The 57519-nt window shown below is 69.0% G+C and carries 46 protein-coding genes (2 of these 46 running past the window's edge); 19 read left to right on the top strand and 27 right to left on the bottom strand.

The genetic code is table 11. The features are described from left to right. A protein-coding gene (locus tag D187_RS29065; RefSeq protein WP_002623765.1) for a TIGR04222 domain-containing membrane protein crosses the window boundary here: on the top strand, window positions 1-313 show its 3' portion. Its footprint begins 569 nt before the window's first position; the window shows 313 of its 882 coding nt (coding positions 570-882); its start codon lies beyond the left edge, outside the window; it ends in the stop codon at window positions 311-313. A gap of 58 nt (window positions 314-371) precedes the next feature. Then, complete coding sequence (locus tag D187_RS52755) at window positions 372-779, top strand: cysteine/serine endopeptidase inhibitor (protein WP_002623764.1); 408 nt, start codon at window positions 372-374, stop codon at window positions 777-779. 185 nt (window positions 780-964) lie between these two features. Here the strand turns inward: D187_RS52755 and D187_RS29060 are convergent, their stop codons facing one another. Then, window positions 965-3058 (bottom strand): PQQ-dependent sugar dehydrogenase, encoded by a 2094-nt coding sequence (locus D187_RS29060; protein ID WP_002623763.1) that lies wholly within the window; start codon window positions 3056-3058, stop codon window positions 965-967. Between the two features lie 242 nt (window positions 3059-3300). On the opposite strand from D187_RS29060, the gene D187_RS29055 reads away from it, so the two are divergent. Beyond that, window positions 3301-8646 carry a trifunctional serine/threonine-protein kinase/ATP-binding protein/sensor histidine kinase gene (locus D187_RS29055; protein ID WP_002623761.1) on the top strand — a complete coding sequence of 1782 codons (5346 nt, stop codon included), beginning with the start codon at window positions 3301-3303 and terminating at the stop codon, window positions 8644-8646. 50 nt (window positions 8647-8696) lie between these two features. Here the strand turns inward: D187_RS29055 and D187_RS29050 are convergent, their stop codons facing one another. Together D187_RS29050 and D187_RS29045 are read right to left on the bottom strand one after the other, a co-directional pair. Next, entirely contained in the window at window positions 8697-9041 is a 345-nt protein-coding gene (locus tag D187_RS29050; protein WP_002623760.1) for an antibiotic biosynthesis monooxygenase family protein, read from the bottom strand. Then, window positions 9038-10183 carry a cytochrome P450 gene (locus tag D187_RS29045; protein ID WP_002623759.1) on the bottom strand — a complete coding sequence of 382 codons (1146 nt, stop codon included), beginning with the start codon at window positions 10181-10183 and terminating at the stop codon, window positions 9038-9040. The genes D187_RS29050 and D187_RS29045 overlap by 4 nt, the downstream gene beginning before the upstream one ends. A 62-nt stretch (window positions 10184-10245) precedes the next feature. Between D187_RS29045 and D187_RS29040 the strand changes: the two genes are divergently transcribed. Then, the gene (locus tag D187_RS29040; RefSeq protein WP_043431822.1) at window positions 10246-10929 is read left to right on the top strand and encodes an ArsR/SmtB family transcription factor; all 684 of its coding nucleotides are present in this window, start codon (window positions 10246-10248) and stop codon (window positions 10927-10929) included. 9 nt (window positions 10930-10938) lie between these two features. On the opposite strand, the gene D187_RS29035 is transcribed toward D187_RS29040, so the two are convergent. Further along, entirely contained in the window at window positions 10939-11847 is a 909-nt protein-coding gene (locus D187_RS29035; protein ID WP_002623757.1) for a hypothetical protein, read from the bottom strand. 64 nt (window positions 11848-11911) lie between these two features. On the opposite strand from D187_RS29035, the gene D187_RS29030 reads away from it, so the two are divergent. The 3 genes from D187_RS29030 to D187_RS29020 all read left to right on the top strand — a co-directional run bounded on the left by D187_RS29030 (window position 11912) and on the right by D187_RS29020 (window position 15416). Continuing rightward, window positions 11912-12529 carry a hypothetical protein gene (locus tag D187_RS29030; RefSeq protein ID WP_063725037.1) on the top strand — a complete coding sequence of 206 codons (618 nt, stop codon included), beginning with the start codon at window positions 11912-11914 and terminating at the stop codon, window positions 12527-12529. Continuing rightward, the gene (gene lnt / locus D187_RS29025) at window positions 12526-14148 is read left to right on the top strand and encodes an apolipoprotein N-acyltransferase (RefSeq protein WP_002623755.1); all 1623 of its coding nucleotides are present in this window, start codon (window positions 12526-12528) and stop codon (window positions 14146-14148) included. Before D187_RS29030 ends, lnt begins: the two co-directional genes overlap by 4 nt. Window positions 14149-14363: 215 nt before the next feature. Then, window positions 14364-15416, top strand: coding sequence for a YXWGXW repeat-containing protein (locus D187_RS29020; protein ID WP_002623754.1), 1053 nt, complete (start codon window positions 14364-14366; stop codon window positions 15414-15416). Window positions 15417-15437: 21 nt separating this feature from the next. On the opposite strand, the gene D187_RS29015 is transcribed toward D187_RS29020, so the two are convergent. Then, window positions 15438-17399, bottom strand: coding sequence for an ABC-F family ATP-binding cassette domain-containing protein (locus tag D187_RS29015; RefSeq protein WP_002623753.1), 1962 nt, complete (start codon window positions 17397-17399; stop codon window positions 15438-15440). Window positions 17400-17544: 145 nt separating this feature from the next. Here D187_RS29015 and D187_RS29010 point away from each other — a divergent pair, with 145 nt between their 5' ends. Then, window positions 17545-19278: a serine/threonine protein kinase gene (locus tag D187_RS29010; protein ID WP_051256598.1), complete on the top strand. Its 1734-nt coding sequence runs from the start codon at window positions 17545-17547 to the stop codon at window positions 19276-19278. A 124-nt stretch (window positions 19279-19402) separates the two neighbouring features. Beyond that, the gene (locus tag D187_RS29005) at window positions 19403-19900 is read left to right on the top strand and encodes a GAF domain-containing protein (RefSeq protein ID WP_002623751.1); all 498 of its coding nucleotides are present in this window, start codon (window positions 19403-19405) and stop codon (window positions 19898-19900) included. Between the two features lie 9 nt (window positions 19901-19909). On the opposite strand, the gene cmk is transcribed toward D187_RS29005, so the two are convergent. Beyond that, window positions 19910-20599 (bottom strand): (d)CMP kinase, encoded by a 690-nt coding sequence (gene cmk / locus D187_RS29000; protein WP_002623750.1) that lies wholly within the window; start codon window positions 20597-20599, stop codon window positions 19910-19912. A 34-nt stretch (window positions 20600-20633) separates the two neighbouring features. Further along, on the bottom strand, window positions 20634-21602 hold the full coding sequence (locus D187_RS28995) for an acetyl-CoA carboxylase carboxyltransferase subunit alpha (protein WP_002623749.1): 969 nt from the start codon (window positions 21600-21602) through the stop codon (window positions 20634-20636). A gap of 95 nt (window positions 21603-21697) precedes the next feature. Between D187_RS28995 and D187_RS28990 the strand changes: the two genes are divergently transcribed. Together D187_RS28990 and D187_RS28985 are read left to right on the top strand one after the other, a co-directional pair. Then, window positions 21698-22378: a tetratricopeptide repeat protein gene (locus tag D187_RS28990; protein WP_002623748.1), complete on the top strand. Its 681-nt coding sequence runs from the start codon at window positions 21698-21700 to the stop codon at window positions 22376-22378. Between the two features lie 72 nt (window positions 22379-22450). Next, a complete protein-coding gene (locus D187_RS28985; RefSeq protein ID WP_002623747.1) occupies window positions 22451-22909 on the top strand; it encodes a hypothetical protein in 459 nt (152 codons plus the stop codon). 41 nt (window positions 22910-22950) lie between these two features. On the opposite strand, the gene D187_RS28980 is transcribed toward D187_RS28985, so the two are convergent. The 6 genes from D187_RS28980 to D187_RS28955 all read right to left on the bottom strand — a co-directional run bounded on the left by D187_RS28980 (window position 22951) and on the right by D187_RS28955 (window position 31542). Continuing rightward, window positions 22951-24966, bottom strand: a complete 2016-nt coding sequence (locus tag D187_RS28980) for an ArsA family ATPase (RefSeq protein WP_043431903.1) — start codon at window positions 24964-24966, stop codon at window positions 22951-22953. A 337-nt stretch (window positions 24967-25303) separates the two neighbouring features. Beyond that, window positions 25304-26737, bottom strand: coding sequence for an enhancer binding protein Nla6 (gene nla6, locus D187_RS28975; RefSeq protein ID WP_002623744.1), 1434 nt, complete (start codon window positions 26735-26737; stop codon window positions 25304-25306). A gap of 81 nt (window positions 26738-26818) precedes the next feature. Beyond that, window positions 26819-27496 (bottom strand): histidine kinase dimerization/phospho-acceptor domain-containing protein, encoded by a 678-nt coding sequence (locus D187_RS28970; RefSeq protein ID WP_002623743.1) that lies wholly within the window; start codon window positions 27494-27496, stop codon window positions 26819-26821. Between the two features lie 227 nt (window positions 27497-27723). Next, the gene (locus D187_RS28965) at window positions 27724-28188 is read right to left on the bottom strand and encodes a deoxycytidylate deaminase (RefSeq protein WP_002623742.1); all 465 of its coding nucleotides are present in this window, start codon (window positions 28186-28188) and stop codon (window positions 27724-27726) included. Between the two features lie 54 nt (window positions 28189-28242). Then, window positions 28243-29136 carry a S1 family peptidase gene (locus tag D187_RS28960; RefSeq protein WP_002623741.1) on the bottom strand — a complete coding sequence of 298 codons (894 nt, stop codon included), beginning with the start codon at window positions 29134-29136 and terminating at the stop codon, window positions 28243-28245. 141 nt (window positions 29137-29277) lie between these two features. After that, window positions 29278-31542, bottom strand: a complete 2265-nt coding sequence (locus tag D187_RS28955) for a PrkA family serine protein kinase (RefSeq protein WP_002623740.1) — start codon at window positions 31540-31542, stop codon at window positions 29278-29280. A 347-nt stretch (window positions 31543-31889) separates the two neighbouring features. Between D187_RS28955 and D187_RS28950 the strand changes: the two genes are divergently transcribed. Beyond that, window positions 31890-33410 (top strand): Hsp70 family protein, encoded by a 1521-nt coding sequence (locus tag D187_RS28950; protein ID WP_002623739.1) that lies wholly within the window; start codon window positions 31890-31892, stop codon window positions 33408-33410. 156 nt (window positions 33411-33566) lie between these two features. On the opposite strand, the gene D187_RS56440 is transcribed toward D187_RS28950, so the two are convergent. From D187_RS56440 to D187_RS28930, 4 genes are all read right to left on the bottom strand, one after another. Then, window positions 33567-36050 (bottom strand): Kelch repeat-containing protein, encoded by a 2484-nt coding sequence (locus D187_RS56440; protein ID WP_002623738.1) that lies wholly within the window; start codon window positions 36048-36050, stop codon window positions 33567-33569. Between the two features lie 500 nt (window positions 36051-36550). After that, window positions 36551-37828 (bottom strand): ATP-dependent Clp protease ATP-binding subunit ClpX, encoded by a 1278-nt coding sequence (clpX, locus tag D187_RS28940; RefSeq protein WP_002623737.1) that lies wholly within the window; start codon window positions 37826-37828, stop codon window positions 36551-36553. 205 nt (window positions 37829-38033) lie between these two features. Beyond that, on the bottom strand, window positions 38034-38666 hold the full coding sequence (locus D187_RS28935; protein WP_002623736.1) for a hypothetical protein: 633 nt from the start codon (window positions 38664-38666) through the stop codon (window positions 38034-38036). Window positions 38667-38720: 54 nt separating this feature from the next. Then, the gene (locus D187_RS28930; RefSeq protein ID WP_002623735.1) at window positions 38721-39677 is read right to left on the bottom strand and encodes an AgmX/PglI C-terminal domain-containing protein; all 957 of its coding nucleotides are present in this window, start codon (window positions 39675-39677) and stop codon (window positions 38721-38723) included. Between the two features lie 66 nt (window positions 39678-39743). Here D187_RS28930 and D187_RS28925 point away from each other — a divergent pair, with 66 nt between their 5' ends. The 3 genes from D187_RS28925 to D187_RS28915 all read left to right on the top strand — a co-directional run bounded on the left by D187_RS28925 (window position 39744) and on the right by D187_RS28915 (window position 43148). Continuing rightward, the gene (locus D187_RS28925) at window positions 39744-40601 is read left to right on the top strand and encodes a tRNA pseudouridine synthase A (protein ID WP_002623734.1); all 858 of its coding nucleotides are present in this window, start codon (window positions 39744-39746) and stop codon (window positions 40599-40601) included. Window positions 40602-40726: 125 nt separating this feature from the next. Then, window positions 40727-41158 carry a MerC domain-containing protein gene (locus tag D187_RS28920; RefSeq protein ID WP_002623733.1) on the top strand — a complete coding sequence of 144 codons (432 nt, stop codon included), beginning with the start codon at window positions 40727-40729 and terminating at the stop codon, window positions 41156-41158. 76 nt (window positions 41159-41234) lie between these two features. After that, complete coding sequence (locus D187_RS28915; protein WP_002623732.1) at window positions 41235-43148, top strand: permease; 1914 nt, start codon at window positions 41235-41237, stop codon at window positions 43146-43148. Window positions 43149-43162: 14 nt separating this feature from the next. Here the strand turns inward: D187_RS28915 and D187_RS52750 are convergent, their stop codons facing one another. The 5 genes from D187_RS52750 to D187_RS28895 form a co-directional block, all read right to left on the bottom strand. Continuing rightward, window positions 43163-43327, bottom strand: coding sequence for a ribbon-helix-helix domain-containing protein (locus D187_RS52750; RefSeq protein ID WP_002623731.1), 165 nt, complete (start codon window positions 43325-43327; stop codon window positions 43163-43165). 198 nt (window positions 43328-43525) lie between these two features. Beyond that, the gene (gene larE, locus D187_RS28910; RefSeq protein WP_002623730.1) at window positions 43526-44410 is read right to left on the bottom strand and encodes an ATP-dependent sacrificial sulfur transferase LarE; all 885 of its coding nucleotides are present in this window, start codon (window positions 44408-44410) and stop codon (window positions 43526-43528) included. 85 nt (window positions 44411-44495) lie between these two features. Continuing rightward, window positions 44496-45281 carry an adenylyl-sulfate kinase gene (gene cysC, locus D187_RS28905; protein WP_002623728.1) on the bottom strand — a complete coding sequence of 262 codons (786 nt, stop codon included), beginning with the start codon at window positions 45279-45281 and terminating at the stop codon, window positions 44496-44498. 164 nt (window positions 45282-45445) lie between these two features. Next, window positions 45446-45952 carry a M67 family metallopeptidase gene (locus tag D187_RS28900; protein WP_002623726.1) on the bottom strand — a complete coding sequence of 169 codons (507 nt, stop codon included), beginning with the start codon at window positions 45950-45952 and terminating at the stop codon, window positions 45446-45448. A gap of 3 nt (window positions 45953-45955) precedes the next feature. Beyond that, window positions 45956-46228, bottom strand: a complete 273-nt coding sequence (locus tag D187_RS28895; RefSeq protein WP_043431892.1) for a MoaD/ThiS family protein — start codon at window positions 46226-46228, stop codon at window positions 45956-45958. A 144-nt stretch (window positions 46229-46372) separates the two neighbouring features. Between D187_RS28895 and D187_RS28890 the strand changes: the two genes are divergently transcribed. The 3 genes from D187_RS28890 (at window position 46373) to D187_RS28880 (ending at window position 48861) form a co-directional block, all read left to right on the top strand. Next, the gene (locus tag D187_RS28890; RefSeq protein WP_002623722.1) at window positions 46373-46750 is read left to right on the top strand and encodes a hypothetical protein; all 378 of its coding nucleotides are present in this window, start codon (window positions 46373-46375) and stop codon (window positions 46748-46750) included. A 93-nt stretch (window positions 46751-46843) separates the two neighbouring features. Then, complete coding sequence (locus D187_RS28885; protein WP_002623720.1) at window positions 46844-48124, top strand: sensor histidine kinase; 1281 nt, start codon at window positions 46844-46846, stop codon at window positions 48122-48124. After that, window positions 48121-48861: a response regulator gene (locus tag D187_RS28880; RefSeq protein ID WP_002623718.1), complete on the top strand. Its 741-nt coding sequence runs from the start codon at window positions 48121-48123 to the stop codon at window positions 48859-48861. The genes D187_RS28885 and D187_RS28880 overlap by 4 nt, the downstream gene beginning before the upstream one ends. A gap of 31 nt (window positions 48862-48892) precedes the next feature. Here D187_RS28880 and D187_RS55555 read toward each other — a convergent pair whose 3' ends face one another. Both D187_RS55555 and D187_RS28870 read right to left on the bottom strand, forming a co-directional pair. After that, on the bottom strand, window positions 48893-50524 hold the full coding sequence (locus tag D187_RS55555; RefSeq protein ID WP_063725036.1) for a hypothetical protein: 1632 nt from the start codon (window positions 50522-50524) through the stop codon (window positions 48893-48895). 52 nt (window positions 50525-50576) lie between these two features. Then, the gene (locus D187_RS28870) at window positions 50577-51719 is read right to left on the bottom strand and encodes an AI-2E family transporter (RefSeq protein WP_002623713.1); all 1143 of its coding nucleotides are present in this window, start codon (window positions 51717-51719) and stop codon (window positions 50577-50579) included. A 107-nt stretch (window positions 51720-51826) separates the two neighbouring features. On the opposite strand from D187_RS28870, the gene D187_RS28865 reads away from it, so the two are divergent. Continuing rightward, a complete protein-coding gene (locus tag D187_RS28865) occupies window positions 51827-52315 on the top strand; it encodes a hypothetical protein (RefSeq protein WP_002623712.1) in 489 nt (162 codons plus the stop codon). A 45-nt stretch (window positions 52316-52360) separates the two neighbouring features. Here the strand turns inward: D187_RS28865 and D187_RS28860 are convergent, their stop codons facing one another. The 3 genes in view from D187_RS28860 to D187_RS50520 are tightly spaced (at most 40 nt apart) and all read right to left on the bottom strand, a layout consistent with a single transcriptional unit that may run on beyond the window. Continuing rightward, window positions 52361-52474 (bottom strand): hypothetical protein, encoded by a 114-nt coding sequence (locus tag D187_RS28860; protein WP_002623709.1) that lies wholly within the window; start codon window positions 52472-52474, stop codon window positions 52361-52363. 40 nt (window positions 52475-52514) lie between these two features. Beyond that, complete coding sequence (locus D187_RS28855) at window positions 52515-53840, bottom strand: DmpA family aminopeptidase (RefSeq protein ID WP_002623707.1); 1326 nt, start codon at window positions 53838-53840, stop codon at window positions 52515-52517. A 32-nt stretch (window positions 53841-53872) separates the two neighbouring features. Further along, a protein-coding gene (locus tag D187_RS50520) for a PAS domain-containing protein (RefSeq protein ID WP_002623705.1) crosses the window boundary here: on the bottom strand, window positions 53873-57519 show its 3' portion. Its footprint extends 421 nt past the window's final position; only the last 3647 of its 4068 coding nucleotides appear in the window; its start codon lies off the right edge, out of view; it ends in the stop codon at window positions 53873-53875.

Below are 57519 nucleotides of genomic sequence, written 5' to 3'. Positions count from 1 at the left end.
CAGGGACCACCGGCTCACCGGCCGCGGGCAGAAGGCGCTGGCGATGCTTCGCGAGATGCATGAGCCCCTGCGGCTCACCGCCTCTTCCGAGGGCAGTGCCGAGACGATGCGCCCGCGCGACGTGGCCCTGGCCATGGGTCTCTTCGGCATGGGCGCGCTCTCCTTCCTCGACGTGCATCCCCTGCGTGACTACCTGCTGCCCCCCGCCGCGTCGGGAGGTGGCGGGGGGTCCGGAGGGGATGGCGGGAGCAGTTGTGGCGGTTCGAGCAGTTGCGGCGGTGGCTGCGGAGGCTGCGGCGGTGGCGGGGATTGAAGCGGCTCGAGGGCTCGGGTGAGCTGGCACGGGCTCGTGCTATAGGCGAGGACGTCCTGTGAAGGAGGCACTCCTGAAAAAGCGATTCGCGGCAGTGATCATCACCCTGACCGCCACGGCAGCCGTCGCCGCCACCGCCACCGTGAGTTTCAAGGGGAATGGGATATTGAGCTGGTACAATGATGCTGGCTATGGAGCTTGCGGCACCCAGATCAATGCCGCCACGGAAATGCTCGCCGCCGTACCCCGTAACTACTGGACAGCCGCCAACAGCAACAAGGATCCTCTCTGCAAACAGTTGGTCCTTGTCACGTATAAAGGGAAGTCCATCAAGGTGCCCGTGAAGGACAAGTGCCCGGGGTGCCCCCCAAACAAGCTCGAACTCAGCAAGGCGGCATTCCAACAACTCGACAATCTGGATGTCGGAATAATCAAAGACGCGAGCTGGTCTATTGTCTCTCCGTGATGTGCCATCCGTGGAGAGGGCCCCCGGCGGCCGTCAACGCCTCCCAGCACCCGCGGCATGCTGAGAGGCATTGATTCCGGTCGGCGAAGTCACCCGGCACAATGGGCGCCTCGGACAACTTCGCCGACGTCGGCTCCGCCCCCACGCGAGGGCGCCTCCAGGGCGCCGGGGGCCTGGGACGATCCCTACGGCCCGAGAAGGACGCGGAAGATCTTCTCGTTGCTGTTGTCGGGGATGCTGTCCTTGTCGCCCTGGTTGGTGGTGGTCAGCCACAGGTTGCCGTCGGGGGTCGGCTCGACGGTGCGCAGCCGGCCGTAGGTGCCGACGAAGAACTGCTGCACGTTGGTCAGGCTGGAGCCGCTGATGACCTCACGGTAGAGGCGTGAGCCGCGGGCGCAGGCCACGTAGAGGACGTCGCGGACCACCGCGATGCCGGAGCAGGAGCCTTCCGCCGTGGAGTAGGTCCGCTTCGGGGCGATGTACCCGGCCGTCGCGCAGCCCGAGCCGCCCTGGGACACCGTCCCTTCACAGTTCGGCCAGCCGTAGTTGCCGCCCTTCTGGATGAGGTTGGTCTCGTCCATCACGGAGTTGCCGAACTCCTGTTCCCAAAGACGGCCCTGAGAATCGAAGGCCAGCCCCTGCGGGTTGCGGTGGCCGTAGCTCCACACGTAATTGCCGAAGGGGTTGTCGGACGGGACGCTGCCGTCGGCATTGAGCCGCAACACCTTGCCGGCCAGGTTGTTGGTGTCCTGCGCGTAGGCGCCGTTCTGGGCATCCCCGGTCGCCGCGTAGAGCTTCCCGTCCGGTCCAAAGCGCAGGCGTCCGCCGTTGTGGAACTTGTTGCGGCCGATGCCCTGGAGCAGCACCTGGAGCGAGGAGGTGTCGAGGGCGCCGTTCTCGTACCGCAAGCGCACGATGCGGTTGTCGGTCGGGGAGGTGTGCATCACGTACAGCCAGCGGTCGCTGGCGAAGGTGGGGGAGAGGGCCAGCCCCATCAGCCCGCCCTCGCCGTCGGTGCTCTGCACGTTGGGGATGGTTCCCACCGACGTCTTCTGGCCCGTCGCCGGGTCCAGGCGAACGATGTTCTGCGCGTCCCGGCGGCCGTAGAGCACCGAGCCGTCCGGCAGGTTCACCAGTCCCCACGGGATATCCGTGTCGGTGGCGACCTGGATGACGGAGCAGACGGGGTTCGTGCAAGCCTGGCCGGTGGTGACCGTCACGGCCGGACTCTGGGCCGACGCATTGTCCTGGGCGTCGCGGGCGAGCACGGCGTAGGCGTAGGCCGTGTTCGGGGAGAGGCCGCTGTCGACGAAAGACGTCCCGGGCGGAGAGCCGGACACCGTTCCGATCTTCACGCCCCCTCGGAACACGTCGTACGCGCTCACGCCCAGGTTGTCGGTCGACGCGCTCCAGCTCACGGTTACGCTGGTGCCCAAGGCGGTGGCGGTGACGCCGGTCGGGATGCTGGGGGGCTGGGTGTCCACCTGGCACGGCGGCGGGGTGATGGAGAGCGTGGCGCTGCCTTGAGAGACGTTGCCCGCCGCATCCCGCGCGTTCACGTACAGGCCCCAGGTCGCGCCGGGGACCACGGTCAGAACGGTCGACACCGTGGCGGCGGAGACGCTCTTCATGAGCTGGCCGTCGTGGTAGACGTCGTAGAAGGCGACCCCCTCGTTGTCCGTGGACGGGGACCACGAGAGCGTGGCCGAGTTGCACGTCACGTTGGACAGGGTGAGCCCGGTGGGCACGGTGGGGGGCTGGGCATCGGGCGGCAGCGACCACTGCTGGTTCGTCTGGGCGTTGCAAGTCCAGAGGACCACCGGCGAGCTGTTGGTGGTGGCCTGGTCGGACACGTCGAGACACAGCGAGGACGGCGTATGGATGACCGCGCCGTTGGCGTTGCGGACCCACCGCTGGTTGGCCGCCCCGGTGCAGGCGCCGATGACCGCCCGTGCCCCGGCGCCAGCGGTCGCGGGCTGGACACACCAGGCGCCGTCGAACACGCGCAGCTCGCCCTCGGGTGTGAACAGGAACCGCTGGTTCGCCTCCCCGTGGCAGTCATAGATGTTGAGCCCTTGCCCCGGCGTCTGGCTGTTCTGGGCCACGTCGAGGCAGCGGCCGGACTGCACGCCGATGAGCCGGGTGCCCGCGACGAGCGCGGCGGTTTGCATTTGGGGTTCGGGGTCGTTCTCCGGCTTCACCCCACAGGCAACGACGGAGGCGAAGACGAAGGTCAGTCCGGTACGGCGAACGACGAGGGGCAGGTGACGAAGGTACATTGAGATGAGACGCTCCTTTGCGGACGCCTCCTTCCCGGTCTTCGGGGTTGAATTCAAGTGATCTTTGTGGGTCCGCATCACCTGGTGTTGAACCCCAAGCAGCAGGTGCCCACAGACCCACGGCCCCGCACACAGACCGGGTGGCACCCGTTCGCGGCCCTCCTCGGGTAGATTGCCGCGCTGGACCTCAAGTGGCCCCTAGCGCCACCGGCGCTGGAAAGAGCGACAGGGAGAACCCAACGATGGTCACGTCCATGCCCGGTTATCGGGTGACGGAGCAACTCCACGACGGGCAAGGCTCCGCCGTCTACCGGGGGGTACGGAATTCGGACGGACTGGCGGTGGTGCTCAAGGAGCTCAAGCCCGCCTATCCATCTCCGGAGAAGATTGCCTGGTTCAAGCGCGAATACGACGTGCTTCGCGCGCTGGATACCACGGGAGTGGTGAAGGCCCACGAACTGGGGTCCAGCCAGTACCGCTGGGTGATGGTGCTGGAGGACTTCGGAGGTCAGTCGCTCGACCGCATCCTGCGGCGGCACCGGTTGTCGCTGGAGGAAGTGCTCACGCTGGCGATCAAACTCGTGAACGCGCTGGGTCAGGTTCACCAGCGAGGCTTGATCCACAAAAGCATCAACCCCGGCAACATCGTCTGGAACCCGGAGCGCGACGAACTCAAGCTCATCGACTTCGGGATCGCGACGGAGCTTCCCCAGCAGAGCACTCCGCCGAGAACTCCAGACGTCATCGAGGGCGTGCTCTCGTACATTTCGCCCGAGCAGACCGGGCGGATGAATCGGACCATCGACTTCCGCTCGGACTTCTACTCGCTCGGCGTGACGCTCTACGAGCTGCTCACCGGCCAGCTGCCCTTCCAGGCCACGGAGCCCCTGGAGCTCGTCTACTGCCACATCGCCCGGCAACCCACGCCGCCCCATCAACTCGACCCGGCCATCCCCAAGCCCGTCTCGAAGCTGGTCATGAAGCTGATGGCCAAGACGGCCGAGTCCCGCTACCAGAACGCCCATGGCATCAAGGCCGACCTGCAAGAGTGCCTGAACCAGCTTCGGGCGCGTGGGACCGTGGAGGATTTCCTCCTCGGGCGGCATGACACACTCGAGCGGTTCCAGCTTCCGCAGAAGCTCTATGGACGCGAGAAGGAGCTGGAGCGGCTGCTCGCCAGCTTCGACCGGGTAGCGGCGGCCCAGGGGAGCGCCGAGCTGATGCTGGTGACGGGCCACCCTGGAATCGGCAAATCGATGCTGGTGCGGGAGCTCTACAAGCCGCTCACCGCTCGGCGGGGTTACTTCATCTCGGGAAAGTTCGAGCAGTTCCAGCGGAGCACGCCGTACTCCGCCGTGGCGAGCGCCTTCCGGTCGCTGGTGAAACAACTGCTCGTCGAGAGCGAGTCCCAGGTCAATCAGTGGCGGGAACAGTTGCTGAGCGCCCTCGGCCCCAATGGGCGCGTCCTCATCGAGGTCATCCCCGAGGTGGAGCTCATCATCGGCGAGCAGCCTGCCGTCGCGCAGCTCGGACCGACCGAGGCGCAGAACCGCTTCAACCTGGTCTTCCAGAGCGCCATGCGGGTATTCGCCCAACCTCAACACCCGCTCGCCCTCTTCATCGACGATCTCCAATGGGCGGACTCCGCCAGCTTGAAACTCATCGAGCTGGTGATGCGTGACGATGAGCTCCGCCACTTCTTCCTCATCGGCGCGTACCGGGACAACGAGGTGGGCCCTGCCCATCCGCTGACGATGCTCCTCGATTCGCTCCGCGAGGGCGGTGCCGTTCTCGAGGAGCTGCATCTCGGTCCGTTGAGCCTGGACCAAACCACGGAGCTGATCGCCAACGCAGTGGGACAGACTTCCGAGGCGCTCGGCCCGCTGGCGGAGCTCGTCCACCGCAAGACCGAAGGCATTCCCCTGTTTGTCAACGAGCTTCTCAAGCGGGTGCATCAGGATGGACTGCTCACCTTCGACGCACAGGAGGGACGCTGGCGCTGGGACATCGCCCGCATCGAGGAGAAAGGCATTACCGACAACGTCGTGGAGCTGATGGTCGGAAACCTGAAGCGGCTGTCGATGCAGACGCAACAAGCCCTGAAGCTCGCGGCGTGTCTTGGACACACCTTCGATCTGCGCACGCTGGCCACCATCGTGGAGCAATCGCTCGCGGAGACGGCGGCGCGGCTCACACCGGCCCTCCAGGCGGGGTTCCTTCTCACGGCATCGGAGCCGGAGGTGAGGACCGAGGAGAAGGGGGGCGAGGACTCGCTGCTGGTCCACGACTACAAGTTCATGCACGATCGAGTGCAGCAGGCGGCATATGCGCTCATCGGCGAGAATGAGCGCCAGGCCGCCCATCTGCGGATCAGCCGGTTGATGCTCGCGAACGCGACGGAGCAGGAGCGTAGCGAGCGGGTCTTCGAGCTCGTGCGTCAGTCGAACCTCGGGCGCGCGTTGATGACGGATGAAGCGGAACGGCTCGCGCTGGTGCGGATGAACATGGAGGCCGCGAAGAGGGCCCGGTCCTCAATGGCCTACGCCGCGGCGCGGGAGTACCTCTCCGTGGCGATGGAGCCGCTCACCGAACGGAGCTGGGAGGAGCACTACGAGGAGACCATTCACCTGCACCGGGAGCTCGGCGAACTCGAGCGGTTGAATGGCAATCATGATAGATCCGAACCGCTCCTCCGGCGAGCGTTGGAACGCGCACGGACGCCAATCGAGAAGGCCCACATCCACCAGATGCTGGTGATCCAGTTCGCGATGTTGGCCAGGCACCAAGAGGCCCTCAAGGAAGCCCGGAATGGTCTCGCGCTCCTGGGCATCGGACTCCCAGAGGGCGACGCGACGGCGGCCATGCAGGCGGAGTTCGCCGAGGTCCAGAAGAACCTGGGGGGCCGTGACCCCTCCTCGCTGTTACAGCTGCCTCCAATGTCTGATCCCCACGCCAGCAGCATGACGAGGCTCCTGGGAACCGCTCTGGCCACCGCGTACCTTCTGGATCAGACGCTGTATACGCTGCTCCTCCTCAAGTCGATGAACCTACAGCTCCGGTACGGACCGCACACAGAGTCCTTGGACGTATTCGCCAGCTATGGGTTCATTCTCGATGTCATGACGGGCCAGTACCGCTCCGGCTACCAGTTCGGATTGCTGGGGCTGAAGCTGAGCGAGCGACTCAACAATCCCGCGAGCAAGTGCAGGGTGAGCTTCCTCATCGCAAACAACCTGGCCCCCTGGGTGGAGCATCTCCGAACCGCTTATGCCTTGCACGACGTCAGTTACCGGGCAGGGCTCGAATCGGGTGAGTTGAGGTACGCGGGGTTCTCCCTCATCTCCAGAATACTCTACCAACTCCAGGAGGGCAGACTGCTCTCCCAGGTGCGAGCAGACCAGCAACAGTTCCTTCTGTTCAATGAGAAGATCAAGAACCAGTTCAGTGTGGACTCCCTGCTGGGAACAAAGCTCATCGTCGCCAACCTGAGCGGGATGACGGCTGGGCGACTGGACTTCAGCATGGAAGGCCTGACCGAGGAAGAGTTCCTCATTCAATGTCAGGCGAACAAAAGCGCTCCGGCCAGCTGCTTCTTCTACGTCTTCAAGACGATGGTTCTTTGTCACTACGGCGAGACATCCGCCGCCCTCGAAGCGTCGAGGAACGCGGAGAGGCTCATCCGCGCCATCGCCAACAACGCAGCGGTGGCCCAACACATCTTCTACACCTCACTCAGCCTCGCCGCGGACTACATGAAGCAGTCCGAGGACGAGCGTCAGAAGTCCTGGGCACGGCTCGAGGCCCATCAGAAACAAATGAAGCAGTGGGCGGAGAGCTGTCCCGCGAACTTCGCACACATGCACGCCCTGGTGGCCGCGGAGCAGGCCCATCTCTCCGGAAAGGACGCCGAGGCGGTGGGACTGTACGAACAGGCCATCGCGCTGGCCAACAAGCACGGCTTCCCCCACCAGGAAGCACTGGCGAATGAGCTGGCCGCGCGGTTCTTCCGGAAACGGGGCCAGGAGCAGCGCGCTCGCGAACTCCTGGACGCCGCCTATTACGGCTACCGGTTGTGGGGAGCCGTACACAAGGTGAAAGACCTGGCCGCGAAGTACCCGCATCTGCGCGAGGACACGGAGGAGGCCAGACCCAGCGCGGCTCCTTCCGGCAACACGAGACCCGGGGCTTCCGGTGCGCTCGATCTCATCAGCCTCGTCAAGGCGTGTCAGGCAATCTCCAGTGAGATCGTGCTCGACAAGCTCCTTTCCAAGCTGATGGGCATTGTCATCGAGAACGCCGGAGCAGAGCGTGGCATCCTCCTCCTCGCGAGGGATGAACGGCTGACGGTTCACGTGGATGCGGGCCAGGATGCGCGGAATGCTTCCGAGGCCCAGGCGCTCCCCATGGCGGCCGACAGTTACCCGTCCATCGCGCAAGGCCTCATCAACTACGTCGCTCGGACGAAGGAGAGCGTCATCCTCAACGACGCCCTCCACGAGGGAGACTTCACGCGAGACCCGTACGTCACCCGCAGCGAACCCCGCTCCATCCTGGGCACTCCCCTCATCACCCAGGGGCAACTGGTGGGCATCCTGTACCTGGAGAACAACCTCACCACCGGCGCGTTCACCCAGGAGCGGCTTGAGTTCCTGCGCCTGCTGTCTCACCAGATCGCCATCTCCATCCAGAACGCGCTGCTCTACGACGACATGGAGAAGAAGGTGGAGAAACGGACCGAGGAGCTGCGGGCCAGGAACACGGACCTGCAGTCCGCGCTCCAGCACCTCCGGAAGACGCAGCTCCAGCTCGTCCAGGCAGAGAAGATGGCCTCGCTGGGGCAACTGGCCGCCGGCATCGCGCACGAAATCAAGAACCCACTCAACTTCATCAACAACTTCGCCGAGCTCAACGTCGAGCTCATCCGGGAGCTGTTCGATGAACTGAAGAACAACCCCTCGTTCTCCCCGCGCGACATCGAGAGCATGCTCGCGGATGTGCTGACCAATGGAGAGAGGATCCTCGAGCACGGAAAACGAGCCGACGACATCATCCGCAGCATGATGCAGCACGCGAGCGGGGCCTCCGGCGAGCGCCAGGTGACCGGCGTCAACGCGTTGGTGGACGAGTACGTCAAGCTGGCGCAACATGGCCTGAAGGGGCTGGAGGAACAAGGCGGGGTGTTACTTGAGCGGGCCTACGACGGGGCGGCCGGCGAGGCCGAGTTGGTGCCGCAGGACATCGGGCGTGTCCTCGTCAACCTGCTCAACAACGCCTTCTATGCCATTCGAGAGCGGCAACTCTCCGTGCCCCGGGGACAGTACGTCCCCAGGGTCACCGTCCGCACACGCAGGCAGGGCCAGAACGTGGAGATCCTGGTCGAGGACAACGGCGTGGGTCTCCCGGCCGCGTTGAAGAGCAGGGTCTTCGAGCCCTTCTTCACGACGAAGCCCCCCGGTGTCGGAACGGGGCTGGGCCTGTCCTTGAGCTACGAAATCGTGGTGCAGGGGCACCGTGGGATGCTCAGTGTCGATGGGCAGGAGGGCCAGGGGGCGACCTTCATCATCTCCCTGCCGTCGACCATCGAATGAGCAGACGCGGCAGCCGCGGACCTTGAAAGTGTCCTCGAGGCTGTTCCTGGTCAGCCGTGCACGGTGCGACTGTCCGCGGGTACTCCCGCCTGGTCCGTCAAGCCGTAATCCCTGACGACATGGGCCACGCGCAGACGGTAGTCGCGGAACACGCCTCCCCGGCCCTCGCCCTGGGCTTCCCGGTGGGCTTCCTGGCGCCGCCATTCGGCCACCGCCGCCTCGTCGCGCCAGTAGGACAGTGACAGCAACTTGCCTGGATCGCCGAGGCTCTGGAAGCGCTCGATGGAGATGAATCCGTCGATGCCCGACAGCAGGGGCCGCAAGGCCGCGGCGAGATCGAGATACCGCTGGCGGTGGTCCTCGTGGGCCCAGACCTCGAAGATGACGGCAATCATTGTAGACCTCCCAGGATGCGAGCATTGGTGGATGCGCGCCAGGTGATGGACTTCGACAGCGGGGTGAGTTCCAGGCCACTCGCGAGCACGCGCTCCACCGCCGCGGACACCATCGTCACCGCGAGTTCCTGGCCCGGACAGACATGGGCGCCCAGGCCGAAGGTGAAGGTCTGGCGGCCGGGGCGGCATGGGAGGAACGCATCGGGCTGGGGATTCACCCGGGGATCGCGGTTCGCGGCGGCGAGCACGACGACCACCGTCGCCCCCGCTTCCAGCTCCTGATTCGCAACGGTCGCGCGCGCGTGAACGAAGCGTCGGGTGTTCTGGATGGGGGACTCGTGGCGCGCCGCCTCCCGGACCACATCGTCGATGGAGCACTCGCCCCGATCGAGTTGTTCCCTCAGCGCGGGCTCCCGGGAGAAGGCGAGCAACGCGGCCCCCAGGAGGCCGGCGGTCGCCTCATACGACTGGGTGAGAAGTCCCACCGCGTTGGGAACCAGTGCATCCAGTGGACCGCCCTCCTCCCTCATCCGCGCGGAGAAGGCACCGAGCAGGCATGGTGCACGGGGCATCCCCTGGAGACAGGCCGTCACGCGCTCGACGAGCCGTGCGGCGCCCAGGACGCCCTCGGTGCGCGCCTCCGGCCAGGCCACCGAACGGACGTATGCATCCACCTCCCGCACGCTCTCCTCCAAGGAGTCCTCCGGGAACCCCAGCAGGGAGCCGAGCACGAACACGGGAAGCTGGAGCGCCTTCTCCGGCAGGAGGGACAGCCGGGGCTCGGAGAAGAGCCGGGCCGACCAACGGCGGCTTTCCGCTTCCACGCTCCGCATCACCGTCGGAAGCGCGGCGGCCAGAGCTTGTTTCACGACGGCGGAGGGCGCTCCATCGTTCATCCGCACGAGTCGCCCGAAGAGCGCGCCAGCGGGAGAGCCGAGCAGGTGTGGCGGGACGGGCTCCGCCTGGGGGCGAACCCGGCAGGCCTCGCTCGTGAGCACGGCGCGCACCGTGGCGGCATCCGCCGCGATCCAGGGCGCGAAGCCCGCGATGCGTTGCAGACCGCCTCGAGCACACAAGCTCGCGTAGTACGGGTAGGGGTCGGGGTGCGTGACGGCCTGATACGGGTCTGTGGGGGGAGTCATCGGTCCTCGCCCGGGAGACACTGCCCTTCTTGACCCTTCCGCGTGCTAGAAAATGGTTCGTCATGGAACGAACGATGAACGCGGGGCCGGACCTCGCCGAGCTGGCGGGTGCCGTCGGAGATGCCACGCGGATCCGGATGTTGGAATTGCTCATGGAAGGCCGGTCGCTCGTCGCCAAGGAATTGGCCTTCGGCACGGGCGTGAGCCCCGCGACGGCGACGGTGCACCTCCGCCGGCTGGAGCAGGCCCGGTTGATCCGCTCGACCCGACAGGGGCGCAACAAGGTGTTCCGGCTCGCCACGCCCACCGTGGCGCGCATGGTGGAAGCGCTGATGACAGTGGCGGTCCGGGCGCCTCGCGCGTCGGCGACGCCGGAGAATCTCCGGGCCGCGCGCTACTGCTATGACCATCTCGCGGGGCGGCTCGGGATGGGCATCACCGATGCGCTCCTGAGAGGCGGGCACCTCTCCCTCCGGCGGCGAGCCTTCGCGCTGACACCGAGCGGTGAGGAGTGGTTCGAGGCCTTTGGAATCGAAGTGGCCCCCTTGCGCGAACAGCGGCGCCAGTTCGCCCACCGCTGCCTCGACTGGAGCGAGCGGCGGGATCACCTCGCCGGTGCACTGGGGGCGGCGCTCGCCTCACGTGTGTTCGCGCTGGGCTGGGTCGAGCGTCAACCCGACTCGCGCGGACTCATCGTCACGCCAGTGGGCCAGCGGGGACTGCGTCGTCACTTCGGCGCGCCATGAGTGGAGATGTCACGACAGGAATTGCACCGCCAGGAGCCCGAGGGAGCCCACGAAGTAGAGCAGCGCGCAGGTGATCTCCACGAACCGCCGGACCCCTCGCGCGCGACGTGGAGACAACCACGTCCCCCCAAGTGCCAACACTTCCGCGGGTACGCGCAGGAGCGCGGCATACACGACGAGTGCCGCTCCGAAATACACCCAGTAGGTGAAGAGGCTTTGCAGGTAGGGCGCGAGTCCATACATGCGGTACTGCGCGAACGGTCCGCCGTAGGTGATGTATTGATTGGCCCGGAACATGATGCCGCCGGGGATGAGGGGAAACAGGAGGAACTTGAACGCGAGCAGGCGTGCCCCCGGACGCATCACCGTCGCCCGGGCATGAGCGAAGGCGGTGAGCGGATGCCGCGCCTCCTCGCGCGCCTGGGCCTGCTCCTGGCCGAGCGCCTCCAGTACGGGGAGCGGATCTTCCACCTGGACGCCGTATTGGAAGCTCCTCCCCGAGCGCATCCGCAGCCCGAGCCCCGCGACCGGCAGCGGCCACCGCCACCCGCGAACGGACTCCACCGAGGACACGGGAATCTCGAACCGGTCCCCGCGACGCTCCAGCACGAGCCGCTCGGGTTCCACCTGGAGGGTGGCGGCCGAGCGCCAGCGCAACAGGCGGAGGAGCCCATACAGGCCCAGTGCGAGCAACGCGAGCACACCAGCCCGAGACGGAGGCGCCGGGTTGGACTCGCCATCGAAGGTAAAGAAGAGGATGAGCACCGCGGCGGCGAGCACAGCGGCCGCGAGCAGGGCCTGGAGCACGGCGTCGGCGAACCGTTGCGGTGCCGTCCAGGCGCGAACGGGGAAGCCCGGGAGGGTGGCCTGACGCGGAGCGGCGGGCGCCGTGGCGGCATCGGCGAGCGGAGAGGACATGGGGACGGATTGCCCGGGAGGCGAGGGGTCCGTAGCATACGAGGCCCGAAGAACAGGGGCGAGAATGGCTTCGCGGCCTCCTACCTATGAGCGGCACGTCGATGGTGACGGCGTGACCCGCATCCAGAAGAAGAACACGTCCCAGGGCACCTGGCTCATCTGGCTGGCACTCGGCTTCACCGCCGGCTGCGCGGCCCTGTGCGCGTGGCTGCTGTGGCCCGAGGACCCCTCCCCCGCGCCCGAGCGGGTCGCGCCCACGCGCGTCACGGCGACCCGTCCACCACCGCCGCCACCGCGCACGGGCAACACGCCCGCTCCCCTCCCCCATGCCGAGGCCCCGCCCGTGCCGGAGCCCGTGACGCCACCGGACGAGCCCGCGGAACCCTCGGACGGCGTCCACCTGTACCGCCAGGGAACCAAGCCCCTCAAGCAGGGCCTCGTCGTGCCCGAGGGCTTCGAGCTCCCCCCCGGCTACGTGCGCCACTACCAGTCCACGGATGATGGGCAGCCGGTGAAGGCCATCCTCATGTTCCATCCGGACTACCACCCGACCGACTCGAACGGACAGCCGGTGGAGTTGCCCGCCAACCGCGTCGTCCCGATGGAGCTGGCGCCCCCGGGCATGCCCCTGGAAGTCCTGGAGCTTCCCGAGGGGCCCGAAGGAGTGGAGCCCCTGCCATGAGCGGGTGGACGGCACGCGCGGGGCGATGGGGGCCCGCGCTGCTCGGCATCCTGGCGAGTAGCGCCCTCCTCGCCTGGTTCGCGCGCCTGGAGCCACGGTGGGTGGCGCTCGGCTGGGTGGAGCTCGTCCCCTGGTTGTGGGTGTTGGATCGCACTCGCTCCGGGAAGGAGGCCGTCCTCGCGGGCACGGCGCTCGCCATGACCTTCACCGCGGCCATCTTCGGCTGGTTCCCCGAGGCGCTGCACGGCTACTCCCAGGCGCCCCTCGCGGTGTGCTGGCTCGCCGTGTTGCTGCTGGCGCCGCTCATGGAGTCGCAGTTCATCGTCTTCGCGCTCGTGCGCCACCACCTGCGGCGCACCACCTCGGAGCCCCTCGGCTTCTGGCGCATCACCCTCACGAGCGCCCTCGTGTACGTGGGCACCGAGTGGCTGTGCCCCAAGCTCTTCGCGGAGACGTTGGGCCACGGCTTCTACGCCTCCGAGTCCCTCCGGCAAGTGGCGGATCTCGCCGGAGCACACGGGCTCACCTTCCTGCTGCTCATCGGCAACGAGTGCGTGCTCGCCGCGGGCAAGGCGCTCGAGGCGCGGGAGGCCCCCCGGCGCGTGGCGGTGCCGCTGGCCGTGCTGGCGGTGCTCGTCCTGGCGGGGAGCGGGTATGGGCGGCTTCGCATCTGGCAGGTGGCGCGGGAGACGGCACGCGAGCCCGCCCTGGAGGTGGGCGTCGTCCAGGCGAACATCACCAAATACGACAAGCTCGCGGCGGAGACGGGCATGTACGAGGTGGTGCGGATGATCCTCGACACGCACTATCGGCTCTCGGACGAGCTGCTCCAGGGCCGGGGCGTGGATCTGCTCATCTGGCCCGAGACGGTGTACCCGACGACGTACGGCTCGCCCAAGAGCGAGGCGGGCGCCGAGTTCGACGCGGACCTGGCTGGGTACATCTCCGAGCGCCGGGTGCCCCTGCTCTTCGGCACCTACGAGCTCGAGCAGGAGCGCGAGTACAACGCCGCCATGTTCGTGGGACCGGGACGCGGGGCGGAGCTGACGCGCTCGGCCTACCGCAAGACGATGCTCTTTCCCCTCACCGAGTGGGTGCCCGAGTCACTCGACTCGCCGTGGCTGCGCGAGCGTCTGCCGTGGACGGGCTACTGGAAGCGGGGGCCGGGACCACGCGCGCTGGAGCTGACCCTGCGCGAGGGCCGGCGACTCACCATCGCGCCGCTCATCTGCTACGAGTCCATCTTCCCCGGCTACGTCGCCGAGGAGGCGCGGCGGGGCGCGGAGCTCATCGTGACGCTGTCCAACGACTCCTGGTTCCAGGGGACCCCCGGGCCCAAGCTGCACCTGATGCACGCGGCGTTTCGTAGCATCGAGACGCGGCTGCCGCAGGTGCGCGTCACCAACTCGGGCATCTCCGCCCTCATCAGCGCCACGGGCGAGGTGCTCACCGAGGTGCCCGATGACCACCGCGCGAGCCTCGCGCTGAGCGTGCCGCCCCCGCCGCGGCTGACCACCCTCCTGGTCGCCTGGGGGGATTGGCTGGGTCCCACGGCCCTGGTGCTCGGCGGGCTCCTGCTGCTCGGGCGAGCCCTTCCCTTCCGACGCCGGGCCCCTTGAGGCCCGCGTTTCCCACCCTGGACACTCCGCGCTCCGTCCCCCCGCCCGTCCGCCCGGAGGGGGTTGCCTCCAGGGGAAAGGATGGCCATGGGGTGGGTGGACGAGGTGGCATGAATACTCCGTGGTGACGGACGTCCCCACCTCCACAGATTCCAAGCCCGGGCACGCTCCGTTCGTGCGACGACGGGCCGGGACCGAATGGATTGGAGAGCGTCATGACTCCTCGGTGGTGGATGTGTCTGATGATCGGGTTGGCGGCCCCCGTCGTTCACGGGCAGACCGCGCCTTCCTATTCGCAGGAGGCCTCGCAGGGGTACTACGACGAGGAGGACTCCTACGAGGAGGAGACGGGCCCCCTGGCCCCCTACGCGCCTCCGGCCCTGCCCAACGAGGTGCAGACGGCCCGCCCCTTCCGTGACGCGGTGTGGGCCTCCGGCCACTGGTACTGGGACGGCAACGAGTGGCGCTTCAATCCGGGCACCTGGATCGCCTCCATGCCGGGCTACCAGTTCATCAACGGCTACTGGCAGCAGGAGGGCTCGGGCTGGCGGTGGATCTCCGGTGGCTGGGCGCGGCCCGGCTCGACGCAGGTGGAGATTCCCATCGCCGTCACCAACGAGGAGGTCGTCGCCTCCCAGGCTCCTCCGGCGCCGCAGATGGAGACGCCGCCCCCCGCGCCAGCACCTTCCTACACGTGGGCTCCCGGGTACTGGTACTGGTCAGGGGTCAACTGGTCCTGGGTGGCCGGGAGCTGGATGGCTCCGCCTCGTCCGGGCCTCGTCTTCGTCACGCCGCGCTGGGTGCGTCGCGGTCCCTCCTGGTACTTCGTGGGTGGGGGCTGGGCGATCCATGGCTCGACCCGGGTCGTCGTGCCGGAGTACCGGTACGCGCGCATCTCCGTGGGTTGGGGCCGGCCGAGCTACTTCGTGCACACCTGGCGCCGCTACCCGATGTTCCACTGGAGCCGGCCATATGGGTACCGCCACGGGCCCCGCTACAACCCGCCCCCCTATTACCGGGATCGGGACTGGGATCGCGGGCCGCGCCACCATGACTCCCGGCCCAATGGCCCCTGGCGGGATCGCAACGACGGCCCCCGCCGGGACCATGACGGTCCTCGTGGCCGGGACCACGATTCCGGGCCTCGTGGCCGGGACCATGACGGTCCTCGTGGCCGGGACCATGACGGACCTCGCGGCAGAGACAATGACGGTCCGCGTGGAGGCGGCTGGGGCCGGCACGATGCCACCCCGGTTCGCAACCACTGACCCCCGCCCGGGCGCTCCGCCTCAGAGCGAGGCGGTCGCCTCGGCGAGCTTCTCCTGCGCGGTCTCCCACCGCGCGTAGAGCTGCTCCAGCTCGCTCTTGCCGTCCCGGTGGGCGTCCATGAGCGGCTTGGCCTTGGCGAAGTCGTTGTAGAGCGCCGAGTCCGCCAGTTGCGTCTCGCGCTCCTTCTGCGCCTGCTCCAGCTTGGCGATCGCCTCCTCCAGCTTCGCGATCTCCTTCTTGATGGGGCCCTCGACGACGCTGCGCCGCTGACGGGCCTCGGCCTCCAGGCGCTTGCGGTCCTTCTCCGAGAGCCCCGCCGCCGCGCCCTTCTCCGCCGGCTTGTCGCCCCCGCCCTCCGCCTCCAGCGCCAGGCGCCGCTGCTCCTGGTGGTAGAGGTAGTCGTCCAGGTTGCCCGGGTGCGTCTCCACCTTGCCGCCCACCACGTCCCAGACGTGCGTGGACAGCCCGTTCACGAACGCGCGGTTGTGGGACACGAAGAGCAGCGTGCCGCCGTAGCCCTGGAGCGCCTCGATGAGCATCTCCGTCGAGTCCAGGTCCAGGTGGTTGGTGGGCTCGTCCATGAGCAGCAGGTTGGAGGGCACCAGCAGCAGCTTGGCCAGCGCTACGCGCGCCCGCTCTCCACCGCTGAGCACGCCCACGGGCTTGTCCACGTCATCGCCCGAGAACATGAACGAGCCGAGCACCCCGCGCACGAAGCTCTCCGGCTTGTCCGCCGCCAGCGGGCGCACCTCCTCGATGATGGTGTTGCGCTTGTCGAGCTTGTCGCCGTGGTGCTGCGCGTAATACCCCATCACCACGTTGTGCCCGAGCTTCACCGTGCCGCCGTCCGGCGCGAGCTCGCCCGCGACGATCTTCAACAGCGTCGTCTTGCCCGCGCCGTTGGCGCCCACCACCGCGATGCGCTGGCCGCGCTCCACGCGCGCATCCAGCCCCGAGTACACCACCGCCTCGCCGTAGCGCTTCTGGATGCCCTCGAGCGTCACCACGTCGCGCCCCGAGCGCTCCACCTCCGGGAAGCGGAAGCGCATGGTGGCCCGCTCCTCGATCACCTGCACGTCCTCGAGCTTCTCGAGCATCTTCGCGCGGCTCTGCGCCTGACGGGCCTTGGTGGCCTTGGCGCCGAAGCGATCGATGAAGCCCTGCAGCTCCGCCTTGCGCGCCTCCACCTTCTCGGCCTGGGCCTTGAGCTGCTCCTTCTCCTCGGCGCGCTGGCGCTTGTACGTGTCGTAGTTGCCCACGTACGAGCGCAGCCCCTCGAGTTCCAGCGACAGGATGCGGCCCACCTGCCGGTTGAGGAAGTCCTTGTCGTGGGAGATGAGCACCACCGCCTTGTTCGAGCGCTTGAGGAAGCCGTCGAACCACGCCTGGGTGGGCACGTCCAGGTGGTTGGTGGGCTCGTCCATGAGCAGCAAGTCCGGATCCTGGAGCAAGAGCCCCGCGAGCGCCGCGCGCATCCGCCACCCGCCACTGAGCGCTCCCGTGGGCTTGGCGAGGTCCGCCTCCCGGAAGCCCAGGCCCTTGAGGATGCGCTCGGCGTGATGCCGACCGTAGTGCTCCTCGAAGTGATCCAGCTCCGCGTGCAGGTCCGCGAGCGATTGGGAGAGCTCGAGTTGCTCCTCCTCGGAGCCGGCCGCGGCGAGCGCCGCCTCCGTGTCGCGCAGTCGCGCCTCCAGCGAGTCCCGGCCGGGCACGGTGCTCATCACCGCGTCCACCACAGAGCCCTCGGGCAGCCCGGCGAGTTCCTGGGGCAGGTAGCCAATCCGGGACTTGCGCCGGTAGGTGAGCGTCCCCGAGTCCGGGTGCTGCACGCCGGCGAGGATCTTCATCAACGAACTCTTGCCGGTGCCGTTGGCGCCCACCAGGCCCACACGGTCCTTGGGGCCGAGCGTGAAACTCTCAGAATCGAAGAGAACCTTCTTCCCGTAGGAGAGGCAGATGTCCTGGGCGATGACGAGGCTCATGGCGAATCCGGGGATGTAACAGCCCGCCGCTCGGACGGGAACGACTGATCTGCCTGCTCGCCTCCTGGGCGGCCCGGAATCCATGCGCGATCCCCGCCACTCCCCCTGCCCCCGGCCTCCGAGCTTCCCCTATACTCGCGACCCCATGGCTTCCCCCTGTCAGCACTGCGGCAGCACCGACGGTCCCGATCATCTCTGCGGCGGCTCCCAGATGGCGCTCATCGGGCAGGTGCTCGATGGCCGCTACCAAATCGAGGACGTGCTCGGCCAGGGCGGCATGGGCATGGTCTTCCGTGCCACGCAGACGTCCGTGCAGCGGCCGGTCGCCGTCAAGACGCTCAACCCCTCGCTCGCCGCCGCGCCCCAGTTCTTCGAGCGCTTCCGGCGCGAGGCGGAGGTCGCCAGCCGGCTGCGCCACCCCAACGTCATCACCATCTACGACTTCGGCCGCGCCCAGGACGGCACCTGCTACTACGTCATGGAGCTGCTCGAGGGCGAGAGCCTGCGCGAGCTCGTCAAGCGCGATGGCCCCATGAGCCTGCGCCGCGCGGTGGACATCATCGAGCAGGCGTGCCGGGGCCTCGCCCACGCGCACGAGCAGGCCGCCGTCCACCGCGACATCAAGCCGCACAACATCATGGTGCAGCAGCTCGACGGGCGGGACTTCGTCAAGGTGCTGGACTTCGGCCTCGTGAAGGCGCTGGAGATCGAGGAGGAGCAGCAGCTCACCACCACCGGCCAGGTGCTTGGCACGCCCCAGTACATGCCGCCCGAGCAGGCCGGTGGAGATCACGTGGATCACCGCTCCGACCTCTACTCGATGGGCGGCGTCCTCTACTACTGCCTCACGGGCACCTCACCCTATGGGGCCAACTCGGTGCGCAAGGCGCTCACCGCCGCCCTGACGCAGCCGGTGCCCACGGTGGCCTCCAAGCGCCAGGGCGCGCCCGTGCCCCCGGCCCTGGAGGAGTTCTTCCAGATCGCGCTCGCCCCCGAGAAGGAGGACCGCTACCAGAGCGCCGAGGAGTTCATCGAGGCCATGATGGAAGCGGTGGCGCCCCTGTCCGCGCAGCAGCTCGACGCGCTGCCCACCAACTCCTCGCCCGAGGCGGCGGGTGGTGGCAGCAGGAGCAAGGCCGGTCAGCGCAGTGGGTCGCGCAGCCGCTCCTCCGCGAGCGCCGTGCGTCCCAAGCCAGGCTCGGGCGCCCGGAGTGGAACGCCCGCCTCCGGCTCCCGCGCGGGCCAGCCGTCCGCCGTGAGGAACGCGGCGCCGGGGTCCCGCCAGCCCAGCATCGTCGGGGGAGGCGTCTCCCGCGTGGGCGCCACCTCGCCGGGCATGCGCCCGAGGACGAACGCGCCCCGGGCCGCCCCGCCCCCCGCTCCCGAGGAAGTGCCCTTCAAGTGGTCGGTGAAGAAGATCTCCATCGCGGTCGCGTCGCTGGTGCTCTTCGCCACGGCCGGAGCGGTCGTCGCGCTGCGGCCCAAGCCCGCCCCGGCCGCGGCGGACCCCGTGGCGGTGAAGTCGCAGCCCGCCGCGCCACGCGCCGCCGCGCCCCGTCCCGCCGACAACGGCATGCTCCTGGTGCACATCCGCTCCACTCCCGTGGGCGCCAGCGTGTTCGACGGGGACGTGCAGATCGGCACGACGCCACTGGATCGTCAGCTCCCGCGCGGCCAGGTGCGCGAGCTCACCTTCCGCATGGCCCAGTACGAGGAGCGCAAGCTCAAGCTGGACTTCACCGGAGTGGTGTCGGACTCGCAGGACGTGAGCGTGACGATGACGCCGGTGAAGGCCGCCGCGGTGGAGCCCGCCCGCCCGACCCGGGCCGCCAGGTCCGGCAAGGAGACCCGGGACGACTCCGTCCCCATCTTCGAGTAGGGCCACTCCAAGGCAGCCTCCCAGTTGTCACGGTGTTCGGAGTCGCGGCGAAAAGGGCTTCAGGATAAACCTACGCCCCGCCTGGAGGGACGCCCTCCGGCGACCGTATCGAGGAGTCCACACCATGGCGGAAGTCACCCTGGATCTGCGTGGCCGGCCCAAGGCCGAGGCCTATGCCGAGTTGCACCAACACGTCGAGGCCGTCCTGGAGGGCATCGACGACGACGTGGCGGCCATGGCCACGATGAGCTGTCTGCTGCACCACGCCTTCGGTCACCTGTGGACGGGCTTCTACCGGGTGGTGGAGCCGGGCAAGCTGCTGCGCGTCGGCCCCTATCAGGGCACGCTCGGCTGCCTGGAGATCCGCTTCGGCAAGGGCGTGTGCGGCACCTCCGCCGCCGAGGGCCGCACCGTCATCGTCGAGGACGTGCACTCCTTCCCGGGCCACATCACCTGCGATGGCCGCTCGGCCTCGGAAATCGTCGTGCCCGTCTACAATCCCCAGCGGGAGCTCATCGCCGTGCTCGACATCGACTCCGAGCACAAGGCCACCTTCGACGACGCGGACCGCCGCGCCCTCGAGGCGCTCATGGGCTGGTTCTCCCGGCCCCGGCGCAAGTAGGCGGGGCGCTCAGCGCCGGGCCATGCGCGCGAGGATCTCCTGCTCCAGCGTGCGCACCACCTCGGACAGCGGCAGCAGCGAGGAGTCCACCCGCCGGGCATCGTCCGCCGGCTTGAGCGGTGCCACGGCGCGGGAGGCATCATCCTGGTCGCGCTTGACCTGATCGGCCAGGACGTCCGGCAGCGCGCGCTCCACGCCCTTCTGGAACAGCTCCTCGAAGCGACGGCGGGCGCGGATGTCGGGATCCGCCTCCAGGAAGAACTTGGCGTCCGCGTCCGGGAACACCACCGTGCCGATGTCCCGTCCCTCGAGGATGGCGCCCTTGGGCGCCTGGAGCGCCAGACGCCGCTGCAGCGACAGCAGCCCCTCGCGCACCACGGGCCGGCTCGACACCTGCGAGGCCGCCATGGAGTTCTCCGGCGTGCGGATCTCCTGCGACACGTCCTCGCCGTCCAGGAACACGTGGTTGTCCTCGCCCACCACCTCGAAGGACACGCGCACGCTCGCCAGCAGCGTGCCCAGGCCGGCGTCGTCGTCGAACGCGATCCCCTCGCGCCGCGCCTTGAGCGCCACGCACCGGTAGATGGCGCCCGTGTCCACCAGCGCGAAGCCCAGGCGGCGAGCGAGCACCTTGGACACGGTGGACTTGCCCGCGCCCGCCGGTCCGTCGATGGCCACGATGAAGGGTCTGGAAGTCATTGAGGGGCTCTCTCCTGGAGACGGGACGGTGCGGCTAACGTCCGGAGAACACGCCGAGCTTGCGGAAGCGCTCGTAGCGATCCCTCACGAGGTCGTCCGGAGACAGGCCCGACAGCTCATCGAGGTGCTTGCGCAGCGCCTGCCCCACGTTCTGCGCCGCCTTGGCGTGGTCGCGGTGCGCGCCGCCCGCGGGCTCGGAGATGATCTCGTCGATGATGTTCATCCCCATGAGATCGCGCGCGGTGAGCTTGAGCGCGTCCGCCGCCTTCTCCGCCTTGGAGGAGTCGCGGTAGAGGATGGAGGAGCACGCCTCGGGGGAGATGACCGAGTAGATGCTGTTCTCCAGCATCAGCACGCGGTTGCCCACGCCGATGGCGAGCGCGCCACCCGAGCCGCCCTCGCCCACCACCGTGGAGACGATGGGCACCTTGAGCCGGCTCATCACCTCCAGGTTGACGGCGATCGCCTCGGCCTGGCCGCGCTCCTCGGCGCCGATGCCCGGGTAGGCGCCCGGCGTGTCCACGAAGGTGAGGATGGGCTTGTCGAAGCGCTCGGCCATCTCCATCAGCCGGCGCGCCTTGCGGTAGCCCTCCGGGCGCGGCATGCCGAAGTTGCGCGCCATGTTCTCCTTCGTGTTGCGCCCCTTCTGGTGGCCGATGATCATCACCACCTGCCCGTCGAAGCGCGCGAAGCCGCCCACGATGGACGAGTCCTCTCCGAAGTGCCTGTCCCCGGCCAGCTCCAGGAAGTCCGTGAACAGGTACTGGACGTAGTCCAGGAAGTAGGGACGCGAGCTGTGACGCGACAGTTGGACGACCTGCCAGCGCGACAGGTCGCTGAAGATCTCCGTCTGGAGCTTCTTCGCCTTCTTCTCCAGCTTGGAGATTTCCGAGGAGAAATCCACCGAGCCGCTCTCCGAGAGCGTCTTCAGCTCGCCGATCTTCTTCTCCAGCTCGATGAGCGGGCGCTCGAAATCGAGTGGATAGTTGATGCCGTTCGCCATGGCGCGGGAGCCCTATCACCCGCCACCCAGCCTGACAACGCGCAACCTGTTACGCGGTACGCTGAATCCCCACCTTCCCGCCTCGTCGAGACGACATGGACGCCCTCCCGCTGCTGCTCGCCCTCCTGCTGTCCGCCGCGCCCGCCCCCTCGGCGCGCACCCTCAACACCCAGGGTTTCCGCCTCTATCAGGCGGGCCAATATCCCGAGGCCCTGGAAAAGTTCGAGGCCGCGGCCCGGGCGGATCCGCAGATGGCCCTGGCCCACTACAACGTGGCGGCCACCCTGGGGGTGCTGCGCAAGAAGGGGAAGATTTGTGACCACTCGGCCTACCGGGAGACGATCGTCGAGCGCCTGACGCGCTCGGTCGAGTTGGATCCGCGCCGGCTCACGCGCGCCAAGGCCGACGCGGACCTGGATCCCATCCGCGACACCCTGGGCTGGCAGCGCCTGCTGGGCCTGTCCCCCCAGAACGAGGCCCATCTGCCGAAGCTGCTGCGCCGGGTGACGTGGTTCAAACTCGACGCGGGGATGGCCCGCGAGAAGCTCACCTTCCCGGACGCCCGGAGGGTGGTGCTGGAGCGGACGGGCTTCGACGAGAAGGCCCAGCGCGTCACCACCCGGAAGCGGACCGGCACCTACACGCTCCGGGGGCGCACCCTCCGGGTGACCTTCCCGAACGAGCCCTCCGTCGAGGGCACGCTGAGCGAGAAGGGAGCGCTCCAGCTCGGCGCGCTGGGGACGTTCTCCGATCTGCCGCCGGAGTGCGATGCATAGAACGGATCGCCGCCTGACGGACTTGGCGGCACGGGAGCCCCGGCCCACCCTTTCCCTGGGGAGGTGGTGGGGATGGTGAGACTCGAGGGACGGCAGTGGGGTTTGGTGGCGTTGGTGGCGTTGACGCCCTTCTTCTTCGCCTTCCTGCTGGCGGCGTCGGCGCCCGGCGTCGTCGAGCCCGTGCTGGGCACGGTGCTGGGCGGGGCGAGCTGGCTGCTGGCGGCGCTGCTGGGGCTGCTCGGAGGTGCCCTGTTCGCCGGGTGCCTGAGCACGCTGACGGCGCTGCCGGGGCGGCCCTCGGCGACGCGGCGCGCACTGCACCTGGTGGGCGCGACGGTGGTGCCGGTGGGGCTGTGCATCGTCCCGGCGCTCTGCCTGATGCTGGCGGGCCCGGCGATCGCGCTCCAGCTCGAACAGGGCCAGGCCCTGCCCCAGGCGCTCCGCTCGCGGCCCACGCACCCGTTGTTGGAGGGCTTGCGCTACCAGCTGCCGCGCGTGCTGCGCAACATGGGTGGGCTGCACCTGCGCTGAAGCACCCCCCTGCCGGCGAGGGAGAGGGGCACGGCGGCCGATCAGGCCGCCTTCGTCTTCGCGGTGGCGCTCAGGGCGTACCAGGCGGTGCGGAACGCCTTGAGCTCGCGCAGACCGGCGGGGTGACGGCCCAGGGCGGGCGCCACCGTCACCGGCAGGCCAATCGTCTTCTCGATGTTCTTGGCCGCGTTGAGCTCGTTCTTGCGCCGGTTCTCGCACTTGGGGCAGTCCGCCTTGGGCCCCACGCGGTTGACCAGCACGCGCTCCACCTGGAGCTTGCGATCCTTGAGGTACTGCACCAGGCGCTCGGAGCGCTCGGCGGCCAGCTCCTCACCACGCGTGACGACGACGAAGCGCGACTCGGTGGGCGAGGCCAGGGCCTCCTCGAAACGCTTGATGTGCTTGAGGAAGCCGGCCATGTCCTCGGCCAGCTCACCCAGGCCCTTGGACTTGTGCTTGGACAGCACGCTCTGCAGGGCGCCGAACCAGCTCCGGGCCGTGTCCACCAGCTCCACCACGCGCAGGGTGGACACCATGGGGGCGCCGTCCACGACGATGCGCTTGAAGCGCTCCTGCACCAGGGCATCCGTCAGACACGACAGGGCGGCCAGCTCGTCGATGCCCGCGGGGGCCGCGTCGAGCAGGTTGCGGAAGAGCAGCAGATCCACCGGCACGTCGTTGCCCGTCTTGGGCGCGCCCTCGTAGGCCTTCTCCGCCTTTTCCTTCCAGCGCTTGCGCACGGCGTTGAACCAGCCAGCCATGTCCAGCTCGCGCGCGTACAGGCCCTTGGTGCCCTTGACCTGCGTCTCCACGTCCGTCAGCCGGCTCTGCAGCACGTCGGACAGCGAGTGCGCGGGATCCGTGGAGATGAGGAGCACCGGCCCCTCCTTCTCCGTCAGCGTGACGGCGGCGGCGGCGGCGCAGGAGCTCTTGCCCACCCCGCCCTGCCCCACGAAGAAGATGAGCCGCGTGGGCGGCAGCGGCGGCGCGGCGATGGGAGGCATGGAGGGCGCGCGCACCAGGGCGGGAGGCCCCTCGGCGGCGGCGAACTCCAGCGTCTTGGTCTCCTTGCCGCTCGCCCACTCCTGGGCGAAGGGCTTGAGCAACTCCAGGCCCCGGGGCGCCACCTCGCGCCGGCCCACCAGGTGCACCGGCACGTTCTTGTCCAGCGCCTGATACTTGCGCACGTGCGGCGCCTGGAGACCGCGGCGGCCCAGACAAGCGGCACAGCCGTCCTTGTCCTCCACCTGGTTGACCACCACCTCGACCACGGGGATGCCGCGCTCGCGCAGCTGCGCGAAGTACATGCGCGTCTGGGCCTCGGGCACCGGCTCCGCCAGCGCCACCAGGTGGAAGGCCGTGCGCGCCGGATCCTTCAGCAGCGCGAGCAGCTTCTCCGCGCGGGCGAGCTGCTCCTCGAGGAACCCGGGCTCCTCGGCCACGGCGGCGGCCTTCTTGCCCTTGCCGCCCGAGCCCTTCTCCGAGCCCACCCTCACGACGCCCAGGAACTTGCGCAGACCCACCGGCATGTCGAACAGGCGCAGCGTGTGGCTGGTGGGCGCGGTGTCCACCACCACGCGATCGAACTCACCACTCTCCGCCAGCTCCGCCACGTACAAGAGCCCCAGCAGCTCCTCGAGCCCCGGCGTGGCCTGGGTGTACAGCTTGCCCAGCTCGTCCTCCGACAGGTGGGTGCCCTTGCCGGCCGCCTTCTGCAACGCCGACGCGTACTTGCTCAGGAAGGACTTGCCCAGCGCGCCCGGCTCCAGCTCCATCGCCCACACGCCGCCGTCCGGCTTCGCCTTGGCGCCCTTGCCCTTGGCCTTGGGGGCCTCCTTCACGGGCTCCGCCGTCTCCTCGGCCTCCAGCTTCGTCGGCTTGCCCGTCAGGGGCTTGCGCAGCAGATCCGACAGCGAACGCACCGGATCCAACGAGACGAGCAGCACCCGCTCCTTGGGCGCTTCATCCGCCAGCCGCAGGGCGTACGCCGCCGCGAGTGTGGTCTTTCCCACCCCACCCTTGCCGCCGAAGAAGTGAAGAACTCGTGCGTCGCTCATGAACACATGGCCTTCCTTGACACCCCTCGGCCGAACCCGCCTCCGTCCTCTCGGGGACGGTCACGAACGGGACTCGCCGGACTTCTGTTCGGGTGGGGAACAGTCTTACCGGCTGCCGCATGAGGTGTGGTGTGACCTGAAGGATCGCCCGCCGCGACCCTGTGAGTCAAGCAGAGACCGGGCAGTCCCCCCCCGACCCAACGCGGTGCGTCATCGCTCGAACGAAGACAACCGTGAAGCCGGGCGCCCGCCTACCTGGCCGCCCGATTCACGCGCGCCCACCGCCCGCGACCCCACCTGTGGGGTAGGCAGGGTGTGCGGGGTCCACGAAGTCCGCTCAGCGGAACTCGGGGCCGTTGTTGATGAGCGAGCCGCCATGGCCCGACGACAGGGTATTGCCCTCGCCGCCCTTGCCCTGACGGGCCTCGGCCGCGTAGCGGTTGAGCTTGTTGTAGAGCGTCTTCTCGCTCACCCCGAGGATCTCCGCCGTGCGCGCCTTGTTGTTGCTGTTGCGCTGGAGGCTGCCGAGGATGTACTCGCGCTCCACCGCGTCGAGCGACAGCCCGTAGGGCAGCCGGAAGGTGTGGCGCTCGGGGCTCTTGCCCGCCATGTCGGGCGGCAGGTGCTCGCGCATGATGAGTTCGCCATCGCAGAGGATGACGGCGCGCTCCACGGCGTTGCGCAGCTCGCGGATGTTGCCCGGCCACTCGTGGTTCTTGAGCGTCTCCATGGCGTCCGGGTGCACGCCCGTCACGCGCTTGGCCGAGTCTCCGCGGAACTTCTCCACGAAGTGCTGCACGAGGATGGGCACGTCGTCGCGGCGCTCGCGCAGGGGTGGCAGGTGGATCTGGAAGACGTTGAGGCGGAAGTAGAGATCCTCGCGGAAGCGCTTGGCCTCGATCTCCTTCTTGAGATCGCGGTTGGTGGCGCACAAGACGCGCACGTCCACCTCGAGCTCCACCTTGCCGCCGAGCCGCCGCAGCCGTCCCTCTTCCAGCACGCGCAGGAGCTTGGCCTGCAGCTCGATGGGGATCTCGCCCAACTCGTCCAGGAAGAGTGTGCCGCCGTGGGCGAGCTCGAACACACCGGGGCGGCGCTGATCCGCGCCGGTGAAGGCGCCCTTCTCGTGGCCGAAGATCTCCGACTCGATGAGGGTGGCGGGGATGGAGGCGCAGTTGATGGCGACGAAGGGCTTGTCGCGCCGCTGCGACAGGTTGTGGATGGAGCGCGCCACCACCTCCTTGCCCGTGCCGGACTCACCGGAGATGGCCACGCTCGCCTTGGAGGGGGCCACCTTCTCGATGAGATCGAACACCTTGCGCATCACCGCCGACTGGCCGATGAAGTCCGTGGCGCCCAGCTGCTTGAGGCGCCGGCGCAGGCCCTGCACCTCGCGCATCGTCTCCTTCTTCTCCAGGGCGCGGTCGATGCAGACCTTGAGGCGCGCGGTGTCCACCGGCTTGACGATGAAGTCGTAGGCGCCCTCGCGGATGGCGGCCACCGCGGCATCGATGGTGCCGTGGCCGGTGAGCAGCACCACCGGGCAGTCCGGCAGCTCGTCGCGCAGCGTGCGCAACAGCCCCAGGCCGTCCGTCTCCGGCATCGCCAGGTCCGACAACACCACGTCCGGACGGAACTCGCCCGCCTTGCGCAGGGCCTCGTGTGCGTCGAAGGCGGTCTCCACCTTGTGACCCCAGGCGGTCAACATCTCCGCCAGCGCCTCACATGAATCGCGCTCGTCGTCCACGGCCAGAATTCGCGCGCTGCCCACGGGACCTCCAGACATCAAAAACGGCTCGGATGAAGAGAAAGATGAGAGAAAAAAATCCAGACCACCCCGCCCCGCCTGGGATCAGGCGAGCGGGAAGCTCAACCGGCAGGTGCCGGCCAGCAGATGCAGCTCCACACCGAGCTGCGCACACCGCAGTTCCAGGGCGGCCGAGGCCTCACTGCTCCCCGCCACCCCGGCGGCGTTCGCGTCCACCACCTCGAACACCGCCTTCGCGTCCTCACGGCGCACCACCACCGTGACCTCGTGCCCCGTCTCCGAGCGGCCATAGGCCCGCGTCAGCGCCTGCACCACGAGGAAGCCCAGCTCCCCGATGTCCGCCAGCCGCGCCCGGACGCCGGGCGCGAGCGTGGGGCGCACCTGGAGCCGCCGCTTGCGGCTCTCATGCGCCAGGACCTCCATGGCACGTGTCACCGTCTCCGACAGATCCGCCTCCCCGGCACCTCCGGGGCGGCTGACGATGAACTCCGCGAAACGCCGCAGAATGCCATCCACGCGCTGAATCTGTTCACGCATGGACTTGAGGTTCTTCTCTTGCGAGGGCGGCACCTGGCCGTCGACCTTGAGCTTCTCGGTCAACACCTCCAGGTGGATGGACATCGCATTCAAGGGATTGCGCACATCGTGCAGCAGGCTGTCCATCAGGGAAGGCACCGTGCTGTAGCGCGCGGCGTCCACCACCGTCTCCGTCACTTCGCGCACCGGGGGCGCGCCGCTATTCGCAGCCGTGGAGTTGATCACAGATTCTCCTGAGGTTGACTGGCGCCCATCGCCGCCCCGTCGCTTCGAGGATTTAGGGACTGGCGTTATTACCGTCAACCCTGGGTCGGTAATTCTTGCTGGGCAAGAGGAATTCCCACACCAAGCGTCCGCCACTCGGCCCTCGGGATGTTGTCTCGCGAACGCTTCCCCTGCCTTCAAGCGCCAATGCACTCGAGGTCCGTGCGCCGCTGGACACCCGGTGCCGTTTATCGACGCTCGGAGGGTTGCTCTTCCGGCCCGGGACCCACGAGCTCGATGCCCAGGCGGGCGGCGTACTCGAAGATGCGCGGATCCCGGTAGAACTCGCCATAGACGATGCGGCTCACGCCCGAGTTGGCGATCAGCTTGAAGCACGGCCAGCAGGGGCTGGCGGTGGTGTAGAGCGTGGTGGGCTTGTCGCGCTCGCTGTCGATCCGCACGCCGTTCTTGGCCGCCTGGATGATGGCGTTGGCCTCGGCGTGGACGGTGGCCACGCAGTGGCCGTTCTCCATCAGGTGGCCCACGTCCGAGCAGTGGGGCATGCCCCGGATGGAGCCGTTGTAACCCGTGGAGAGGATCGTGCGATCTCGCACCAGGAGCGCTCCCACGTGCTTGCGATCACAGGTGGCCCGGCTGGCGACCTGCCGCGCGATGTCCATGAAGTACTGATCCCACGAACTGCGGTTGCCCATATGCGCCTCCCCCGTGGGATGTACCGTGGAGGCGCCCCCTGTCGAGTTTAGCGACTAGCGGCTGGCGGTCTGCGCCCCGGCCGGGCCGCCCGCCTCGCCCACTCCTTCACCCAGCAGCCGGGAGAAGCCGCGCTGGGCGAGGAACTGGCGCACCTTGGCGCCCGGCGCGGCGAAGGTCTCCCCGGGCATGGGCACGTCGAAGCTGAAGTCCTGCTCGGCCACGGAGAAGCCCACCTTGGCGGTGCGGTAGCCCTCGACGATGGCGAGCAGCTTGCCGGACTCCAGGCTGAAGATGCCGCCGCCCGAGGCGCCATAGCCGATGGGCGCGTCCGTCTTCACCATGCGCGGCCGCTTGCTCTCCTTGTCCCACTCGATCTGGGACACCATGCCGCCGGAGAGCGACAGGGCGCGGCCGAAGGGAGAGGCGGCCACCACCACGTCCTCGCCCATCTCCAGCTCCGCGTCCGTGGCGAGCCGCGCGGGCGTGCGCGGCAGGCCGGGCACCTTCACCAGCGCCAGGTCCATGTCCGGCACCGCCCCGAGCGCCACCACCTCGGCCCGGTACTCGGTGGAGTCGGCCCGCTCGTCCACGATGACGACGAGGCCCGGGTGCTTGAGCTCCCGCGTATCCACCGCGTGCGCGTTGGTGAGCACGTAGCTGATGGGCCCCTTCGGCGTCTGCTCGTTGCCGATCACCACCCCGGAGGCGGTGCTGCGGACCTTCTCCCCCTCGAGCAGCGCCAGCCGCACGTTGTGCGGGAGGATGCGCTGGACCTGCGCCTTGCGCGACAGCCGCGGCGCGGGGGCCTCCACCGGCCGGGCCACCTCGGGCGCGGCGTTGTCCGTCCTCGCCTCTTGCGTGGAAGCAGGGGCCACGGGCGAGGCCGACGTGGCCGCGCAGGACAACAGGGCGATCAGGCCGGGCAGGCCGAGGGTGAAACGCGTCATCGAGGCTCCAAGGGGGAGGGACAAGGGGAGAGAGGGCCGGAGTTTCCAACTGTGAGGCCCCAAGGATCTTCCCCCTCCGAGGCCCCACCGGAAAGCATCCCACCCTCCGTGCGCCAGCTCCCCTGGCCGCCCGGGAGCCGCTCAGCCGTAGCGCTTCTTCATGAGGAAGAGGATGGCGTCCTTGGCGCAGTGCTCGCAGTAGCCATAGCGCTCGCTCATCGTCTTCAGGGTGCTCTCCACCTGGGACTGCTCGCGCGCGGACAGGGTGCCACGGTCCTCGGAGAGGTACTTGAGGACGTTCTCCTTGTTGCGGCGCAGCACGCGCTTGCGCTCCTCGAAGTAGTGGTCGCGCAGGCGGCGGAACAGGTCCGGGAAGATGCGCGGGTAGTCCATCTCCGTGTCGTCCGGATGGTCCAGCTTGTGCGCGCCCACCTGCGAGATGAGCCCCCGGCGGAACTCGCCCGGCTCCTCCCCCTTGGGCATGACGATGGCTTCCATCTCCGCCATGCGCTGCTCGTCCACGCGCTCCATGGCCCCGGTGTGGCGGTTGCGGATCTTCTCGCCCTTCACCCAGTGGCTCACGTTGTAGACGTAGCGCTCGACGAGCTCGCGGTACTGCCCCTCGGAGACCAGGCCCATGGACTCGCGCACCTCCTCGTCCACCTTGTCGAGGTAGGTGGCCTGCACCGCGCGCACGAACTCCTCGTGGTCATGGTAGCCGTCCACCACCTCCTGCAGGAGGAACTCGTAGACGCTCTTGTCCTTGCAGATGGCCTCCAGCTCCTCGAACACCGCGAGCGCGTGCAGGCACTTGTAGTCCGGGTGCTGCGCGGCGTTGAACAGCGCCGTCTTGATCTCCCGGGCGCTCGCGCCGCTGCGGCCCTCGTAGTTGGGGTAGGCGTCGGACTCCTCGTACATGTCCGCGCGGAGCTTGCGCAGCTCCTTGCCGTGCGCGAGGCTGAGCCGGTCGGGCACCACCCCGTCCTCGTAGAGGAACATCTTCTCCACCGGGGTGATCTGATCCACCAGCTCCTTGACCCCGGGCGGGTAGCGGTCGGGGATGGGCTTCTTCAGGCGCGTGAGCACGGCCCACATGGCGGCCACCTCGGTGGCATGCGGGGCCACGTGCTTGCCCACGGTGGTGGGGGTGATCTGCGCGTCGTACACCTCCTGCTCCGCCTTGTAGCGGCGCAGGTAGGGCACGCGCACCAGCTCGATGCGGCCCTTGAACGAGGCGAAGTCGGGCAGCTCCTTGAAGGCACCCAGGTGCTTCTCGTTGGACGAGGCGAGGAGCACCTCGTCGAGTTGCAGCACGAAGTGCTCGAGCGGCACCTGCGCCGTCTCGCTGAAGCCCAACAGGTACTTGAAGGCCTCCAGCGGGCGCTTGAGCAGGTCCGAGTACTCGATGAGGCCGCGGTTGGCGTGCACGAGCGCGCCCTGGGGCTCGAAGAGCGCCACGTTGTGCAGCGCGGGCGGCATGTTGAGCAGCTTGGCCCGGTCCGCGGACACCTGCTGGTACATGGCGTCCACGCTCATCTGCGGCTCCACCGTCACCGTGCCCTCCTGGTAGCGGCGCGAGATGTAGAAGCGCTCGACGCGCACGTGGCGCATCACCTGCATGTAGTCGCCCTTGTAGTTGGCCAGGAGCGCCGTGTAGATGCTGCGGCACTTGTGGCACAGCTCTCCGTGCAGCATGAAGTCGGAGAGGACGAAGTCGCCCTCGCCCTGCCCTTCCGCGGTGCCCACGCCCTTCTTCTTGAGCGCGCCCTCGAGCAGGCGCTGGCGCTCGGAGGGGGGAATGGCGAAGAGGGGCGGATCCCTCAGCTCGCAGGGGATGCGCACGTCGATGGAGTCGGCGTCCAGGTGCGCGTAGGTGGACAGGTCCCCGCTGGCGGCGGGGATGCGCTCGCCGCCAAAGCCCATGGAGCCCTTGACGAGCTTCTCCGAGGGGAAGATCCAGCTGATGTGGTAGAGCGCCCCCTCGCTCTGGCGCGAGTAGTGCTCCATGCCGGCCTTGAGGGCGTTGACGAAGGTGGACTTCGCGCTGCCGTTGGGGCCGTGCATCATGATGAGCTTGTTGATGCGGCCGGCGCGCGTGAAGTTGCCGAGCATCCGGTAGACGGCGTTCTGCACCTCCTCCTGGCCCGCGACGCGGCCGTCCCGGTGGTCGCCGCCGGGCACGTCGAAGACCTTGAAGCGGCGCATCTTCCCGGTGGGGTGCGTCACGGTCTCCGTGCCGAAGGAGTCCATCACGTCGCGCAAGTACTGGGCGGCATTGCGCGCCTGGCCTCGAGGCTCCGCCATGAAGAGCGTGAGGTATTCCTCGAAGGAGAGGATGGAGCGGTTCTTGACGAAGTCGTCTGACACCTGGGCGCCCACTTCCTGCAGGTATCGTTTGGCTTCCACGGGTCTTCTCCTCCTGTGCCTGGGTGTTTGGAACCCACTCGAATCAACCTGGGCGGGCCGCCGCCACGAAACGCCGGGGGCCCACAGACCTTTCCTCCCGGCCCGCGCGAAGTCCAGGGGACTCATCACCTTGTGTCCGGGGCCTTGCTCTCCGCCGGCCCTCCCCCCACCCCCCGGGCGGGCTCGCCCCCCCGTCCACCGGCTCCCACCCCCTGGCGACTCCCCCTGCGACGGGCCGAAGGAGACCTCGCGCTCGCGCACCCCCGTGAAGTTGCACTAACGTCGCGAATTGATAAGCGGGGGCGCGCCTCCCGCCCCGCCGCCCACTTCCCCGGAGTTCACGCGCGATGCAAAAGGATCCCATCATCGGCATCGACCTCGGCACGACCAACTCGTGCGCCGCGATCGTCGAGGACGGTGGGAACGTGAAACTCATCCCCTACAAGGGAGGCGAGTACACTATTCCCTCGATCTTCGCGATCGACGACAAGGGCAACGAGCTCATCGGCTACGAGGCCAAGCGCCAGTGGCAGCTCAACCCGAAGAACACCATCTACGGCTCCAAGCGGCTGGTGGGGCGCTCCTTCCAGAGCGACGTCGTCACGGAGATGAAGAAGTTCGTGGCGTACTCGATGCGCCCCGGCAAGAAGAACGAAGTCCTCCTGGACGTGGGCAAGAAGGAGTTCTCGCTCCAACAGATCAGCGCGAAGATCCTCAACAAGATCCGCGACGTGGCCGCCAACTACCTCAAGACGCCCATCAAGCGCGCGGTGGTGACGGTGCCCGCGTACTTCAATGATCGGCAGCGCCAGTCGGTGAAGGAGGCGGGCAAGCTCATCGATCTGGAGGTGGTGCGCATCATCAACGAGCCCACCTCGGCGGCGCTGGCCTACGGCGCGGGCAAGAGCGTCAACAAGAAGGTGCTCGTGTATGACCTCGGGGGTGGCACCTTCGACGTGTCCATCATCGAGATCCGCGACCGCGTCTTCGAGGTGAAGGCCACCGGCGGCGACGTGTTCCTGGGGGGCATCGACTTCGACAACGCCATCATCCACCACGTGCTCAAGGACTTCGCGTCCAAGACGGGCCTGGATCTGGCGACGGACCCGGTGGCGATGCAGCGCATCAAGGACCTGGCCGAGCGCACGAAGATCGATCTGTCCGCGCGCGACGACGTCCAGTTCAACATCCCCTTCATCACGATGACGTCGCAGGGCCAGCCCCTGAACATCGAGATGAAGTTCACGCGCAAGATGCTCGAGCAGCTCACCAATCACCTGGTGGACCGCACCCTGCAGATGGTGGCGCGGGTGCTGGTGGACTCGGGGCTGTCCACCAAGGACATCGACGAGGTGCTGCTGGTGGGTGGCCAGACGCGCATGCCCATCGTGCAGGACCGGCTCACCAAGTTCTTCGGCAAGGCGCCGAGCAAGGGCGTGCACCCGGACGAGGCGGTGGCGGTGGGCGCGGCGCTCTACGCCAAGAGCCTGGAGGACAACTCCAGCCTGCGCCTGCAACTGCTGGACGTGATTCCCATGGCCATTGGCCTGGAGCGCGCCGGAGGGGCCTTCCACACCGTCTTCCCGCGCAACGCGCCCATTCCCAACGCGAAGCAGCTCGTGGCCACCACCAGCCGGGACAGTCAGACCGAGCTGGCCATGCGCATCTTCCAGGGGGACCACGAGCAGGTGGCGAGGAACGATCTGCTCGGCGAGTTCACCTTCTCCGGCATCCGCCCGGCCAAGGCGGGCTCGGTGCAGGTGGAGATCACCTTCGACGTGAACGTGGAAGGCATCCTCACCATGCGCGCTCGCGACCCGGCCACCGGCCGCGAGATGACCACCACGGTGCGCGTCAGCTCCGCCTGACGCCCCCCTCTCCCCGCTTCGCCCCCGCCCCTCCTCCCGCTTCCCTTCCCGGTGGACCCCGCGCGCCTGTGGGCCTTGCCCGCAAAAGCCGGGCCCCGGCGAGGGAGCGCGTCGCGCACCCAGGCCGGGGCCGGAAACCACACCCGAGCGTCGGGATTACTGCTGCTGGAACAGCTCGACGGCGGCCTGGTTGGTGTTGCTGTTGCCGGCCACCACCAGCACGCGGCCATCCTGCAGCAGCGTGGCGGTGTGGTAGTAGCGGTCCGTGCTCATGCTGGCCGCCGGGCACCAGGCGCGGCGCGAGGGATCGAACAGCTCGGCCGTGGTGAGGATGCCCGAGTTCTTCGGGTTGTAACCGCCCGCCACGAGCACGGCGCCCGAGGGCAGCAGCGTGGCCGTGTGATCCCGCCGGGGCGTGGAGAGGCTGCCGGCCTGCGACCAGGTGTTGCTGGCCGAGTCGAACAGCTCGGCCGTGGCGGCACCCACCGCGTTGTTCGCCTCGCCGCCCACCACGAGCACCTTGCCGCCCGGCAGCGCGGTGGCCGTGTGATCCAGACGGCCATGGGCCATGGAGCCCACCGCCGTCCAGGCACCGGTGGCCGGGTCATACACCTCGGCCGAGGCCAGGTTCGCCCCGCCGTTGGAACCACCCGTCACCAGCACCCGGCCGTTGGACAGCGCCGTGGCGGTGAAGGTGTAGCGCGCCTGGTTCAGGCTGCCCGTCGCGGACCAGGTCCCCGTGGCCGGATCGTACAGCTCGGCCGAGGCGAGCGCGGTGCCGCCCGCCTTGTTCTGCCCGCCCACCACCAGCACGCGTCCGTCCTTGAGGCGCACGGCGGCATGGCGCAGGCGGAAGGTGCTCAGGTTGCCCGTGGCCGACCAGGAGCCGGTGGCCGGGTCGTACACCTCGGCCGAGGAGGTGGCGCTGGCGCCATCACCGCCCGCCACGAGCACGCGTCCGTCGTTGAGCAGCGTGGCCGTGTGGTAGCGGTGCGTGGTGCGGGTGTTGCCGGTGTTGGACCAGGTGTTGGTGGAGGGGTTGAAGATCTCGGAGGTGCGGCTGAAGCCACCCAGCACCAGCACGCGCCCGTTGGTCAGCCGCGTGGCCGTGTGGAGGATGCGCGGCGCGGCGAGGCTGGGCGCCGACGTCCAGGTGCCCGGCGCGCAGTAGGGGGCGGCCGGCCCGGGGCCGTTGGAGCGGAAGGTGTTGAGTCCCTCGGTGAGCCAGTTGGTGGCCGGCTGGGCGGGGATGGAGCCGTCATCCTCGATGTTCGTCACCGCGTAGGCGTGCTGGTTCCAGATGCGGCGGGCGCTCTTCCAGCCCTCGCCGTGGAACACGCGGATGCCGTTGAAGCCCGGGTAGGCGTGGTTGTTGGCGCCCACCACGATGTCCGCCTGGTAGTCCCCGTCCACGTCCGCCACCACGGGGCCCTCGTGCGTGGTGCCCGAGCTGTTCTTCGTCTCGAAGAGCACCGTGCCCGTGGCGCCGTCGTAGATGCGCAGGTACGTCTCGTCGGTGAAGACCACCTCGAGCTTGCCGTCACCGTCGAAGTCGAAGGTGGTGGAGCTGTTCTTGCCGGAGCTCAGGTCGCGGATGGGGCTCGACCAGAGCACCGAGCCGTCCGCCTTCAGCACGCTGAAGAGCCTGTTGCCGGCGATGCCGATCTCCGGCTGCCCGTCGCCGTCGAAGTCGGCGATGTTGGGCACGCCACCGTGGCCGCCACCCGGCACCGCCACGCTCCACAGCACCGTGCAGGTGTCGTCCACCAGGCTCACCTGGTCACGGCCGGCCACGACGATCTCGCCCCGGTCATCCGCGTCGAAGTTGCCCACCGCGGCGAAGCCGTGGGGCACCGTGGAGGGAGCGCACAGGAGCGAGCCATCGGCGCGGTACACGGAGCGGCCGTTGATGAGCTCCTGCCGGCCGTCCTGATCGATGTCCGCCGCGAAGGCGTTGGGGCCGGTGTACTTCGCCCCGCCCATGCCGTCCGAGCCCACCCACTTGAGCGCGCCCGTGGCGGTGTAGACGCGGTTGCCGTCGAGGATCTCCACCTGGCCATCGCCGTCCAGGTCCGCCAGCGCAGGACCGCCCCACTCGTTGTAGTCGTACGCGCCCTCGGGGGTGCGCAGCTTGAGGGCACCTTCATTCGTGAAGCAGATGACGCCGCGCCCGTTCTCCGGGATGGCGCACACCTCCACGCGGCCGTCGCCGTCGATGTCGCCCGCCGTCAGGCCCGCCGCCGCCTTCACGCGCAGCGCCGACTCCGTCACCGTCCACAGCTCGTGCCCATCGTCGCCGCTGATGGCGCGCAGCACGCCATCGCTGCTGTAGTTCGAGCCCGCGAACGTGCTGAAGACGATGTCCGGCACGCTGTCCCGGTTGAGGTCGATCACCACCGGCGTGGTCATCACCTGCTTGTAGTCGGGGAGCACCTCGCTGCCCGTCCACGCCCACTTCAGCGTCGGCGCGATCGCGGAGGACAGCAGCGCCTGGGAGCCATCCGCCGCGAGGCCCTCACCCGTCTCGTCGGCCGTTCCCTGGCACGCCACCAGCGTCGACAACGCCAGCGCCACCGAACTGCGCACCACCACCCGCCGATTCATGCGCCGCGTGTTTCGGCTCTTCGCGCTCGTCTTCATGTGTTTCCCCTTGCCGCGTGGAACCCGGGCCCTTCGCCTTGGCCCTGGAGGACGAGCCCGGTTTAACAAAGGAACTTTCAGAATTCAAGTACAATTGATAAATTTCAACACATTCACAATTGTGTAAAATTCTAGGAGAACTGGTTTAGTGCGAGTCCCCATGAAGTCCCGAATGCGGGAGGGGCAGGCGCGAGAAGGTGGACGCGAAGAGTCCGGGGCTCAACCCGCGTGAATGAGCGCACCACACCCACAGCGGCCACCAGGACTCCGGGCCCGCGGGGAGAGGTTCACGCTTTCGAGGGGATGAGGAGGCCGCGCCGATGACGAGGTGCGCAAGTCGCACCCGCGCACATCAATCCGCCGCGGTGCGGCGGCGCTCGTTCAGAATCGGGGCGGGAGCGAAGAGGCCATGAAGCGGGAGGGCGACGACACTCGCCCGGAACACTCCCCTGCCGTCATCCCCTCGAAAGGGGAGAGGCAAGGGAGGCTCCAGCGGACACTCACGCCGACTTCTTTTCCTTCTCCAGCACCAGTTGGGGCGCGTCGTGCTTGGTCACCACCGTCTCGGTGATCTTGCACTCCTTCACGCCGTCCCGGTACGGCACGTCGTACATGATGTCGAGCATCGCGTCCTCGAGGATGGCACGCAGGCCGCGCGCTCCGGAGTTGCGACGCATGGCCTCGCGGGCGATCGCCTTGAGCGCTTCCTTGGTGAAGGTCAGCTTCACCTTCTCCATCTCGAAGAGCTTCTGGTACTGCTTGATGAGGGCGTTCTTCGGCTGGGTGAGGATCGTGATGAGATCCTCCTCCTTCAGATCGTTGAGCGTCGCCACCACCGGCAGACGGCCGATGAACTCGGGAATCATCCCGAACTTCATCAGATCCTCCGGCTCCACCATGGCGAGCAGCTCGCCCACGCTGCGCTCCTCGCGGTGGGTGATCTTCGCGCCGAAGCCCAGGCCCTTCTCACCCACGCGGCGCTTGATGACGCCGTCGATGCCGTGGAAGGCGCCGCCGCAGATGAAGAGGATGTTCGTCGTATCAACCTGCACGTACTCCTGCTGGTTGTACTTCTTGCCACCCCGCGGCGTGACGTTGGCGCGCGTGCCCTCGATGATCTTCAAGAGCGCCTGCTGCACGCCCTCGCCGCCCACGTCGCGCGTGGCGCTGGGCGTGTCACCCTTGCGCGCGATCTTGTCGATCTCGTCGATATAGACGATGCCGCGCGCCGCCTTCTCCACGTCGTAATCGGCGTTGTGGAGCAGGTTCTGGATGATGTTCTCCACGTCCTCGCCCACGTAGCCGGCCTCGGTGAGGCTGGTGGCGTCGGCGATGGTGAAGGGAACGTTGAGGAAGCGTGCGAGCGACTGGGCCAGCAGTGTCTTGCCGCTACCCGTGGGGCCCACGAGCAAGATGTTGCTCTTGCTCAGCTCCACGTCCTCGGAACCCGAGGGCTTCATCCCCGGACGAGGCCGGGCCGCCGGCTTCTTCTGGTAGATGCGCTTGTAGTGGTTGTACACGGCGACCGACAGGACCTTCTTCGCCTGGTCCTGACCGATGACGTAGTCGTCGAGGAACGCCTTGATCTCCATTGGCGTCGGCAAGCTGACCTGCGGCTTGCCCTCCTCGCGTTCGTTCTCGTCCGCGATGATGTCGTTGCACAGCTTGATGCACTCGTCGCAGATGTACACCGTGGGGCCCGCGATGAGCTTGCGGACCTCGCGCTGCGACTTGCCGCAGAACGAGCAGGACAGGTTGACGTGGTGCTCCTTCTTCACTGCCGCCTCCGAGTTCTACCGACCCCGGTCACCCGGAGCCTGCCTAGCCGACACCCTCACCACACCCAAGTCGCCCGGCTGCCCACGTCGCGAACAACCGTCAGCGAAATATAGGCGCCTCCCGAATCCACAGGAAGCCCATCCCGAATGTGACGCCCACCGGCATGTGCACCGCTGGACGAGGTCAGCGTTGAGTAACACTCGTTCAGGCGTCATTCACGCTCGAAGCGCACTCCTCGAGATCCTGGGCCAGGGCGCTCGCCCGCTCAGCGACGGCGTGGGGGACTCGCCGACATCCGGACACTTCGGCGGCCAGCTTACGCGCCATCTGGGCCAATTTCTTCACCTGAAAGCTCTCCGGAGGCGGTTCCGGGGGAGGCCGGGGGAAGCGCTCGGCCACCTCCCGCTTCAGCTCGCTGGCGGGCTTTTCCGCGTCCCAGATGCTGTCTCGGAGTGAACGGTACTCCTGGGGAGAGAGCTGGCCACGCTCCTCGGCGTCGGCGAGCACCTCGATGACCTCGAAGGGAGGGGCCTTCTGGGGGAACTCCGGCTGGGCCACTTCCTCGGCGGCCTCGTGGCGGGCGAGGAAGCTGAAGGAACGAGTCAGCTTGAGCGCGGTCTGCTTCTTGATGTGCAGCTCCTTGAGGCAATAGGCCTCGAAGGAGGCGTGGCCCCAGGACTCCCAGAGGTTCTCGTCCTTGACCTGCACGAGCAGCTTGCCCAGCTCCGCCCAGGTGGACTTGAAGCGCTTGGCGGCCACGAGCACGGTGTGGCGGAAGGTGCCCGGGGGCACTTCGGCGGCCTTCTTCTCGATGTCGGCTTCGGCTACAGAGAGCATGCACCCTGTATCCGTCAGGAAGACAGGGGGGGCAAAAAAGCGGCCCGCCGCCCCCTAGCGCTTCTTGCCGATGGTGAACGCCAGGTTCACCGTGGCGCGCTCACCCGTGTAGGCCTTGAAGGGCCACTTCTTCAGCTCGCCGAGCAGACACTCGAAGAGCGGCCCCTTCTTGAGCCGGGGGTTGTCGATCCACAGCTGCGCCACCCGGCCGTCGTTGCCGATGGTGAACTCCAGCGGCACCTTGGCCGCGAAGCCCGGGCTGCGCTCGACCTCTTCCTTGAAGCAGTGACTGAGCGTGCCCTGCTGGGCCTTCACCACCCGGTTGATGGCGCCCATGTCGTAGTTGACCTCGGTCGACAGGCCGTCGGGATCCGTGGAGACCCGGCCCGTGGGACGGCCGCCGCTCTTGCGGCCCGGCTTGGGCTCCACGGACGCCACCTTCTCTGGTGCCTTCCCTGGTGGCTTGTCGCCCGCGGGCGCGTCCACCGCGGGCTTGTCCGGCGCGGCGTCGGCGGGGCGAGCCGGGGCGCGCTTGGGCTCGCCGGGGTAGTCGAAGAGCTCCTCGGGAATGGAGCGGCGCGCGGGGGTGATGACGGGCGGATCCACCTGGAGGGTGAACTCCTCGCCGCCACCCGGCAGGTACACGGCGGCGTAGCGCGAGAGCTGCCAGGCACCGACGCCGAGCGCGGAGAACAGACCGAATGCCATGGCGCCGGCCACCGCCTGCTGCCGGTTGCGGCGCGCCCGCGCGGCCCGCGCCTCCGCCTCCACGCGCAGCTTCACCACCGCCTGGGCCACGTGCAGTTGGAAGGGCTCCAGGTCCTTGAGCTTGCGGAAGCCACTCGGGCCCGCCGAGGACACCTCGGTATCGCCGGTGATGTCGCCCGCGTAGAGCTTGTCCACCAGCTGTTGGCCGGTCAGGGGCCCGAGGACGAGATCTCCCTGGCGGTAGAGCCATTGAGAGGGAGGCTGGGCCTGTTCGGGAAGGTGGAGGTCTTGTGCGGCCGACATGAGGCGCGAAGTATCCTAGGCTCCGCGCGCTATCGCAACGCCCCTCCCGCCCCGGCTCGACCCTTCATGAAACGCACGCCTGCCGCCTTGTGGATCTGGTATCGAGGCACGGCCTTCCGGGGCTTCCAGCGCCAGCCCGAGGGCCCCACCGTCCAGGAAGTCCTCGAGGACTCCCTGCGCAAGGCGGGTGTCCCCTACCCCCTCATGCCGGCGGGCCGCACCGACCGCGGCGTCCATGCCCGCATGCAGGTGGCCAGCCTCCGCCTGCCTCCTTGCTACACCTCGGAGATGCTGTCGGAGCGGCTACCACCCCACTTGCCCCCGGACCTGGGGTTGTGCGTGGCCCGGCGTCCGCCCGAGGGCTTCCACTCCCAATGGAGCGCCAGTGGGAAGGAGTACCGCTACCGCGTCCAGTTGGGGGGCCGCGTGGCCGAGGCCTGGCGGCCATTCGTGATGGAGCCGGAGCTGGAGCCCCGCCTGGAGGGCCGCGTGCCCACGCCGGAGCGGGTGGCGGAGCTGCTCGGCGCGGCGGTGGGATGCCGGGACTTCCGGGCGTTCCACGAGAACTCCAGCCTGCGCAAGCAGCGCACGCTGGAGTCGGCCACCCTGCACGCGTTGGGCGGAGGTCTGTTCGAGGCGCGGCTGAAGGGAGATGGCTTCGGGCGCTACCAGGTGCGCTACCTCGTGGGCACCGCCCTGCTCACCGCCGCCGGGGGCCTATCAGAGGAGCGCTACCGCGAAGCGCTCGACACGGGCAGCTCCATTCCGGGGTTCAAGGCCCCCGCCCAGGGATTGTTGCTCTGGGAGGTGCGCTACCCGGCCGACAAGGATCCGTTCCCGGCCGAGGAGCGCGCCCGGCCGCCGCGACTGCCGCTCGAGCCGCCCTTCATCAGCCCCGAGGAGGCGGACGTCCAGGCGGCTTGAGCGGGGCCGATGGGGGGAAAGCCGCTTCAAATGCAATCCAGTTGCTTTTGCAATATGGTTGCTCGATGTCCGGATCACGAAGGTCTGTTGCTCCTGCCACTGGATTTCATCTAAGAGGCGGGCCCATGAGCCCCAAGGTCTTGGAGCGCACGCGAGGAAACAGCTCCGGGACGGGCCGGTGGGACCGGTGGGGCCAGGCGCTGTCGCTGCTGTGCATGGTCCACTGCCTGGTGCTGCCCCTGGTGCTGGGCGCGCTGCCGGCGGTGATGAGCCACGCCCTGGAAGAGACGCCCATCCACCTCGGCATGGTGATGCTGGCGGCCGTGCTCGGCGGGGTCAGCTTCGTGCCGGGCTTCAGGCGGCACCGGGATGGGCGCGTGCTCGCCCTCGGCGCCCTGGGACTGGGCCTGTTGGTCCTCGCCCAGTTCCTGGAGCACGGGAGCGCGCGGGAGACGGCGGTCACCGCCCTGGGCGCCACCGTGCTGGTCATCGCGCATGGGTTCAACCGCCGCCGCTGCCAGGACGGCTGCGCCGAGGCCGTCGTCAACGCCCGCTGACGACCCTCCCGGGCTTGTTCCGTTCCGCACAACAGCGCAAGATTCCCGCTCCATCACGAATTACCGGGAAGACGCGATGACCCTGTCTCTCAGTCTGGCTGCATGGATGCTGGCCCCCCTGGTGGAGTGGTTCGTCGAGGGGCGGAGGACGGCGCGCGTGGCGGTGGAGGGCTTCCTCTTCGTCGCGCTGGCAGGGCTGGTGCTGGTGCACATCCTCCCCCACGGCGTGGCGGTGGCGGGCCCGGAGGCGCTGGGCGCGGCGGTGCTGGGCGGAGGGCTGGCACTGGCGTCACGCCGACGGCTGCCAGCCTCGGCCGGAGGGGTGCTCGCCATCGCGGGACTGGTGGCCCACGCGGCCCTGGAGGGACGGGCCCTGTCGCTGCTGGGCCCCCAGGGTGATGCGCTCACCGTGCTCGCGGTGGTCCTGCACCGGCTCCCCCTCGCGCTGGGTCTGTGGTGGCTCGTGCGTCCGCGCACCGGGGTCCTGGGCGCCAGCGCGCTGCTGGCGGGCGTGATGCTCGTCGGCGCGGTGAGCCTCGGCTGGGGCGGTGGAGTGCAGGCCCCCGGCGCCCTGCGGGCCGCCGCCCTGTTCCAGTCCTTCACCGCCGGAGCGCTCCTGCCCGCCCTGCTCCGAGCGCGCCCGGGCCTCGAGGCCCAGGACGCCTCCCAGCGGCTCACCGCGGGGCTCGGGGCGCTCGCGGCCGTGGCGCTGCTCGTGCTCATCTCCCACGCGCACCCGGTGCTGGGCGCGCAACCCGGAGAGCTCGGCGCGGGCGCCACCTTCCTGTCGCTCTCCCTGGAGACGGCGCCCGCGTTGCTCGTCGCCTATGTGCTCTCCGGGCTGCTCCAGGCCTTCCTCGGAGAGGCCTCGCTCGGGTGGCTGCGCCGCGGCTCCTCCCTGTCCCAGGCCCTGCGCGGCAGCGTGGTGGGCATGCCCCTGGCGCTGTGCTCCTGCGGCGTGCTCCCCGTGTACCGGGGCCTCATCCGCAAGGGCGTCCCCGTCGCCGCCGCGCTGTCCTTCCTCGTGGCCGCGCCGGAGCTGGGCGTGAGCGCGCTCATCATGTCGGTGCCGCTCATCGGCTGGCCCCTCACCCTCGCGCGCCTGGGCGGTGCCTTCGCCGTGGCCGTGCTCTCCGGCGTCATCGTGGGCCGGCTGGTTCCCACCTCCCCGACCCCCGCCCCCTCCTCTTCCACCGGGCAGGCCGTCCCGCCCCTGCGCCAGCGCATCGCCCATGGCCTGCGCGAGGGGCTCGTCGAGTCCGTGGACCACACCGCGCCGTGGATCCTCGTGGGCCTGGGGCTCGCGGCCCTCATCGAGCCCCTGCTCCAGGCGCAATGGCTCTCGCGCCTGCCGCCGGGCGTGGACGTGCCCCTCTTCGCGCTGCTCGGCGTGCCCAGCTTCGTGTGCGCCTCGGGCGCCACGCCCCTGGTGGCGGTGCTCCTGCACAAGGGCATGTCCCCGGGCGCCGCGCTGGCCTTCCTGCTCACCGGCCCGGCCACCAACGTCACCACCTTCGCCGTCATGGCCCGGCTGCATGGGCGCAAGGTGACCGCGGCCTTCGCGGGCGTCGTGGCACTCAGCTCCGTGGGCATGGGGCTCGCGCTCAACGCGCTGCTGCCGGCCCAGACGGGCCTCGCGCACCAGCCCCACGAGGCGCATGGTGGAGCACTCGAATGGGTGGGGTTGATCCTCCTGGGCGCCGTCTTCCTCGCCTCGCTGCTGCGGCAGGGCCCCCACGCCTTCCTCGCGCAGATGTGGCCCGCCTCGCCGGGAGCGGAGACCAGCGTCCCCACCGGGGAGCGCATCTCCCAGCTCCATGTGCATGGACCGGCCTGCGGTCACGTGCACCACTCCCCCACCCCCGAAGCGCCCGGCCCGGGCCGCGCCACTTCCCCCCTCCGGGCGCCGCTGCGCTGGCGGCCCCGCCGGGCCCACGTCCATGGCCCGGCGTGTCACTCCGGCGCCTGCCGCCACTCCCGCGACGGCTAGGCGCTCCCGGCCCCTCAGTCGACCAGGCTGTCCTCGTACTTCGTCAGCAGGTCCGAGATGGCCTCGCGCAGGTACTCGCTCTGGCGGATCCTCGTCGAGCGCGACAGCTCCTTGAGCGCATCCAGCTTCTCGCGGCTGAGACGGAACACCACCGAGGTGAGGCGAGGATTCATGTCCATGTGCGTTGTCTCCTACAGGTGCGCACGTTGTCGCACATGTGCGAGAGATCGCAAGAAACCCACTGACCTGGGGGATCACCCGGGGAGGCGGGGTTCGCGCTCGCGCGGGGCAAGCTCTACGTTCGATCCGAAACAGGATCCAACTTCCAGCCACCAACCTGTTGGATCCGCTGTCGGATCAGCCGTGGCGTAGCTGGTTCAGCTCACGACGGGCAGCGGATGGACGTCGGCGGAGGGCCTGGAGATGCCGGCCGCGTCGTTCATCCTCCCGGAGCGGAAGGGCTCGAGATCCAGGGCCACGAACTTGAAGCCCAGGGCCTTGAAGGCGGCGTCCACCTCGCGCCGCAGCTCGGCGGACAGGAAGCGCTCGTACTCCTCGGCGGCCAGCTCGATGCGCGCCACCTCCTGGTGGTAGCGCACGCGGAACTGGCGGAAGCCGCGCTTGCGCAGCTCGGACTCGGCGCCGGCGATCTGGAAGAGCCGCTCGCGCGTCACCGAGGTGCCATAGGGGATGCGCGACGCCAGGCACGCCATCTGCGGCTTGTCCCAGGTGGGCAGCCCCAGGGCGTGGCTCCAGGCGCGGATCTCCTCCTTGGTCAGCCCCGCGAGCGCCAGGGGCGAGCGCACCGCGTGCTCCTGGGCGGCCTTGTGCCCCGGGCGGTGATCCTTGAAGTCGTCCGCGTTGAAGCCGTCCAGCACCACCGCGAGCCCCCGCTCCCGGCGCTGGACCTCGCACAAGTCATACAGCTCCGTCTTGCAGAAGTAGCAGCGGTTGGTGGGGTTGGCCGCGTACTGGGGGTTGGACAGCTCGTCGCTGGACACCACCACGTGCCGGGCGCCCAGCCGGGCCGCCAGCTCGCGCGCCTCGCGCTCCTCCTCGGGGGCCACCGAGGCCGACAGCGCCGTGAGCGCCAGGGCGCGCTCGCCCAGCTCCTCCACGGCGATCTTCAGCACGAAGGTGGAGTCCACGCCGCCAGAGAAGGCCACCAACGCCGAGCCATGCGCGCGCAGCTGGGCGCGCATCGCCTCGAGCTTGGGGCGGGAGGACTCACACAGGGCCTGGATGCGCTCGGGGGTCAGCATGGGGGCCCTCTATAAACGAAGAACCCCCGGGTTGCCCATGCAACCCGAGGGTCCGTGGAGAGGCCAACGCTCCGAGGCCGCCCGACTAGCGGGCCTTGCGCTTGGAAGCGGACGCCTTCTTGCCCGCCTTGGTGGGCTTGGCCACCCGGGCCGCCCGCGCCGCGGGACGCGCCTTGGCGCCCTTGGACGAGGCCTTCGGGCCCTTGTCCGCCTTGGCCGACGCCTTGCCCGCCGCCTTGGACGGCTTGGCCGGCTTGGCCGAGGACACCCGCGTCACCTCCACCTGCGTGGGCGGCTGCGCCTTCATCTTCTTGCCGGTGATGATCTTCAGCTCTTCCGTGGTCACGTAGCCGAGATCCAAGAGCGACTGGAAGATCTTCGCCGCCCCCTCCTCCACGCTCTCCTGATCCGAGTGGATCACCACCTCGGCCGAGGCGGGCGGCTCATACGGCTCGGTGATGCCGATGAAGTTGGGGATCTCTCCACCGAGCGCCTTCTTGTAGCGCCCTGTACTGTCGCGCTCGATGAGCTTCTCGGTCGGACAGTCGACGTACACCTCGATGTAGCGGCCAATGATGCGCCGGTTGTCCTCGCGGCCCGCCTTGTAGGGGCTCACGCAGGGCACCAGCACCGCCACGTTGTTGCGAGTGAGCAGGCCGGCCACGTACCCGAGCCGCCGGACGATCGTCATGCGCTCGTCCTTGCTGTCGCCCAGGCCCTGCCACAGCTCGTTGCCCTGCTCGTTCTCGTCGAGAATCTCCACGTTGCGGTCGACCTGGCGGAGCCGGGCCGCGATGTAGGCGGCCATCGTACTCTTGCCAGTTCCGGACATGCCGGTCAGCCACACGGTGAAACCAAGCGTCTGCGCCATACGGGTTCAAACTCCCTGCGCTTCTCAGGGCGTTTACATTCGGAGCCCCCCAAGAGCGCGGCAGATCAAAAGTCCGGGGCGTTATAGACGAAAAACCGGTCGTTTGACAATTCGTGCCTACCTTTCCGCAGGTAGAGAGAACAACTGGACAAGCGCTCGTCTTCTCAGGGGATTTTCGTGGTGGCGAGTGGCCAGGAGCGAAAACCCCCCGCCTCCCAGCGCGAGAGTGACGCGGCCGTGACGCGCCCCGCCCTCACCGCCATCACCAGGTAGCCCACCCCCGGTAGCAGAGGCTGGCCGTCCGGAGCCGCCTGGCGGGAATCCTCAGCGGAAAAATCCGCCGGACCGTCCACGTGGGAATGGTACACACACGCTACCACTTCCCCCCGCGCCTCGGCCTCCAGGAGGACGCCGAGCCATTCACGCGGCTCGAAAGCGTAGGCGGTCCGGGAGGTGCGAGCAAAGCGCACCGGATCCTCCTCATGGAGCGCGTCCTGGACGTTGCGCAGGGGGCGGCAGCGCCAGGGCCCCGTGCGCCCCGCGCGCAGCAGCACCCCACAGCCCTCCCGCGGCCAGGCGGACTCCAGGTGGCGGACGACTTCGCCCAGGTCGTCCGGCAGGAGCGCCCCGTCCCCGCCTCCAGGGGCGGGGACGCCGTGGGCGGGGGCCACGCCCTACCCGCCCGCCATGGCCGGAATGAGGGTGAGGCGGTCCGCGTCCGCCACGGGCGTGGCCAGCTCCGCCAGGAAGCGGATGTCCTCGTCGTTGAGGAACACGTTGACGTAGCGCCTCACCGCGCCCCGCTCATCGAGCACCCGCGCGCCCAGCTCCGGGTGGAGCCGGCCCAGGTGCTCGAGCACCTCGCCCACGGTGGCGCCGGGGACTCTCACTTCGCCCTGTCTTCCCGAGAGGCCGCGCCAGGCGGTGGGGATGCGGACCATGGCCATGCCCTCCGTCTGGCCCAACCCCCCGCCGCCGTCAACCCCCGCCCCCGGTGAAAAGCTGCCCGTCCTCCAGGCCCCATGCCTATCTTCCCGCCGCGCTCCGGCGCCCCGCCCGAGCCTCCACTCGCCGCCCTCCCAAGAGGATCCATGAGACACGCGCTCATCCTGCTCGCCGCCGCCTGCCTCACCACCGGTTGTCCCAAGAAGACCGCCGAAGCCCCCACGCCCAAGGAGGAGACCGCCTCCACCGACGCGGGCACCCCGGCCGAGGACGCGGGCGCCCCGGCCGAGGACGCGGGCGCCCCGGCCACGGATGGAGGCTCGAGGGCCGCGCAGGAGGCGTGCGTGGACCGCTGGCTCAAGGAGCACAAGCTGGACCGCTACGGCCATCCCGAGGGCACCATGTTCACGGGCGGCACGCCCCTCTTCAACGAGGCCACCGGCGAGACGCGGGATCGTCTGGAGTACGTCTTCGCCCGCCAGCCCGATGCGCTCAAGGCCTGCCCCGCCACGACCACCCCGTGAGCCCGCTCCGCCCTCCCCCGCCTGGTGGGGGGGCGACCTCGGTCGTCCGGAGGATTCCCGGAACCCGGCGCGTCCTCTAAGCTCGCCGGTCTGATGGAACCCGTCGTCGGCCTCGATCACACCACTCCCGAGTCGCACCGACGCGCCCGGGTGCGCGCGGTGCTCGAGCGGCGCAATCTCACGGACAACGTCTCCGCCGAGCAGGCCGCGGCCTCGTGGGAGCAGGAGCGCTTCGTCACCCGGGCCCGCGCCCTCTTCTACGCGCGGCTCATGTTCCTCTCCCTGGGCCTGGCCATCCTCGCGGTGCCCCGCTGGTCCTTCTACTTCGGCCTCTTGGGGCCCCTGTCCTTCGCCGGCTACTTCGCGATGCTGCTCTACAGCGTCGCCAACTTCCTCGTCATCGACCATCCCCGCGCGGGCCGGTGGGTCACCTACGTCACGCTCTGCCTCGACGTGGTCATCATGGTCGTCGTGCTCGCCAAGCCCCAGGTGGGCGGCGGGTTCCAGAGCCCGCTGCTCGCCACCCAGCTGCTCTTCACCACCCTCTTCGCCCTCCTCTTCCCCAAGCCCCTGGCGATCGTCCCCTCCCTGCTCGCGCTGCCCGTCATCCTCCGGTTGGATCTGTTGCTCGACCGCGAGGTGTCCGCCGTCGAGGTGCTCACCCTCTTCTGGTACCTGGGCCTCAACGTCATCATCATCTACGTGCTCTCCTACCTGAATGATCGCGAGACGGCCGCCCACCGCGAGGTGGTGGAGATGCAGTCGGATCTCAAGGAGATGGCGCTCGTCGAGGAGCGCAACCGCCTGGCGCGCGAAATCCACGATGGGCTGGGCGCCTCGCTCTCCTCGATGATCATCCAGACCGAGTACATCCTCGGGCTCGCCCAGGGCGGCCCCCTGCGCGCGGAGATCCAGGAGCTCAAGAGCAACGCCGAGGAGTCCATCGAGGAGCTGCGCCGCAGCCTGCAGATGATGCGCGAGGACTTCGAACTCGCCCAGGGGCTCGAGGAGTACGTGAAGACGTTCCAGTTGCGCACCCAGCTCAACATCCGCTTCGAGCGCACCGGCCTGCCGCGCCAGCTCGCGCCAGACGCCCAGCTCGCCCTCTTCCGCATCCTCCAGGAATGCCTCACCAACGCCGCCAAGCACGCCGACCCCCAGCAGGTCGAGGTGCGCCTGGACTACGATCCCGAGCGCACCCACCTGCTCGTGCGCGATGACGGCAAGGGCTTCTCTCCCCAGCACACCCCCCGTGGACACTACGGCCTGCTCAACATGCACGAGCGGGCCATGAAGCTCGGGGCCACCCTCCTCGTGGACTCGGCGCCCGGCACTGGCACCCGCGTCTCCTTCTCCCTCCCCTCCCGCCCATGACCGAAGCGAGCACCGAGTCCCCCATCCGCGTCCTCGTCGTCGAGGACCAGAAGCTCATCCTCAAGAGCCAGCTCAAGCTGTTCGAGGGCCGCCAGGAACTGGAGATCGTCGGCACCGCGCTCTCGGGCGAGGCCGCGCTCGAGGAGGTGCCCCGCTGCCAGCCCCACGTGCTGCTCTTGGATCTGGGCCTGCCGCGCATGAGTGGCATCGACGTCACGCGCCACGTCAAGGCGAACTGGCCCCAGGTGGAGATCCTCATCTTCACCATCTTCGAGGAGGAGGACAAAGTGCTCGAGGCGGTGAAGGCCGGCGCCTCGGGCTACCTGCTCAAGGGCACGCCCGTCGACAAGATCATCGAGGCCATCAAGGAGGTGCGCGCCGGAGGCTCCGTCATCCAGCCGAGCCTCGCGCGCCGCATGCTGCGCCACTTCCGCGTGAGCCCGGAGCCCGTGGCCCTCGCGAGCCCTCCGGCGGCCCTCGCGCCCACCCCGCCCGCGGCCAGGCCGCTCGACACCTCGGGCGATGGGGGTCCTCCGGTCAAGCCCCTGTCGGATCGGGAGAAGGAGATCCTCCAGCTCATCGCCAAGGGCGTGTCCAACAGCGAGGCGGCCCAGGTGCTCTCCATCTCCAAGGCCACCATCCGCACCCACCTGGAGCACATCTACCGCAAGCTCGAGGTCACCAACCGCACCGAGGCCGTCACCGAGGGCATCCGCAAGGGCATCATCTCGGTGTGACGCCCGGGTGGGCCCGCCCTCGCGCGCGGGCTCACCAGGAGGCGGTGACGCCCGCGAGGACGCTCAGGTACGTCTCCTGGGCCACGCCCCCCTCGGTCCACCCACGCCGCGTCCCCTGCCCCGTGAAGCCGTCCCGGTAGCCCTCCACGTGCCCGCGCACGCTGTAGCCGAAGGGGCCCCACACGTCGCCGGCGACCCCCACCTCGGCCGACCAGCCGAGGCTCGACACCGCCGTGCCGTAGTCACGCACCTCCGAGGGGTACGGGCCGTCGTCCCCGCCACCCGACAGCGAGTGCCCCGGCGACGGCAGGAAGAAGAAGCGGCCCGCGGCCTCCACGCGCACGAGCCTGAGCAGCGGCACCGAGACGTCCACCCCCACCGCCGGCGAGAAGCGGTGCACCAGCGGCAGGGCCACGTTCAACGTCTCGTCCAGGCCGAACTCCCGGCCGAGCACGCCCAGCCGCACGCCGGCGTACCCCCACAGCGGCGCGTCCGAGCCCTCGCGGGCGAAGAAGTAGCGCCAGGCGAGCATGGCGCCATAGGCCGTGTCCGTGGCCGTCACCTCGCGCTGGGGCGTGGAGCCGGTGGGCGTGGTCACCACCACCGTCGTCGGCGCGAAGCTGCGTTGATAGGCCAGGGTGAGCCCCAACCCCCGCAGGAGCGACGTGCGGTGCGTCAGGGGGAACACCTCCGCCTCGGCGGCGACGCCCGCGTAGGGCGCCTGGGCGGAGTAGTCGGCGGTGTCGCCCAGGCGCTGCTCGGGCGGCCGCGCATCGAAGACGGCACAGGACTCGACGCCCGGCCGCGCGCAGTACGAGCGCCACGTCACCGCCGCGCCCACCTGCACCCGCACCCGGGGGGGATGCGCGCCCGGACGCGCGGGGACGTCCTTCACCTGCTCCTCGTCGGCGACACCGCCCCCGCTGCCCGCCACGAAGGTGTGGGACTCGTCGTCCAGCTCCACCCACGCGAGCGCGGCGGAACGCCCGGCCTTGCCCGGAGCGGGGGCCCTGGGCGCCGCGGGCGCTCGCACGGGCGCGTCCTTCTTCACCACCGGAGCCGGGGCCGTCGCCTTCGCGGGCGGCTCGGGCGGCACCTCCCGGGGCGCCTCGCTCGGCTCGGCGCGGGCCTGGGGCTCGGCGCGGGACGGCGGCGGAGGAAGGGGCGGGAGCGGCGGCGGAGACGCCTGGGCTGGCGCCGGGGACTCGGGCGCGGTGGTGCGGGCCGTGGCCACCGCCTGGGCGAGCCGGGCCGCGTCCTTCGGCGCGAGCAACCCGCGCTTGAGCGGATAGCTCTCGGACCACACCACCTGGCCGTCCTGGTTCATCAAGCGGACATCGAAGTCACGCCCCGCCGAGCCCGTGAGGACGGCGTCCACCCGGAGCTTGGGTGCCAGGCGCTTGACGGCCGCGGGAGTCACGGCCGCGGGGCCCTTCAACCCCTGCTTGCCCGCCGCCTGCGTCCAGGCCGTGGGGGGCGACACCTGCACCTTGCGCGTCTTGCGCAGGGCGGCCGTCACCTGCGCCCGGAGCTTGCCCTTGGGGTCTCCCTCGAGCGAGGAGACCGCCACGCGCGCGGCGAGCGCGACCTGGGAAGTGAGCAGCACGGCGGCCAGGCCCAGCACCGCGCTCCAGCGACACAGCCTGAGTCCTGAAACCTTCATGTGCCCGGCAGCCTCACCCACCGCGCGGGCCCTTGTCCAGGCTCGCGGTGCGTCAGACCTCGACCGCCGCGGGCGTGGGGCCCACGGCGGAGGCCGGAAGAGCGGACGTGGCCGCGGTCGCGACGGGAGCCCCCGCGGGCGGCACCACCGGCGCGCGCAGCCCGAGGAAGTCGCGCCGGTAGATGCGCACCATGGCCATGAAGAGCGAGGCGATGAGCGGCCCCACCAAGAGCCCCATCATCCCGAACACCGCCAGGCCGCCGAAGATGGACAGGAAGACGAGCAGCGGGTGGAGCGCCATGCGCGCGCCGCACAGCTTCGGCCGGATGACGTTGTCGATGCTGCCCACCACGAAGGCGCCCCAGGACAAGAGGAAGATGCCCTCGTTCACCTTGCCCATCATCAGGAGCACCAGCCCGATGGGGCCCCACACGAGCGCCGTGCCCCCCACGGGCACCATGGCCACCACCACCATGGCCGCGCCCCATACCCCCGCGTGCGGCACCTTCACCAGCAACAGCCCCACCACCCCCAGCAGCCCCTGCACCAGCGAGGTGATGGTGTTGCCGTAGATGATGGCGTGCGCCACGTCGGTGAACTCCTTGGCGAACGCCTGGATGTAGCGCTTGTCCATGGGCACCAGCTGCGTGCCATCCGCCCACAGCCGCCGGCCATCCAGGAAGAAGTAGTACATCGCCACGATCATCAGGAAGAGATCGACGATGAGCTCCGTGCCCGCGCCCAGCACGTTGGTGAGCACCGACACCCCGCTGGACATGGCCCCCGTGAGCGCCTCCTCGGTGCGCGTGCCGTGCAGGCCCAGCGCGTAGCGCCGCAACCCGCGCGGCAGCCCCGCCGCCATCCGCTCACGCACGTCCACATGGTCGAACACGTCCTGCGCGTGCTCCATCAGCTCGAGCACCTGGCGCACCACCAGCCAGCCCACCACCACCAGCGGCACCAGGATGAGCAGGAACACGGCCAGGGTGCTCAACCCCGCGCACACCGGGGGCGACAGCTTGAAGCGCATGCGCAGCAGCGCGTCCTGCAGGGGCTGGAAGAGCACCACCAGGAAGCCCCCCAGCAACACCGGCATCAAGAACGGCAGCAGGATGCGCGAGAAGAGGATGATCGCCAGGACGAAGAGTCCGGCGAAGATAAGATTGGAACACCGCTTCGTATCGAACCCCGTCACTACCCCACCCCCACCCACATCGACCCCACCCGCCCAGGACACGACAAAACCTAGGAACCTCGTTTCCTCGCGGGAAGTCCATTCCCCCCCTTCGTGGGAGACAAGTCATGACTACTGGACGGATCCCCTCGCCTGAAATCGCCGCCCTCCTCGTGTCCCTGGCCGTGGCGGGGTGTGGAGGCTCGTCACAAGGCTGCATCCAGTGCTCACCCGTCGACGGGCGCTATGCGCTGGAGTTCGGCACCGGGATGACACCCGGCACGTGCCAGGGGGTGACGGTGACGCTGCCCCAAGGACCCCTGGACCTGACGCGCCAGGGCAGTGAGCTGACCGGCACCCTGGAGGGATTGACACTGCGCGGCACGCTCTACGAGTCCAACGACTTCAACCTGCTGGGCAGCAGCGCGGGGAGCATGGACGGGGGCACGGCGGGCCTCGAGTCGGAGAGCCTCACGGGGCGCTACGTCGCCGGGGTGGGGGACGGAGGCGTGGACCGGCTCATCGGGGACTGGCAGGGCAACTTCGCGAGCACCTCGACGGGGGGCGTCCCCCGGAGATGCTCGGTCACCCGCCCCTTCACGGCGACCCGCCAGTAGACACCGGCGGGCACGACACGCGCGGAGCGGGTCCGAGCCGCGGGACTACTTCTTCGCGGCGGCTTCCTTGGCGGCGGCCGCCTTGCGCTTGAGCTGGCGCTTCCACTTCTGGCGGATGATGTTCTGCACGCGGCGGTGCTTGCTCTTGCTACGGGCCATCTGGGTGACTCCTGGGTGAGGTAGGACGGACGAAAGCCGCCTACGTATCAGAACTCTTCTTGGAAGAGGAGTCCTGGATGTCCTGCCCCGGCTCCACCTCCGGCGCCGGCCGGGTGGGATAGGGAATCCCCTCGGCGCCCCGGAGCTTGGCGTGCTCGGGCTTGTCCCCCTCGGTGGGCTTGCCCTTCCCCCCGGGGGTGCCCGCCTGCTGGGCACGCTTCTTCACCGAGGAGAAGATGGGCTGGCAGGCGCTCACGAACCGGCGCACCTCGTCCAGGGGGAGTGCCGGCACGAAGTTGCCGTTGACCCCCGTCATCGACGTGGCCATGCACATGGCGTTGAGGATGGCCTCCTCGGTGGCCTCCATCACCGCCTCGTAGAGGGGGTCCAAGCGCTGATCCAGGAGGATCTTCAGCTTGTAGACCATCTTCTGGGTGCGCCGGGGGATGACGTTGGCGGTGGAGAAGCCCACCACGATCTCCCCCGAGCCGTGCGCCGCGTAGCTACCCACCCGGCCGATGCCCAGGCCCACGCGCTTGCACAGGCGGTTGAGCTGATTGGTGAGCAGGGGCGCGTCCGTGGCCACCACGGCGATGATGGAGCCGTAGTTCTGCGTGCGCCGGGGCATGTGCTTGAACTTCTCGGCGAGCACCTCGCCCACGGGCAGTCCGCCCACGCGCAGGTTGTGCATCTTGCCGAAGTTGGACATGACGAGCACGCCCAGGGTGTAGCCGCCCAGGGACTCGGGCAGCTTGCGCGAGGAGGTGCCGATGCCGCCCTTGAAGTCGCACGTGAGCATGCCGGTGCCGCCGCCCACGTTGCCCTCGGCCACCGGGCCGTCCGAGGCCGTGCGGATGGCCTCGTAGACGTGCTCGCGCTTGACGTGCCGGCCGGAGATGTCGTTGAGGTAGCTGTCGTCGCACTCGCCGACGATGGGGATGATGACGTCGTGCTCGTCGCCGATGCCCGGGTTCTGCTCCACCATGTGGCGCGTCACCGCGTCGGACACCGCGCCCACGGCCATGGTGTTGGTGAGCAGGATGGGCGTCTCCACCAGCCCCCACTCCATGAGCTGCGTCATGCCGGACACCTCGCCGGCCCCGTTGAGCACGAAGCCCCCGCCCGTCATGCGCTCCATGAAGATGTCGCGCCGGTTGGGCAGGATGGCGGTGACGCCCGTGCGCACCGGCCCATGCCCCGGCCGCAGCGGCCCCTCGCCCTGGATGATGGTGCTGTGCCCGACGAGCACGCCCTCCACGTCGGTGATGGCGTTGTGCCGGCCGGGCTTGAAGCGGCCCAATGGCAGGCCCAGCTCCCGGGCGCGCACGCGCTTCTCGGGGGTCTCTGACTCGGGAAGGTGGCCCATGGGGCGCCAACCTAGCCGAGGCGCCCCTCCGGTCAATTGTCCGGTGCGTGCGGCGCCTGTTTCCGTTCGATCATCTCCCGGATGCGCGCCGCCAGCACGTCCAGCGCGAAGGGCTTGGTGATCATCTCCATGCCGGGGGCGAGGAACCCGCCGCGCACCGACGCCCCCTCCGCGTAGCCGGTAATGAACAGCACCTGGAGCTCCGGCCGGCACTGGCGCGCCACCTCCGCCATCTGGCGCCCGTTCATCCCCCCGGGCAGGCCCACGTCCGTCACCAGCAGATCGATCCGCCCCTTGCCCTCGAGGATCGGCAACGCCGAGCGCGCGTCCTTCGCCTCGAGGGCCGCGTAGCCCAGGTCCTCGAGGATCTCCAGCACCAGCATGCGCACGGCGGGATCATCCTCGACCACGAGGACCGTCTCACCTTCCTGGGCGCGTGGCAGGGGCGTGAGCTCCGGCCTCACCTCCCCCGCCTGGGCGCCCTCGCCGACATGACGCGGCATGTAGAGCTTGATCGTCGTGCCCCGGCCCACCTCGGAGTAGATGCGCACGTGGCCGTCCACCTGCCGGGCGAAGCCGTAGATCATCGACAGGCCGAGCCCCGTGCCCTGGCCGATGGGCTTGGTGGTGAAGAAGGGCTCGAAGGCGCGGGCGATGACCTCCGGGGGCATGCCATGGCCCGTGTCGCTCACGCACATGACCACGAAGTCGCCGGGCTTGAGCCCCTCCACCCCGCGTGCATAGGCCTCGTCCAGCCGCGTGTTGCGCGTCTCCACCGTGAGCTTGCCGCCCTGGGGCATGGCGTCACGGGCGTTGATGGCCAGGTTGAGCAGCGCGTTCTCGAACTGGTTGGCGTCCGTCTTCGCCTGCCACAGGGCCGGATCGAGCATCGTCTTGAGCGAGATGCTCTCGCCCAGGGTGCGGCGCAAGAGCTCCGCCATGGACGTGACGAGCGCGTTGATGTCCGTGGGCTTCACGTCGAGCGACTGGCGGCGGCCGAAGGCGAGCAGGCGCGCGGTGAGCGCGGCGGCCCGGCGCGCCGAGTTCATGGTGGCGTTGATGTACTTGTCCGTCTCCGAGTAGCGGCCCGCCTCGATGCGCCGCCGCAGCATCTCCATGGAGCCGATGATGCCGCCCAACAGGTTGTTGAAGTCGTGCGCGATGCCGCCGGTGAGCTGACCCACCGCCTCCATCTTCTGGGATTGGCGCAGCTTGTCTTCCGTCTCGCGCAGGGTCTGCTCGTGCTGGAGCTGCCGGGTGATGTCCCGCGTCACCATGCCGAGGCCGAGCAGCCGGCCCTCGCCGTCGCGCGTGGCGAACACGTTGTACTCGACCGGGATGTCCACCCCCGTCGTGAGGTGGCGGAAGCGGCAGCGGCCCACCCACTTGCCTTCGCGCAGGGCCGTGGGCAGCACGGTGCCCTCGATGAGCGGCCGATCCCCGGGCGAGAAGAACTCGAGCACGGTGCGCACGCCCACCCCGCCCGGGCCGGAAAGTCCGACCATCCTCCGCCCGGAGGCGTTGACATAGAGGATGCGGCCCTGGGGCTCGGCGATGCCGATGAAGTCGGGAGACTGATCGAGCACGTCGAACAGCCGCTGCTGGAGCGCGGCGGTCTCGCGCTCGGCGGAGACATCCCGGCCGATGGCATAGAAGGTCTTGTCGTCGCCGGGCACCGCGGTCCAGGACAGGAAGCGGTAGGAGCCATCCACCCGTCGCAGGCGGTTCTCCATGCGGTGCACGCGCTCGCCCCGGCTCAGGCTCGCCACGATCTCCCCCACGGCGGCATGGTCGTCCGGGTGGACCAGGTCCAGGAAGTGGCTCATCAGCAGCGTCTGCTCGTCCACCCCCAGCAGGCGGCTCCAGGCGGGATTGATGGACTTGAGGAACCCATCGGTGCCCAGCACCCCCATCAGGTCATCCGAGTGGTTCCAGATGCGATCCCGCTCGCGCGTGCGCTCCTCCACCCGCAGCTCCAGGCGCTTGTTGGCCTCGAGCAGGGCGCGCTCGGCGCGCTTGCGGTCCGTGTTGTCCAGGATGAAGAGGTAGACGCCCTGGACGTTGCCGCGCAGATCCCGCCGGGGAAAGAAGCGCAGCTCCAGCTCGCGCGGGCTGCGCCCCGGAATGAACAACGGCGCCTCGAAGGAGGTGGCCTCTCCCGCGAGCGCGCGCCGGAAGTAGGGCTCGCGCAGCGCGAAGGCCTCCTCCCCCAGCAGCTCGAGCGCGGACTTGCCGATGATGCGATCCAGCGGCCGGGCGAACCACTCCTCGTAGGTGCGGTTGACGAACCGGTAGACGAGGTCGCGATCGACGTAGCCGATCATCTCCGGCGCCTGATCCGTGATCTGCCGCAAGTCCTGCTCGCTCTCGCGCAGCCACTGCTCGGCCTGGGCCCGCTCGATGGCCTCCCACGTGCGCACGGAGACCTCGCGGATGAAGCCCACGTCCGCCTCCTGCCAGGCGCGAGGCAGGGAGCTGTGCGCGTAGACGAAGCCGACGAGCCGGTCGTTGCGCAGGAGCGGCAGGCCGGCGAAGCCGCGCATGTCCAGGGCGCGGTAGTTGGGCAGCTCCGCGAGTGGAATCCACTCCGCCGTCTCGGCATCCGTCTCCACGAGGGACTGGCCGCGCCTCAACAGCTCCAGCGCGGAGCCGAAGACGGCGAAGGGATAGCCGCCCGCGATGCCCGCGACCTGTCCGTTCGACCAGTCCTGCTCGACGGTGAGGGTCTCGGTGTCCACATCGACCAGGGCGAAGCCCACCCGGGACAGGCCCAACGTGCGGCCAATCAACTGTGAGCCCAGGGCGGCGATCTCGCGCGTCCCGCTCAGGTTGCGCAGCCGATCGCTCAGCTCCAGCAACGAGCGCTGGCGCAACTCCGCCCGCTTGCGCTCCGTGAGATCGATGACGATGCCCGGAAACCGCGCGGGCCTGCCCTGCTCGTCCCGGTAGATGCGTCCCCGGACCTGGATCCACCGCACCTCGCCCCCGGGCGTCACCCGGTACTCACTCTCGAACTCGAGCTCCTTGTCGAGGCCGCGCTGGATCTCCCGCCCCACCCGCTCCCGGTCCTCGGGGTGGATGCCGCCGAGGTAGGTCATGAGCGGAGCCCCGGCGGCCGCCACCTCCGGCGCGACGGAGAAGAGCCGGGCGCAGCGGGTATCCTGGTAGAGCTTGTCGGCCAGGATGTCCCAGTCCCAGATGCCCACCGAACCGGAGGCCTTCAGGGCGAGTTGCAGGCGCTCATCGCTCCGGCGCAGCGCGGACTCGGCCTGCTCGAGCGCGGTGATGTCCCGGCTGAGGAGCGCGTAGCCGGTGAGGCGGCCCGCCGCGTCGCGCAGGACGAAGGAGTTGCAGTCCACCCGGACGAGCGCGCGGGTGCCCTGGTGCTGGAGGTGGACCCGGCCCCGCCAGTGCCCCACGGCGCGCTGCGTGGGTAGGATGACGTCCTGGAAGAAGCCGCGCTCCTCGGGCGGGAAGAAGTCCGCCAGGGCCATGGCGCGGATGTCCCCCTCCGGCAGGCCCACCATTCGTCGCCCGGCCTGGTTGATGAACAGCCCCAGGCCCTCCGTGTCGGCGAGGCACACGAAGTCGGTGGATTGCTCGGCCAGGAGGATGAAGCGCTCGCGCTCCTCCTCGAGCCGCTTCTGCGGGGTGCGGTCACGCAGGATCTTCACGAAGC

The organism is Cystobacter fuscus DSM 2262 (assembly GCF_000335475.2).
Classification (GTDB): domain Bacteria; phylum Myxococcota; class Myxococcia; order Myxococcales; family Myxococcaceae; genus Cystobacter; species Cystobacter fuscus.
The sequence above is the reverse complement of the archived record's forward strand: the minus strand, read 5'-3'. Positions and strand labels throughout refer to the sequence as shown.

What these genes read in the sequence shown, in the direction of transcription:
- D187_RS29060 (WP_002623763.1), bottom strand. Translation starts at nt 3,058, where the DNA reads ATGTACCTTCGTCACCTGCCCCTCGTCGTTCGCCGTACCGGACTGACC.
- D187_RS29055 (WP_002623761.1), top strand. Translation starts at nt 3,301, where the DNA reads ATGGTCACGTCCATGCCCGGTTATCGGGTGACGGAGCAACTCCACGAC.
- D187_RS29050 (WP_002623760.1), bottom strand. Translation starts at nt 9,041, where the DNA reads ATGATTGCCGTCATCTTCGAGGTCTGGGCCCACGAGGACCACCGCCAG.
- D187_RS29045 (WP_002623759.1), bottom strand. Translation starts at nt 10,183, where the DNA reads ATGACTCCCCCCACAGACCCGTATCAGGCCGTCACGCACCCCGACCCC.
- D187_RS29040 (WP_043431822.1), top strand. Translation starts at nt 10,246, where the DNA reads ATGGAACGAACGATGAACGCGGGGCCGGACCTCGCCGAGCTGGCGGGT.
- D187_RS29035 (WP_002623757.1), bottom strand. Translation starts at nt 11,847, where the DNA reads ATGTCCTCTCCGCTCGCCGATGCCGCCACGGCGCCCGCCGCTCCGCGT.
- D187_RS29030 (WP_063725037.1), top strand. Translation starts at nt 11,912, where the DNA reads ATGGCTTCGCGGCCTCCTACCTATGAGCGGCACGTCGATGGTGACGGC.
- lnt (WP_002623755.1), top strand. Translation starts at nt 12,526, where the DNA reads ATGAGCGGGTGGACGGCACGCGCGGGGCGATGGGGGCCCGCGCTGCTC.
- D187_RS29020 (WP_002623754.1), top strand. Translation starts at nt 14,364, where the DNA reads ATGACTCCTCGGTGGTGGATGTGTCTGATGATCGGGTTGGCGGCCCCC.
- D187_RS29015 (WP_002623753.1), bottom strand. Translation starts at nt 17,399, where the DNA reads ATGAGCCTCGTCATCGCCCAGGACATCTGCCTCTCCTACGGGAAGAAG.
- D187_RS29010 (WP_051256598.1), top strand. Translation starts at nt 17,545, where the DNA reads ATGGCTTCCCCCTGTCAGCACTGCGGCAGCACCGACGGTCCCGATCAT.
- D187_RS29005 (WP_002623751.1), top strand. Translation starts at nt 19,403, where the DNA reads ATGGCGGAAGTCACCCTGGATCTGCGTGGCCGGCCCAAGGCCGAGGCC.
- cmk (WP_002623750.1), bottom strand. Translation starts at nt 20,599, where the DNA reads ATGACTTCCAGACCCTTCATCGTGGCCATCGACGGACCGGCGGGCGCG.
- D187_RS28995 (WP_002623749.1), bottom strand. Translation starts at nt 21,602, where the DNA reads ATGGCGAACGGCATCAACTATCCACTCGATTTCGAGCGCCCGCTCATC.
- D187_RS28990 (WP_002623748.1), top strand. Translation starts at nt 21,698, where the DNA reads ATGGACGCCCTCCCGCTGCTGCTCGCCCTCCTGCTGTCCGCCGCGCCC.
- D187_RS28985 (WP_002623747.1), top strand. Translation starts at nt 22,451, where the DNA reads ATGGTGAGACTCGAGGGACGGCAGTGGGGTTTGGTGGCGTTGGTGGCG.
- D187_RS28980 (WP_043431903.1), bottom strand. Translation starts at nt 24,966, where the DNA reads ATGAGCGACGCACGAGTTCTTCACTTCTTCGGCGGCAAGGGTGGGGTG.
- D187_RS28965 (WP_002623742.1), bottom strand. Translation starts at nt 28,188, where the DNA reads ATGGGCAACCGCAGTTCGTGGGATCAGTACTTCATGGACATCGCGCGG.
- D187_RS28960 (WP_002623741.1), bottom strand. Translation starts at nt 29,136, where the DNA reads ATGACGCGTTTCACCCTCGGCCTGCCCGGCCTGATCGCCCTGTTGTCC.
- D187_RS28950 (WP_002623739.1), top strand. Translation starts at nt 31,890, where the DNA reads ATGCAAAAGGATCCCATCATCGGCATCGACCTCGGCACGACCAACTCG.
- D187_RS56440 (WP_002623738.1), bottom strand. Translation starts at nt 36,050, where the DNA reads ATGAAGACGAGCGCGAAGAGCCGAAACACGCGGCGCATGAATCGGCGG.
- D187_RS28935 (WP_002623736.1), bottom strand. Translation starts at nt 38,666, where the DNA reads ATGCTCTCTGTAGCCGAAGCCGACATCGAGAAGAAGGCCGCCGAAGTG.
- D187_RS28930 (WP_002623735.1), bottom strand. Translation starts at nt 39,677, where the DNA reads ATGTCGGCCGCACAAGACCTCCACCTTCCCGAACAGGCCCAGCCTCCC.
- D187_RS28925 (WP_002623734.1), top strand. Translation starts at nt 39,744, where the DNA reads ATGAAACGCACGCCTGCCGCCTTGTGGATCTGGTATCGAGGCACGGCC.
- D187_RS28920 (WP_002623733.1), top strand. Translation starts at nt 40,727, where the DNA reads ATGAGCCCCAAGGTCTTGGAGCGCACGCGAGGAAACAGCTCCGGGACG.
- D187_RS28915 (WP_002623732.1), top strand. Translation starts at nt 41,235, where the DNA reads ATGACCCTGTCTCTCAGTCTGGCTGCATGGATGCTGGCCCCCCTGGTG.
- D187_RS52750 (WP_002623731.1), bottom strand. Translation starts at nt 43,327, where the DNA reads ATGGACATGAATCCTCGCCTCACCTCGGTGGTGTTCCGTCTCAGCCGC.
- larE (WP_002623730.1), bottom strand. Translation starts at nt 44,410, where the DNA reads ATGCTGACCCCCGAGCGCATCCAGGCCCTGTGTGAGTCCTCCCGCCCC.
- cysC (WP_002623728.1), bottom strand. Translation starts at nt 45,281, where the DNA reads ATGGCGCAGACGCTTGGTTTCACCGTGTGGCTGACCGGCATGTCCGGA.
- D187_RS28895 (WP_043431892.1), bottom strand. Translation starts at nt 46,228, where the DNA reads ATGGCCATGGTCCGCATCCCCACCGCCTGGCGCGGCCTCTCGGGAAGA.
- D187_RS28890 (WP_002623722.1), top strand. Translation starts at nt 46,373, where the DNA reads ATGAGACACGCGCTCATCCTGCTCGCCGCCGCCTGCCTCACCACCGGT.
- D187_RS28885 (WP_002623720.1), top strand. Translation starts at nt 46,844, where the DNA reads ATGGAACCCGTCGTCGGCCTCGATCACACCACTCCCGAGTCGCACCGA.
- D187_RS28880 (WP_002623718.1), top strand. Translation starts at nt 48,121, where the DNA reads ATGACCGAAGCGAGCACCGAGTCCCCCATCCGCGTCCTCGTCGTCGAG.
- D187_RS55555 (WP_063725036.1), bottom strand. Translation starts at nt 50,524, where the DNA reads ATGAAGGTTTCAGGACTCAGGCTGTGTCGCTGGAGCGCGGTGCTGGGC.
- D187_RS28865 (WP_002623712.1), top strand. Translation starts at nt 51,827, where the DNA reads ATGACTACTGGACGGATCCCCTCGCCTGAAATCGCCGCCCTCCTCGTG.
- D187_RS28860 (WP_002623709.1), bottom strand. Translation starts at nt 52,474, where the DNA reads ATGGCCCGTAGCAAGAGCAAGCACCGCCGCGTGCAGAACATCATCCGC.
- D187_RS28855 (WP_002623707.1), bottom strand. Translation starts at nt 53,840, where the DNA reads ATGGGCCACCTTCCCGAGTCAGAGACCCCCGAGAAGCGCGTGCGCGCC.